The 57,671-nt window shown below is 34.6% G+C and carries 53 protein-coding genes (1 of these 53 cut by a window edge); 23 read left to right on the forward strand and 30 right to left on the reverse strand.

The annotated features are described in order from the left end of the window. On the forward strand, nucleotides 1–81 hold the end of the coding sequence (locus FLAK523_RS14045) for a YfbU family protein (protein ID WP_248904620.1). The gene continues 468 nt to the left of window position 1, outside the view; only the last 81 of its 549 coding nucleotides appear in the window; its start codon lies off the left edge, out of view; the stop codon is at nucleotides 79–81. A 197-nt stretch (nucleotides 82–278) separates the two neighbouring features. On the opposite strand, the gene FLAK523_RS14050 is transcribed toward FLAK523_RS14045, so the two are convergent. The 6 genes from FLAK523_RS14050 to FLAK523_RS14075 form a co-directional block, all read right to left on the reverse strand. Next, on the reverse strand, nucleotides 279–1,820 hold the full coding sequence (locus FLAK523_RS14050) for an acyl-CoA carboxylase subunit beta (RefSeq protein WP_248904622.1): 1,542 nt from the start codon (nucleotides 1,818–1,820) through the stop codon (nucleotides 279–281). A 111-nt stretch (nucleotides 1,821–1,931) separates the two neighbouring features. Then, nucleotides 1,932–3,371 carry an acetyl-CoA carboxylase biotin carboxylase subunit gene (accC, locus tag FLAK523_RS14055; RefSeq protein WP_248904624.1) on the reverse strand — a complete coding sequence of 480 codons (1,440 nt, stop codon included), beginning with the start codon at nucleotides 3,369–3,371 and terminating at the stop codon, nucleotides 1,932–1,934. A gap of 3 nt (nucleotides 3,372–3,374) precedes the next feature. Continuing rightward, nucleotides 3,375–3,860, reverse strand: a complete 486-nt coding sequence (locus tag FLAK523_RS14060; RefSeq protein WP_248904625.1) for an acetyl-CoA carboxylase biotin carboxyl carrier protein subunit — start codon at nucleotides 3,858–3,860, stop codon at nucleotides 3,375–3,377. Between the two features lie 103 nt (nucleotides 3,861–3,963). Continuing rightward, nucleotides 3,964–6,156 carry a radical SAM protein gene (locus FLAK523_RS14065; protein WP_248904628.1) on the reverse strand — a complete coding sequence of 731 codons (2,193 nt, stop codon included), beginning with the start codon at nucleotides 6,154–6,156 and terminating at the stop codon, nucleotides 3,964–3,966. A gap of 107 nt (nucleotides 6,157–6,263) precedes the next feature. Continuing rightward, on the reverse strand, nucleotides 6,264–7,541 hold the full coding sequence (locus FLAK523_RS14070; protein WP_248904629.1) for an MFS transporter: 1,278 nt from the start codon (nucleotides 7,539–7,541) through the stop codon (nucleotides 6,264–6,266). A 12-nt stretch (nucleotides 7,542–7,553) separates the two neighbouring features. Continuing rightward, complete coding sequence (locus tag FLAK523_RS14075; RefSeq protein ID WP_248904631.1) at nucleotides 7,554–8,813, reverse strand: DUF3887 domain-containing protein; 1,260 nt, start codon at nucleotides 8,811–8,813, stop codon at nucleotides 7,554–7,556. 125 nt (nucleotides 8,814–8,938) lie between these two features. Between FLAK523_RS14075 and bshC the strand changes: the two genes are divergently transcribed. After that, nucleotides 8,939–10,528 (forward strand): bacillithiol biosynthesis cysteine-adding enzyme BshC, encoded by a 1,590-nt coding sequence (gene bshC, locus FLAK523_RS14080; protein WP_248904634.1) that lies wholly within the window; start codon nucleotides 8,939–8,941, stop codon nucleotides 10,526–10,528. Nucleotides 10,529–10,604: 76 nt separating this feature from the next. Further along, nucleotides 10,605–11,024 (forward strand): nucleoside-diphosphate kinase, encoded by a 420-nt coding sequence (locus FLAK523_RS14085; RefSeq protein ID WP_248904636.1) that lies wholly within the window; start codon nucleotides 10,605–10,607, stop codon nucleotides 11,022–11,024. Nucleotides 11,025–11,217: 193 nt separating this feature from the next. Here the strand turns inward: FLAK523_RS14085 and FLAK523_RS14090 are convergent, their stop codons facing one another. Continuing rightward, on the reverse strand, nucleotides 11,218–11,514 hold the full coding sequence (locus FLAK523_RS14090; RefSeq protein WP_248904638.1) for a DUF721 domain-containing protein: 297 nt from the start codon (nucleotides 11,512–11,514) through the stop codon (nucleotides 11,218–11,220). Next, nucleotides 11,495–11,935 carry a lipocalin family protein gene (locus FLAK523_RS14095; RefSeq protein WP_248904640.1) on the reverse strand — a complete coding sequence of 147 codons (441 nt, stop codon included), beginning with the start codon at nucleotides 11,933–11,935 and terminating at the stop codon, nucleotides 11,495–11,497. Before FLAK523_RS14095 ends, FLAK523_RS14090 begins: the two co-directional genes overlap by 20 nt. A 249-nt stretch (nucleotides 11,936–12,184) precedes the next feature. Here FLAK523_RS14095 and FLAK523_RS14100 point away from each other — a divergent pair, with 249 nt between their 5' ends. After that, the gene (locus tag FLAK523_RS14100) at nucleotides 12,185–13,252 is read left to right on the forward strand and encodes a serine hydrolase (RefSeq protein ID WP_248904642.1); all 1,068 of its coding nucleotides are present in this window, start codon (nucleotides 12,185–12,187) and stop codon (nucleotides 13,250–13,252) included. A gap of 192 nt (nucleotides 13,253–13,444) precedes the next feature. Here the strand turns inward: FLAK523_RS14100 and ftsY are convergent, their stop codons facing one another. The 12 genes from ftsY to FLAK523_RS14160 form a co-directional block, all read right to left on the reverse strand. After that, nucleotides 13,445–14,398 (reverse strand): signal recognition particle-docking protein FtsY, encoded by a 954-nt coding sequence (gene ftsY, locus FLAK523_RS14105; RefSeq protein WP_248904650.1) that lies wholly within the window; start codon nucleotides 14,396–14,398, stop codon nucleotides 13,445–13,447. 131 nt (nucleotides 14,399–14,529) lie between these two features. After that, a complete protein-coding gene (locus FLAK523_RS14110; protein WP_248904651.1) occupies nucleotides 14,530–14,682 on the reverse strand; it encodes a DUF4295 domain-containing protein in 153 nt (50 codons plus the stop codon). Between the two features lie 75 nt (nucleotides 14,683–14,757). Beyond that, nucleotides 14,758–14,940: a 50S ribosomal protein L33 gene (gene rpmG, locus FLAK523_RS14115; RefSeq protein WP_007138097.1), complete on the reverse strand. Its 183-nt coding sequence runs from the start codon at nucleotides 14,938–14,940 to the stop codon at nucleotides 14,758–14,760. A gap of 29 nt (nucleotides 14,941–14,969) precedes the next feature. Continuing rightward, nucleotides 14,970–15,206, reverse strand: a complete 237-nt coding sequence (gene rpmB, locus FLAK523_RS14120) for a 50S ribosomal protein L28 (RefSeq protein WP_072941276.1) — start codon at nucleotides 15,204–15,206, stop codon at nucleotides 14,970–14,972. 72 nt (nucleotides 15,207–15,278) lie between these two features. After that, nucleotides 15,279–16,532 carry a CinA family nicotinamide mononucleotide deamidase-related protein gene (locus tag FLAK523_RS14125; RefSeq protein ID WP_248904653.1) on the reverse strand — a complete coding sequence of 418 codons (1,254 nt, stop codon included), beginning with the start codon at nucleotides 16,530–16,532 and terminating at the stop codon, nucleotides 15,279–15,281. Nucleotides 16,533–16,576: 44 nt separating this feature from the next. Next, nucleotides 16,577–17,275: a hypothetical protein gene (locus FLAK523_RS14130; protein WP_248904655.1), complete on the reverse strand. Its 699-nt coding sequence runs from the start codon at nucleotides 17,273–17,275 to the stop codon at nucleotides 16,577–16,579. A gap of 162 nt (nucleotides 17,276–17,437) precedes the next feature. Next, nucleotides 17,438–17,782, reverse strand: a complete 345-nt coding sequence (locus FLAK523_RS14135) for an Hpt domain-containing protein (protein WP_248904657.1) — start codon at nucleotides 17,780–17,782, stop codon at nucleotides 17,438–17,440. Further along, nucleotides 17,782–18,393 carry a fumarylacetoacetate hydrolase family protein gene (locus FLAK523_RS14140; protein WP_248904658.1) on the reverse strand — a complete coding sequence of 204 codons (612 nt, stop codon included), beginning with the start codon at nucleotides 18,391–18,393 and terminating at the stop codon, nucleotides 17,782–17,784. The genes FLAK523_RS14135 and FLAK523_RS14140 overlap by 1 nt, the downstream gene beginning before the upstream one ends. A gap of 71 nt (nucleotides 18,394–18,464) precedes the next feature. Continuing rightward, entirely contained in the window at nucleotides 18,465–19,235 is a 771-nt protein-coding gene (locus FLAK523_RS14145; protein ID WP_248904660.1) for a 3'-5' exonuclease, read from the reverse strand. Nucleotides 19,236–19,514: 279 nt separating this feature from the next. After that, nucleotides 19,515–19,970 carry a DoxX family protein gene (locus tag FLAK523_RS14150; protein ID WP_248904663.1) on the reverse strand — a complete coding sequence of 152 codons (456 nt, stop codon included), beginning with the start codon at nucleotides 19,968–19,970 and terminating at the stop codon, nucleotides 19,515–19,517. A gap of 309 nt (nucleotides 19,971–20,279) precedes the next feature. Next, the gene (locus FLAK523_RS14155) at nucleotides 20,280–21,590 is read right to left on the reverse strand and encodes a dihydrolipoamide acetyltransferase family protein (protein ID WP_248904665.1); all 1,311 of its coding nucleotides are present in this window, start codon (nucleotides 21,588–21,590) and stop codon (nucleotides 20,280–20,282) included. A gap of 84 nt (nucleotides 21,591–21,674) precedes the next feature. Next, nucleotides 21,675–22,838, reverse strand: a complete 1,164-nt coding sequence (locus FLAK523_RS14160) for a glycosyltransferase family 2 protein (RefSeq protein ID WP_248904666.1) — start codon at nucleotides 22,836–22,838, stop codon at nucleotides 21,675–21,677. A gap of 318 nt (nucleotides 22,839–23,156) precedes the next feature. On the opposite strand from FLAK523_RS14160, the gene FLAK523_RS14165 reads away from it, so the two are divergent. The 5 genes from FLAK523_RS14165 to FLAK523_RS14185 all read left to right on the forward strand — a co-directional run bounded on the left by FLAK523_RS14165 (nucleotide 23,157) and on the right by FLAK523_RS14185 (nucleotide 28,934). Beyond that, nucleotides 23,157–24,122: a T9SS C-terminal target domain-containing protein gene (locus FLAK523_RS14165; RefSeq protein WP_248904668.1), complete on the forward strand. Its 966-nt coding sequence runs from the start codon at nucleotides 23,157–23,159 to the stop codon at nucleotides 24,120–24,122. A gap of 81 nt (nucleotides 24,123–24,203) precedes the next feature. After that, nucleotides 24,204–26,066 carry an ABC-F family ATP-binding cassette domain-containing protein gene (locus tag FLAK523_RS14170; protein WP_248904670.1) on the forward strand — a complete coding sequence of 621 codons (1,863 nt, stop codon included), beginning with the start codon at nucleotides 24,204–24,206 and terminating at the stop codon, nucleotides 26,064–26,066. A gap of 333 nt (nucleotides 26,067–26,399) precedes the next feature. After that, complete coding sequence (locus FLAK523_RS14175) at nucleotides 26,400–27,596, forward strand: PAS domain-containing sensor histidine kinase (RefSeq protein ID WP_248904672.1); 1,197 nt, start codon at nucleotides 26,400–26,402, stop codon at nucleotides 27,594–27,596. Between the two features lie 124 nt (nucleotides 27,597–27,720). Further along, nucleotides 27,721–28,227, forward strand: coding sequence for a GNAT family N-acetyltransferase (locus tag FLAK523_RS14180; RefSeq protein WP_248904674.1), 507 nt, complete (start codon nucleotides 27,721–27,723; stop codon nucleotides 28,225–28,227). A 293-nt stretch (nucleotides 28,228–28,520) separates the two neighbouring features. Continuing rightward, nucleotides 28,521–28,934 (forward strand): hypothetical protein, encoded by a 414-nt coding sequence (locus tag FLAK523_RS14185; protein ID WP_248904676.1) that lies wholly within the window; start codon nucleotides 28,521–28,523, stop codon nucleotides 28,932–28,934. A gap of 150 nt (nucleotides 28,935–29,084) precedes the next feature. Here FLAK523_RS14185 and katG read toward each other — a convergent pair whose 3' ends face one another. Together katG and FLAK523_RS14195 are read right to left on the reverse strand one after the other, a co-directional pair. Continuing rightward, nucleotides 29,085–31,301, reverse strand: coding sequence for a catalase/peroxidase HPI (gene katG / locus FLAK523_RS14190; RefSeq protein WP_248904685.1), 2,217 nt, complete (start codon nucleotides 31,299–31,301; stop codon nucleotides 29,085–29,087). A 206-nt stretch (nucleotides 31,302–31,507) separates the two neighbouring features. Further along, complete coding sequence (locus FLAK523_RS14195; protein WP_248908097.1) at nucleotides 31,508–33,058, reverse strand: SDR family oxidoreductase; 1,551 nt, start codon at nucleotides 33,056–33,058, stop codon at nucleotides 31,508–31,510. A gap of 311 nt (nucleotides 33,059–33,369) precedes the next feature. On the opposite strand from FLAK523_RS14195, the gene FLAK523_RS14200 reads away from it, so the two are divergent. Further along, on the forward strand, nucleotides 33,370–33,750 hold the full coding sequence (locus FLAK523_RS14200) for a VOC family protein (protein WP_248904687.1): 381 nt from the start codon (nucleotides 33,370–33,372) through the stop codon (nucleotides 33,748–33,750). 285 nt (nucleotides 33,751–34,035) lie between these two features. Next, entirely contained in the window at nucleotides 34,036–34,848 is an 813-nt protein-coding gene (locus tag FLAK523_RS14205) for an O-methyltransferase (RefSeq protein WP_248904689.1), read from the forward strand. Nucleotides 34,849–34,906: 58 nt separating this feature from the next. Here FLAK523_RS14205 and FLAK523_RS14210 read toward each other — a convergent pair whose 3' ends face one another. After that, on the reverse strand, nucleotides 34,907–35,566 hold the full coding sequence (locus FLAK523_RS14210) for a DUF6565 domain-containing protein (protein WP_248904691.1): 660 nt from the start codon (nucleotides 35,564–35,566) through the stop codon (nucleotides 34,907–34,909). Between the two features lie 327 nt (nucleotides 35,567–35,893). Here FLAK523_RS14210 and FLAK523_RS14215 point away from each other — a divergent pair, with 327 nt between their 5' ends. The 9 genes from FLAK523_RS14215 (at nucleotide 35,894) to FLAK523_RS14255 (ending at nucleotide 45,980) form a co-directional block, all read left to right on the forward strand. Next, entirely contained in the window at nucleotides 35,894–36,610 is a 717-nt protein-coding gene (locus tag FLAK523_RS14215) for an ABC transporter ATP-binding protein (RefSeq protein WP_248904693.1), read from the forward strand. Between the two features lie 75 nt (nucleotides 36,611–36,685). After that, nucleotides 36,686–37,543: a RimK family alpha-L-glutamate ligase gene (locus tag FLAK523_RS14220; RefSeq protein ID WP_248904695.1), complete on the forward strand. Its 858-nt coding sequence runs from the start codon at nucleotides 36,686–36,688 to the stop codon at nucleotides 37,541–37,543. 54 nt (nucleotides 37,544–37,597) lie between these two features. Next, nucleotides 37,598–38,167 carry a cob(I)yrinic acid a,c-diamide adenosyltransferase gene (locus FLAK523_RS14225; RefSeq protein WP_248904703.1) on the forward strand — a complete coding sequence of 190 codons (570 nt, stop codon included), beginning with the start codon at nucleotides 37,598–37,600 and terminating at the stop codon, nucleotides 38,165–38,167. A 160-nt stretch (nucleotides 38,168–38,327) separates the two neighbouring features. Beyond that, nucleotides 38,328–38,549 (forward strand): DUF2795 domain-containing protein, encoded by a 222-nt coding sequence (locus FLAK523_RS14230; protein ID WP_007138072.1) that lies wholly within the window; start codon nucleotides 38,328–38,330, stop codon nucleotides 38,547–38,549. 86 nt (nucleotides 38,550–38,635) lie between these two features. Next, nucleotides 38,636–41,980: a preprotein translocase subunit SecA gene (gene secA, locus FLAK523_RS14235; RefSeq protein ID WP_248904705.1), complete on the forward strand. Its 3,345-nt coding sequence runs from the start codon at nucleotides 38,636–38,638 to the stop codon at nucleotides 41,978–41,980. 504 nt (nucleotides 41,981–42,484) lie between these two features. Next, nucleotides 42,485–43,276, forward strand: coding sequence for a DUF2971 domain-containing protein (locus FLAK523_RS14240; protein WP_248904707.1), 792 nt, complete (start codon nucleotides 42,485–42,487; stop codon nucleotides 43,274–43,276). Between the two features lie 298 nt (nucleotides 43,277–43,574). Continuing rightward, the gene (locus FLAK523_RS14245; RefSeq protein WP_248904709.1) at nucleotides 43,575–44,411 is read left to right on the forward strand and encodes a hypothetical protein; all 837 of its coding nucleotides are present in this window, start codon (nucleotides 43,575–43,577) and stop codon (nucleotides 44,409–44,411) included. Between the two features lie 361 nt (nucleotides 44,412–44,772). Then, nucleotides 44,773–45,282 carry a hypothetical protein gene (locus tag FLAK523_RS14250; protein ID WP_248904711.1) on the forward strand — a complete coding sequence of 170 codons (510 nt, stop codon included), beginning with the start codon at nucleotides 44,773–44,775 and terminating at the stop codon, nucleotides 45,280–45,282. A 332-nt stretch (nucleotides 45,283–45,614) separates the two neighbouring features. Next, nucleotides 45,615–45,980, forward strand: a complete 366-nt coding sequence (locus FLAK523_RS14255; RefSeq protein ID WP_248904713.1) for a DUF2200 domain-containing protein — start codon at nucleotides 45,615–45,617, stop codon at nucleotides 45,978–45,980. A gap of 119 nt (nucleotides 45,981–46,099) precedes the next feature. Here FLAK523_RS14255 and FLAK523_RS14260 read toward each other — a convergent pair whose 3' ends face one another. Then, on the reverse strand, nucleotides 46,100–46,768 hold the full coding sequence (locus FLAK523_RS14260) for an RNA methyltransferase (RefSeq protein WP_248904716.1): 669 nt from the start codon (nucleotides 46,766–46,768) through the stop codon (nucleotides 46,100–46,102). Nucleotides 46,769–46,809: 41 nt separating this feature from the next. Beyond that, a complete protein-coding gene (locus FLAK523_RS14265) occupies nucleotides 46,810–47,181 on the reverse strand; it encodes a hypothetical protein (RefSeq protein WP_248904718.1) in 372 nt (123 codons plus the stop codon). 84 nt (nucleotides 47,182–47,265) lie between these two features. Between FLAK523_RS14265 and FLAK523_RS14270 the strand changes: the two genes are divergently transcribed. From FLAK523_RS14270 to FLAK523_RS14280, 3 genes are all read left to right on the forward strand, one after another. Next, on the forward strand, nucleotides 47,266–47,961 hold the full coding sequence (locus FLAK523_RS14270) for an NAD-dependent deacylase (protein WP_248904720.1): 696 nt from the start codon (nucleotides 47,266–47,268) through the stop codon (nucleotides 47,959–47,961). 196 nt (nucleotides 47,962–48,157) lie between these two features. Further along, complete coding sequence (purB, locus tag FLAK523_RS14275) at nucleotides 48,158–49,504, forward strand: adenylosuccinate lyase (protein WP_248904722.1); 1,347 nt, start codon at nucleotides 48,158–48,160, stop codon at nucleotides 49,502–49,504. 159 nt (nucleotides 49,505–49,663) lie between these two features. Continuing rightward, entirely contained in the window at nucleotides 49,664–51,904 is a 2,241-nt protein-coding gene (locus FLAK523_RS14280) for a cation:proton antiporter (protein WP_248904723.1), read from the forward strand. Nucleotides 51,905–51,968: 64 nt separating this feature from the next. Here the strand turns inward: FLAK523_RS14280 and guaB are convergent, their stop codons facing one another. The 5 genes from guaB to FLAK523_RS14305 form a co-directional block, all read right to left on the reverse strand. Continuing rightward, nucleotides 51,969–53,441, reverse strand: a complete 1,473-nt coding sequence (gene guaB, locus FLAK523_RS14285) for an IMP dehydrogenase (protein WP_248904725.1) — start codon at nucleotides 53,439–53,441, stop codon at nucleotides 51,969–51,971. A gap of 182 nt (nucleotides 53,442–53,623) precedes the next feature. After that, a complete protein-coding gene (locus FLAK523_RS14290) occupies nucleotides 53,624–54,982 on the reverse strand; it encodes a DUF5723 family protein (protein WP_248904727.1) in 1,359 nt (452 codons plus the stop codon). 29 nt (nucleotides 54,983–55,011) lie between these two features. Then, nucleotides 55,012–55,554: a hypothetical protein gene (locus tag FLAK523_RS14295; RefSeq protein ID WP_248904729.1), complete on the reverse strand. Its 543-nt coding sequence runs from the start codon at nucleotides 55,552–55,554 to the stop codon at nucleotides 55,012–55,014. Between the two features lie 93 nt (nucleotides 55,555–55,647). Further along, nucleotides 55,648–56,511, reverse strand: coding sequence for a hydroxymethylglutaryl-CoA lyase (locus FLAK523_RS14300; RefSeq protein WP_248904730.1), 864 nt, complete (start codon nucleotides 56,509–56,511; stop codon nucleotides 55,648–55,650). Nucleotides 56,512–56,640: 129 nt separating this feature from the next. Further along, complete coding sequence (locus tag FLAK523_RS14305; RefSeq protein ID WP_248904732.1) at nucleotides 56,641–57,660, reverse strand: quinone-dependent dihydroorotate dehydrogenase; 1,020 nt, start codon at nucleotides 57,658–57,660, stop codon at nucleotides 56,641–56,643. Nucleotides 57,661–57,671: the final 11 nt, after the last annotated feature.

The raw sequence follows: 57,671 nt of genomic DNA on the forward strand, positions 1-57,671 counted from the left end.
AACTTAAGTAAATCAGATTTAGAACATATAAGTAACTTACTAATAAAGGAAGAAGTAAAGGAGAGTGCTCAACTAGTTTAATATCATTTTTGAATTTGAAATTATTAAACACTTTAAATACAATCTGAAAATTTCTTTTACAACGTGACAAAAAGGAACGTTATATATTAACTAAGCACTAAGAATATAGCTTATTAATGGTTTAACTTAAAAAAGAATAAAAAACAAAAAAAAACCATTCGCCGCGGCGAATGGTTTTCTGTTTTAATATTAAATATTTACAACGGTATATTCCCGTGTTTTCTGTTTGGTGTAACACTCACTTTATTTTCGAGCATACTAAACGCTTTTATTAGTTTTCGTCTTGTGTCTTGCGGTAGGATTACCTCATCCACAAAACCTCTTTGAGCTGCAGTGTAAGGATTAGCAAACAAGTTAGCGTATTCAGTTTCTTTTTCTAACAGTTTGGCTGCAGGATCAGCTGCTTCGCTAATTTCTTTTTTAAATATGATTTCAGAGGCTCCTTTTGCTCCCATTACTGCAATTTCAGCTGTTGGCCAAGCAAAATTCATATCGGCACCTATGTGTTTTGAATTCATCACATCATAAGCACCACCATAAGCTTTACGTGTAATAACGGTTACTCTAGGTACAGTTGCTTCACTCAATGCATATAGTAATTTAGCTCCGTGAATGATAATTCCATTCCATTCTTGATCCGTTCCCGGTAGGAACCCTGGCACATCAACTAATACTAATAAAGGAATATTAAATGCATCACAAAAACGAGTAAACCGAGCTGCTTTTATCGAACTGTTTACATCCAAAACTCCCGCTAAATATAGCGGTTGATTAGCAACAATTCCAATACTTCTGCCTCCTAATCGAGCAAAACCAACAAGGATATTTTCGGCAAAATTCTTGTGAATTTCATAGAATGAATCTTCATCAATAATTCCCCCAATTACCTCATGCATATCGTAAGGTTTGTTTGGGTTATCCGGAATAATGGTTGCTAGTTTATCACGTACCTCATCATTTAACTCATAAGGTAATTTCTTCGTAACTTCTTTATTGCTTTGCGGCAAATAACTCAACAAACGTTTCAAGTCTTCTAAACATTCTATATCATTACTAGAAGTGATATGTGCTACTCCTGATTTAGTTGAATGCGTACTCGCTCCTCCTAATTCCTCTGAAGTCACAGTTTCATTGGTTACCGTTTTAACTACACTTGGCCCAGTTACAAACATATAACTCGTATCTTCTACCATCATAGTAAAATCAGTCATAGCAGGAGAATAAACCGCTCCACCAGCACAGGGACCCATAATCGCTGAGATTTGTGGAATAACTCCTGAGGCTTGAACATTTCTAAAGAAAATATCAGCATAACCACCCAGAGAACGAACTCCTTCTTGAATACGTGCTCCTCCAGAATCATTTAACCCAATCATAGGCGCTCCCATTTTAACAGCCATATCCATAATTTTACAGATTTTCTCTGCATGTGTTTCAGACAAAGCACCACCAAAAACCGTGAAATCTTGTGCAAATACATACACTAATCTTCCGTTTACAGTTCCATAACCAGTAATAACACCGTCACCGTTATAGATTTCATTTTCCATACCAAAATCAGTAGTACGGTGGGTAACCAACATTCCAATTTCTTCAAAAGAACCTTCGTCCATTAAATAATTTACACGCTCTCTTGCTGTTAATTTTTTCTTTTCGTGTTGTTTTGCAATACGTTTTTTACCTCCACCTAAATGCGCTTCGGCTATTTTATCGTTTAATATTTTTATTTTGTCTTTCATACTGTTCTTTTTTACCGCTAATTCACAAATTTTATTTTTTAAACCCTTTATAAATTAAGTTTGATTTAGCATTGCTAATCTTAATTTCTAAATTCCTAAATGGTGAAAAAATTAATTAGGTAGTCTAACTATTTTTTGATCTTCAAAATATTGCTTCAAGGCGACAAGCGCAGCAATTTCTGCTTCTTTATTCATCTGGACTTTCATCACTTCAGCATCATAATACTTCTTTACAAAGTGCGTGTCAAAATTTCCAGAACGGAAAGCCTCATGTTCACAAACAAAAGTACCAAAAGGCAATGTTGTGCTTACTCCTTCAACATGATAATTTGCAATAGCTTTTATCATCAACTGAATGGCTTCTTCTCTGGTTTTACCATAGGTAATCAACTTAGCTAACATTGGATCATAATAAATAGGAATATCCATACCTTGCTCAAATCCATTATCCACACGTATCCCTTCACCAACCGGCAATTGGTAAACATCTAAACGACCTACACTTGGTAGAAAATCATTCATTGGGTCTTCAGCATAGACACGTAATTCTAGTGCATGGCCTTTTATTTCTAAGTCTTCTTGTTTTATTGTTAAAGCTTCTCCTCGAGCAACTTTTATTTGCATTTCAACTAAATCAGTTCCCGTAATCAATTCAGTTACCGGATGTTCTACTTGTAAACGCGTATTCATTTCAAGGAAGTAGAAATTATTGTTTTCATCCAATAAAAACTCAACTGTTCCTGCTCCTAAATAATCACAAGATTTGGCTACTAAAACGGCCGCTTCTCCCATTTGCTTACGCAATTCAGGAGTTAACACAGAAGAAGGTGCTTCTTCTACCACTTTTTGATGGCGTCGCTGAATACTACATTCCCTTTCGAATAAATATAAAATATTACCATGACTGTCAGCCATAACTTGGATTTCAATATGGCGAGGTGAGGCAACGTATTTTTCGATAAAAACGGAACCGTCACCAAAAGCATTTAGCGCTTCACTAATGGCTCTGTTCATTTGGGATTCAAATTCCTCCGCATTCTCAACAACTCGCATTCCTTTTCCACCACCTCCAGCGGCAGCTTTTATCAGAATAGGAAAACCTATTTTACTAGCAACTTCCTTGGCTTTTTCAATATCTGTAATTGCCTCGTCAAGACCAGGAACCATTGGAATATTGTAGACTTTCACAGCTTCTTTTGCGGCCAACTTATTACCCATTATATGAATGGCTTTCGATTTGGGTCCGATAAAAATAATATTGTTTTTTTCTGCTTTTTCAGCAAATTCAGCATTTTCACTCAAGAAACCATATCCTGGATGAATCGCATCCACTCCAAGTGACTTTGCAACTTCTATAATTTTATCGCCTAATAAATAAGACTGGTTTGAGGGAGATTCTCCAATCCAAACCGCTTCATCGGCAAATTTTACGTGAGGTGCGTTTCTATCTATTGTAGAATAAACAGCAACTGTTTTTATACCCATCTTTTGGGCAGTTTTCATTACTCTAATGGCAATTTCTCCTCTATTGGCTACTAATAATTTTTTCATGGTTTACTCAAATTCAATTAATAATTGCCCTTTATCAACGGCATCTCCTTTAGTTACAGAAATCGATTTTATAACTCCATCACGTGGTGAAAGGAAACTATTCTCCATTTTCATGGCTTCAAGTATCAATAAACTATCGTTCTCTTTCACTTCCTGACCTACGGTTACACTAATTTCAAGTATCAATCCCGGCATAGGTGCTTTAATGGCATTGACTTGTTTAGTAGCTCCAACTTCAAACCCCATTTTTTTAATGAGAACATCAAGATCGTCAGAAATAGCAACAGTATACCTATTGTTATTTACTAGGACAGTATAACTTTTTTGATTGAAATTGGCAGCTATAATCTCCGCCTTAAAAGGAGTGTTTTGGTGTAATATATGAAACTTGTTTGCTTCTATACTAACCGCATCGAGTTGTGAAACTTGTTCCTTATCAAAATCAAATTGAAAGGAGTCATTTACGTTTACTTTATAGGTATTACTCATTTGTCATTTTTTAATGGTCGTAAAAATAAGTAAAAGAAAACGTTTTCGTAATAGAAAAAGAAATGATTTATGCTAAAATACTATAGGTGATTAAAAAATGTGGCTACAACACTAACAACCCAAATTCCCTCAAGGTATTCACAGGTTTTGAATACCAAAACAATTCAAAATCTTCTAGATTCGTTTCGAAATCAGTTTTTATTTCCTGAAAAGTATGGATTTTAGAATTCGATACGGAAATTTTCTGGAGTATATCCACCAGCCACTCCCCTTCAGCAGCATTAGTTTGAATGGTAAAACTTTCTTTTTTATCGTGAAAAGTAAGACTCATCATTTCCCAAGAATTCCCTTTCTTAGATTTGGTAAACTTTTCTACAGATGCCTTCCCTCCTAACCAAACAATCTTGGCATTTGGTTTTATATTAAAGTCGGTTTCCTCCTGCAAAGCATTATAAATAAAATCTTCTTCAATTTTAGACTTTGGGATTTTGAAATCAAACCACTCTTGCAAGGTGTAATCAAAACAGATACCGTGCATGAAATTAAACAACGATTTCTTCAGTCCAAAACTGAACTTATCGTGATCAATTCCTGTAGCATCCGTATAATTAATATCGTTATTAGCAAAAGCTCCAATAGCTTCCGTTTCTTTTGTTACACCAAATTTCTCCGGATACATCCCCACAGGACTATGTGCAGTCATTGCAAACTGATGCCAAAATCCGGATTGCAAAACTCCAGCTTCAAACAATTGACGCACCATTTCGAGACTGTCCACCGTTTCCTGAATGGTTTGCGTAGGATAGCCGTACATTAAATAAGCGTGAACCATAATTCCTGCTTCGGTAAAATTTCGGGTAACTTTGGCCACTTGTTCCACTGTTACTCCTTTATCAATTAATTTTAATAATCGATCAGAAGCAACTTCCAGTCCGCCTGAAACGGCAATACAACCAGAAGCTTTGAGTAACAAACATAAATCACCTGAAAAGCTTTTTTCGAATCGAATGTTGGTCCACCAAGTAACCGACAACTTTCTTCTTAGAATTTCAAGAGCCAAAGCGCGCATTAAGGCAGGTGGCGCAGCTTCATCTACATAATGAAAACCATTTTGTCCTGTTTGCTCCATCATTTCCTCCATTCGATCACAGAGTAAACTGGCCGCTACGGGTTCGTAAACTTTGATGTAATCTAATGAAATATCACAAAAAGTACATTTTCCCCAATAGCACCCATGCGCCATAGTGAGTTTATTCCAGCGCCCATCAGACCACATACGGTGCATAGGATTTACAATTTCGATAACCGAAATATATTTATCCAATAATAAATCCGAGTAATCAGGCGTACCTACTTGGGATTGTTTGTAATCACTTTTGGCTGAATTATTTTTATAAACCACTTTCCTATCTTCAAGAAGGAAGGTTCTTTTATAAGAGTTGTAATCTGGGTTTTCAATGTTCGAAATTAATTCTTCAACAGGAACTTCGCCATCATCCAAAGTGATATAATCGAAAAACTCAAAAACGCGAGCATCCGATAGCGATCGTAATTCCGTATTTGGAAAACCGCCACCCATAGAAATCTTTATTTCGGGATGATGTTGTTTAACCCATTGTGCTGATCGAAAAGCACTATATAAATTCCCTGGGAAGGGAACAGAAATTAAAAACAAAGTAGGTTTTACTGTTTCAATTCTTTCTTTTAGAGTCGAAAGTAAAACGGTATCAATATATGTTGGTTCCTGCTGCAAAGCGGCATACAATTCATCAAAAGAATTCGCTGATCTTCCTAGGCGTTCCGCATAGCGGCTGAAGCCAAAGTTAGCATCCACACATTCCACAATAAAATCAGAGATATCTTCTAGGTATAAAGTCGCCAAATGTTTCGCCTTGTCCTGGGTTCCCATCGTTCCAAAAGCCCAATCCAGTTCTTCCAATTGTGCAAAGCGAGAAGCTTCCGGCAGATAATCTTCCTGGCATATTTGAAGCGCCAATGTTGGGTTTTTACCCTGAAGAAATGAAATTACGGCATCAATCGTTTTTATGTATTCCTCTTGAAGAGCAAAAATTCTTTGGGTGTTGGATGTTGGGTGTTGGGTATTGACTTTTGCAAAAGCGAACAATTGCTCTAATCCTTCTTTCGAAAACAATTTCAAAATCACTTCTATCCCTAAATCCGCCTGAACGGACTCGATGTTTTTAGTATTCAAGAACCCTTTGATATAAGCGGTTGCAGGATACGGCGTATTCAATTGGGTAAAAGGAGGCGTGATAAGGAATAATTTGGTTTTCAAAGGAAATAAGTTTTGTGCAAAAATAAGGGATAATTTTAGTAATCTCTACAAAACTTCAATTAGATATCAAAAACCATATTAGCAACATTTCTTCTTTAGAAAACAAATCAAAATTTATGTTCCTTTTTACTTATCATCAGCAACGAAAATAAAGAGATACAGGCTGCGCCGCTTAAATAGAAACCAACATAGGTCAAACTATAATGTGTTGCCAGCCAAATCGCAATCATAGGTGCAAAGGCGGCTCCGATAATTCCTGCCATATTAAATGCCAAGGAAGTACCTGTATAACGTACAGTCGTGGGAAACAATTCAGACAAGAAAGTTCCTAAAGGGCCGTAAGTAAATCCCATTAATGCCATTCCTACACATAGAAATAAAGTCACTAGGACAGGGCTCCCTGAATTTAAGAAAAAAGAAAATACAAAACCAAAAACAGCAATAGCTACAGTTGCATACATAAGAATTTTTCTACGTCCAATACGATCCGCCATTAGTGCCGATACGGGAACAAAAAGTGCAAAAAACAAAACCGAGAACAGCTGCATTAATAGAAAATCTCTTTTGGAGTAGCCTAAATCTGATGTAGCCCAGCTAAGCGTGAACACAGTCATAAGATAAAAAACCAAGAAAGTTGTAATAGAAGCAAATGTGCCAAAGATCAACTGATTTTTATAAAATTTTATTAAAGTAAAAAAAGGAACTTTCACTTCTTCTTCCTCTTTCTTAGAATTTTCGAAAGCGGGAGTTTCTGTAATTTTTAATCGGATATAAAAACCTACTACCACTAATAACGAACTCGCTATAAATGGAATTCTCCATCCATAATCCAGAAAAGCATCAGCAGTCATAGTATCCGTTAAAATCAAGAAAGTCCCTCCTGAAAGCAACAATCCTATTGGCGCTCCTAATTGCGGAAACATTCCGTACCAAGCACGTTTATTAGGCGGAGCATTTTCGATAGCCAATAATACGGCTCCACCCCATTCGCCACCTAAACCAACACCCTGACCAAAGCGACACAGCATTAATAATAAAGGAGCTGCAATTCCAATGCTGGCATAACTAGGTAAAAAACCTATACTCACCGTGGAAATACCCATTGTCAATAAAGCAACTACCAAAGTAGTCTTGCGACCAATCTTATCTCCATAATGACCAAAAACCGCCGAACCAAGAGGTCTGGAAAGAAAAGCTATTGAAAACGTAGCTAAAGACATTAAAACCGAATTAGTACTATCAGTAGAAGGAAAAAACAGTTGAGGAAAAACCAAAACCGCAGCATTGGCATAAATATAAAAATCAAAAAACTCAATTGTTGTCCCTATTAAACTGCCAAAAAGGACGTGTTTTAATGAATTATCTTTATTCGAATTATCTTTCATAGAGATATTTAATTATTTTAAAAAATTGATAATTGCATCAATAACTGTTGCGTCAACTTTTCCTTTTAACATATATTCTTTAGGTTCTGAAATGTTCTCTCCACTCATAAATAAATGATTCAGTTTTGGGTAACTTATAAGAGTCGCATTTTTATTGTTTTTCAAAGCTTTTTTCCATAATTCAAAATCTTTCATAGTGACCTGATAATCCCTTTCCCCTTGAAGAAGCAAAATTGGTATTTTTACTTTTCTGATTTCTTTTAAAGGATTGTAATCTAAAAGGGATTTCCAGTAGTAACCTGAAAGGTTAAAAGGGAGTTTGTCCTTAGACGTATTTACATTAAATTCTTTTGACTTAAGAACTGCAATTTGCTCTTTAACTTTTTTTAAAGCTTCCAGTAATTCTGGAGAGGGATCAATTTTATACAGATAATCGTATTGTTCTCCAACAAGTACTTCTAATGACCTGGCATTTCCTGCAAGAAGTATTATTTTAGAAATTTCATTGGATTGATTTGCAATTCTAGGCATCAAATGAGCCCCTAAACTATGACCCAATACAATAATTTCGTATTCTTTAAATTGGTCATTCTTTTTAAAATAATTTATAAGATTAAGTACATCAATAGTAACTTCATCATCAATAGTACTTTTGTCATTAAAGCTTTCCGGATTAGTAAGTGTTCTTTTGTCAAAACGATACGATGCTATTCCTTTTAGAAATAAACCCTCGGCAATATCTTTAAATGGTTTGTTTTCAAATGTAGTCTCATCCCTATCTTGTGGGCCCGAACCGTGTACAAAAAGCACTAGTTTTTTTAAATTATTATTTACGGGAATAAGAATAGTGCCTTTTAAATCTATCGATCCACTTTTTATATCAAGGTCCTTTCCTAATGAATTTTCCTTTTTAAACTCTTTATGGGGTGCAAAGAAAAAGCCTATTATTTTATTAGTGTCATTAAATGTAATTTTTACATCTAATTTCATTTTTTCAAAATCGGAATAATAATAAACTGTATTTTTCTCAATATTGACTTCTATAATACTTTTAAATTCCCCTAATTGATTTGCTAATTGTATTACAGTGTCTTCTAATAATTTTTCAGAAATTTTATCTTTTATTGATTCATCAAAGTAAGAATAGGCTTCTTGATAGTTCTTGTCTTGCAGCAATGATTTCATAAAGCCTTCACCCGTTATCTTATTATTATTTTGAGAAAAAGAAAGCGTAGAAAATATTAAAAATGCGAAACTTGCTATATACTTCATATATTATAAGTTATAAATAGTACTGATTACAATTGGTCAATTCAAAAGTAATTCAAATATCAAAGTATATAATGATACATCCAAAATTAAATTGAATTTATTACATTTACATAAAACACAATATTATGCCTACTGACTTTATCAGCTATCAAAACTCCGGATATTTCTCCCCATTGATGAATGATTATTTAGACGAAAAATCAAACTTACAATCCTTATATAATCGGTTTCCAAATCTTGAGAATTTTGAAGCCCAAATCCTTGAGAAACAAACTAATTTCAACAATACCAATAGAATTGCTTTAGTATCCGTTTTACAGCAACAATACGCTGCCGTTGAAACTTCTCATTTAACCAAGCAAAATATCGAAGCCTTGAAAGTGGCCAATACCTTTACCGTGACAACAGGACATCAGCTGAATTTATTCAGTGGTCCCTTGTATTTTTTGTATAAAATTATTTCGACCATAAATCTTACCAAGGAATTAAAAGCGAAGTATCCAGCCTATAATTTTGTTCCCATATATTGGATGGCAACAGAAGACCATGATTTTGAAGAAATCAACTATTTCAATTTCAAAGGAAAAAAAATCAGATGGAATAAAATAAGCTCAGGACCCGTGGGACGATTATCCACTGAAGGTTTAGTGGAATTATTTGAAATTTATTCCCAGGAATTAGGTTCCAGCACTAATGCAGAAACTTTGAAAAAGATGTTTCAGGAGGCTTATTTAGAACACGATAATTTAGCCCAAGCGACCCGCCATTTAGCCAATTCTCTTTTTGGTCAACAAGGATTAGTAATTATTGATGCTGACCACACAGATTTGAAACGCAATTTTATTCCGTATATCAAAGAAGAATTGGTGCACCAAACTTCTCATAAAGCGGTAATGGAAACCACTGAAAAATTAAAAGACTATAACATTCAAGTTAACCCAAGAGAAATTAACTTATTCTATATCGAAGATAATTTACGCGAACGCATCCTCTTCGAAAACGGAAAATACAAAGTAAACCATACCAAAAAAGAGTTTTCAGAAAGTGAAATTCTTGAATTACTAAACAACAATCCAGAAAAGTTTAGTCCAAACGTTATTATGCGTCCGTTGTATCAGGAAGTGATTTTACCTAATTTATGCTACATAGGCGGCGGTGGGGAAATCGCTTATTGGTTAGAATTAAAGTCGTTTTTCGACAATGTGAAAGTCACTTTCCCAATGTTGTTAGTCCGTAACTCCGTGCTTTTGGCAAGCGAAAAACAAGTAAAGAAAATAGATAAATTAGATATGACTTGGGCTGACTTATTTTCGAAACAAGCCAACTTGGTCAATAAAAAAACCAACGATTACTCTGAACTCCCAATAGATTTGAGCATACAAAAAGATTTTCTAAAAAACCAATTCCATTATTTATATTCTATTGCAAATAAAACGGATCAATCCTTTTCGGGTGCAGTAAAAGCGCAAGAAGCTAAACAAATTAAGGGACTCGAAAATTTAGAAAAACGTTTACTTAAAGCCCAAAAAAGAAAGTTTGCTGACCAATTAGAACGCATAACCGATTTACAAAATGAATTGTTCCCCAACAAAAGCTTACAAGAACGCCAAGTAAATTTTTCTGAATTTTATTTGGAAAACGGAGAAAATTTGATTGATGAAATAACAAAAAGGCTTCAGCCATTAGAACAAACATTTGAAGTCATCACATTATAATTTTATTCAATTTACAATAATGCAAAATAATTAAACAAAAAAGCCTATTTTTGCAAAAAATTTAAAAAAACACAAAATGGCTACTAATAGAACATTTACAATGATTAAGCCTGATGCAGTCGCTAACGGACACATCGGAAACATACTTGCAATGATTACTAATGCAGGTTTCAAAATCGTTTCTTTGAAATTAACTCAACTTACTGTTGCTGATGCACAAGCATTTTATGCTGTTCACGCTGCAAGACCTTTCTACGGAGAATTAGTTGAATTTATGTCAAGAGGACCAATCGTTGCTGCTATTTTAGAAAAAGATAACGCTGTTGAAGACTTTAGAACTCTTATTGGAGCTACTAACCCTGCTGATGCTGCTGAAGGAACTATCCGTAAAGCATACGCTACTTCAATTGGAGAAAATGCAGTTCACGGTTCTGACAGTGATGAAAACGCTGGAATCGAAGGTGCGTTCCATTTTGCAGGAAGAGAGCAGTTCTAGTAAGTGATCCGTTTTTAGTGTTCAGTTAAAAATTACACTTACAAACAGTTTACAACTTTATAAAAAAAATCCATTCGTCGCGGCGAATGGATTTTTTTTTATAGTAAAAAACTATAGATTATTTTAATATTATGTTTACTGAATACGATCACTGGCCACTGAATACTGAACACTGATTACTGACCACTAAAATCTATCTCAACACCACAGCAGTTACAACTTCTCTGCGCAATTCTTCGTTGATCATTTTTATTATTTTAGACTTTCCGTGACTTAACTCTTCTCTTAACACAGCTGACGTTAACTCAACATATAAAGTACTCCCTTTTAAGACTACATTTTGAGTATAACTATTCACCCCGTTCCCCATAAGGTTTTTCCAGGCGTCTTTTACATCAATCTGGTTCATTCCCGGCTCCAGTTTATTCACTTGGATAATTTGCTTTAAAACATCCCCTATTGTACTTTGATTATTCAGCCTTTTTGCCATTTGGTATCAGATTTATTGGTCCTGTTTTTTTATAATGATATTCCTTTTTTTGATCGTTTTTCAAGACCAATTCTTTATCGGTAATTGCAATCAATTCGTCACTCCATTTTGCATAAGCCGTTGCATAATCCAGAAATACTTTCTCGTTGCCAAATCGTATTGTCACGTCTTGATAAGTACTATCTACTATAAAAGTCCCGTCTAACTGTGGCATTACTTTTTTTCGAATACCCTTATTATTTGCAATTTTAAAATAATCAAAACTTTCATTCATACCAAACTCCTTATCGTCTCCTTCATCAAAAACCACTTTTTCAATTTCCCAATACCCATTGATTTTGGAGATATCTGAAGACTGGATTTTTTGCTGACAAGCAACAAACAAAAAAGAAAGCAATAGTATTCTAAATGCGTTTTTCATATAATTTATTATTATTTTTTATTTGTCATTGCGAAGATTGAAGCAATCTGGAGCTTTTTCCTGCTGTCCGCTTTATCCTCGCAAAAAAAACGAGGGATGCCGCTTCCATCAGGGCTAGGGATTTAGGAAATGAATTCAATTTTTCAGAAATACAAAGTTAACTTTAAATAATTCAAACCAAACAAAAAAAGTGAAACACATTAAACTATTTTATCTAATTTTAATCCAATGAAAACTAAACGACAAACGATGTCAAAATATATCTATAGTCTGCTAATTCTATTTTTATGTGCTAGTTGTAGCACTGAAAAAAATGAACCATCAACTACAACCACTGAAACAGTTTATTTCCCTCCAATTAGCGGAACAACTTGGGAAACAAAAACAATTGCCAGTTTAGGCTGGAAACAAGATGCTGTACAACCTCTTTTGGATTACTTAGCGCTCAAGAATTCCAAATCCTTTATTGTCCTTGTCAATGGACGAATTGTAATGGAAAACTATTTCAACGGTCATTCAGCTACAACTAATTGGTATTGGGCAAGTGCCGGAAAAACACTTACCGCGACACTCACAGGAATTGCAGAACAAGAAGGATATTTAAACACCAACAATAAGGTTTCTGATTACATTGGTGCTGGATGGACTAGTTTACCTTTAGCCAAAGAAAATTTAATAACAAATAAACATTTACTCGCTATGACTTCTGGGCTGGAAGACATAAACAACGGTGACGCAGTAGATCCAGCAAGTCTTACCTATAAAGCGGATGCTGGAACCCGATGGGCGTATCATAATGTTTACGTAAAATTACAAGATGTAGTTGCCAAAGCTACTAATCAAACTTGGAACACTTATTTCAACACTAAATTGAGAGATAAAATAGGAATGGACGGTACTTGGTTTCAATCTGGTAACAATTCTGTTTACGCGAGCACAACAAGAAGTATGGCACGTTTCGGACTGTTAATGTCTAATAAAGGAAAATGGAAAAACACCGTTGTTTTGAATGAAAACTATTCTAATGCTTCCGCAAATACATCACAAAACATCAATCTAGCATACGGTTATCTTTGGTGGTTGAATGGGAAAGCAAGTTACCATTTACCGCAATCACAGTTGCAGTTCTCCGGTAGCATAATCCCAACGGCTCCAAATGATATGTATATGGCTTTGGGAAAAAACGATCAAAAAATCTATATCGTACCGAGTAAGAAAATGGTAGTGATTAGAATGGGAGATGCCGCAGATAATGTCAATTTAGCCTTATCCGACTTTGACAATATTCTTTGGCAAAAAATCAATGCTTTGTATTAACAGTTGTTATTGCTTCTGTATTCTTTTGGTTAAACCAAATACAAAAAAACCTACGCCTAATACCATTAAAGCATAATAGAAAACTATCTCTTTGTCCTTGATTATGTTTGCCAAAACAAAGCAAACAACACTAATCATATAAAGATACATCGAACTTAAATTTTTTAAAGAAGAAAAATTCATTGTCGTATATTATTTAAAGAAAGAATCTACAAACTCGTATTTATTAAAAACCTGTAAATCTTCAATTCCTTCACCTACTCCAATGTATTTCACAGGAATTTTAAACTGATCTGAAATTCCAATTACAACACCACCTTTGGCAGTACCGTCTAATTTAGTCACAGCTAATGAAGTTACCTCTGTAGCTGCTGTAAACTGTTTTGCCTGTTCAAAAGCATTTTGACCAGTAGAACCATCAAGAACTAACAAAACGTCGTGTGGAGCATCTCCTACCACTTTTTGCATCACTCTTTTGACTTTGGTCAATTCATTCATTAAATTCACCTTGTTGTGTAAACGTCCTGCAGTGTCAATAATAACGATATCTGCATTTTGTGCAACTGCAGATTGCAAAGTATCAAAAGCCACAGAAGCAGGGTCACTTCCCATATTCTGTCTTACAATAGGAACACCTACTCGGTCAGCCCAGATTTGCAATTGATCAATTGCTGCTGCTCGAAACGTATCAGCAGCACCCAGTACAACATTATATCCTTGTTTTTTGAATTGATAAGCTAACTTACCTATGGTTGTTGTTTTCCCAACTCCGTTCACCCCTACAACCATTAAAACATAAGGTTTAGTTTGGGTAGGAATCACGAATTCAGTTGCTTCACCAGAATTGGTTTCAGACAACAAGGCTGCGATTTCTTCTCTTAGAATTTGATTCAATTCATCAATTCCAAGATATTTATCTTCCGCAACACGTTTTTCGATTCGGGTAATAACTTTAAGTGTTGTATCCACTCCTACATCTGAGGCAACAAGTATTTCCTCTAAATTATCTAAAACCTCATCGTCCACTTTAGACTTCCCCGCCACAGCTTTACTAAGCTTAGATAAGAAAGACGCTTTTGATTTTTCAAGACCTTTGTCTAATGTTTCTTTTTTCTCTGAAGAGAAAATTCTTTTAAAAAAACTCATTGTATAAACAGTGTTAGGAATGAAACATTAGATCCAGAGGACCAATGTGTTTTCTAATGGGTAAAGATAGAAAATAAAAAAGCTACTTCCGAATTGAAAGTAGCTATTCTATATATAATGCTTGTAATTAATTACTTCTTTTTCAAGAATTCTTCAACTGCCTCAGGAGTCATAATAGATTCTACGAATGTATATGCACCAGTTACCGGAGATTTCACCATTTTAATAGCTTTTGATAATCTCTTAGAAGCCGTTTGTAACGTTGCTACTGTTTTCTTTGCCATGATTCAAATGTTATTTAAATCTTAATAATATCTCCAAATGTGATCATTTGAGATTTTTATTAAAATCTCTAATTATTACTTAATTTCTTTATGAAGAGTTACACGCTTCAAGACTGGATTAAATTTCTTAATCTCTAATCTATCTGGAGTATTTTTTTTATTCTTCGTTGTAATGTATCTTGAAGTTCCTGCAACACCTGAAGTCTTGTGCTCAGTACATTCTAAAATTACCTGGATTCTATTACCTTTCTTTGCCATCTTGCTATTTGTTTATTTTGGAGATAGATTTATTTAATAAATCCTTGCGATTGTGCTTTTTTCAAAACAGCTGCAATTCCATTTTTGTTAATTGTTTTTATCGTAGATGCTGCTACTCTAAGAGTAATCCATCTATCTTCTTCTGGAAGATAAAAACGCTTTTTCACTAAGTTAACAGAAAATTTTCTCTTAGTTTTATTCATAGCGTGAGAAACGTTATTTCCTACCATCGCTCTTTTACCTGTAAGGTCACAAACTCTTGACATTATGCTTATCTTTTATCGTTATTCAAAATCAGGGTGCAAAGAAAAGAAAAATAAACCTATTAACCAACAAAATTAACGCACATTTTTCAAAATTTCTTTCTGCAACAGCTCTAAACTTTTATTTACAGCTCTATCTATCACTTTCTCACGTGGTTGCCAAAAATTAAATTCTTCGACAATAACTTCGTCGGGAGTGGCCAAAGCGATAAAAACTGTTCCAATTTCTGCTTTAGAGTCTCCTTTTGACGGTCCAGCGTTTCCAGTTGTCGCAATTCCGTAGTCCGTTTTCATAAGTCGTTTTATACTCAAAGCCATCTCTGAAACCACTTCCTTACTCACAACAGAATACTCGTTTATCATACTTTCTGAAAGTCCTAAAACCCCTACTTTAATTTCTGTAGCATAGGAAACGACACCGCCTTTAAAATAATTTGAAGCTCCCGGAACGGAGGTTAATAATGCTGCAATTCCACCTCCAGTACAACTTTCGGCTGTTGAAATAGTTTTATTCTGTTTTGTAAGCATTTTGCCAACCACAACTTCAAGGGTTTCTTCATCGTCAAAACCAACGATTATATCATGAATTATGAAGTCTAAAGAGACAACATATTTCTCTAATGCTAATTCTAACATTTCCTTGTCTGTACCACGTGCAGAGAGTCGCAAACGCACTCTTCCCGGGTTAGGCAAATAAGCTAATCTTATATAATCAGGCAAATTACTCTCCCATTCTTCTATACGTTCTGCCACTAAGCTTTCGCCTTGTCCATAAGTAAGAATCGTTTTATGAATTATATATGGCCGTTTATACTCCTTGACTACTTTTGGGATGATTTCATTTTCAACTAAATACTTCATTTCATATGGCACTCCTGGAAGCGAAACAAAAACAGTGTTTCCCTTTTTCATCCACATACCTGGTGCAGTACCTACTTGATTATGGAGCACAGTACACTTTGAAGGAACAAGCGCTTGGTCCTTGTTAATTTGCGTAATAGGACGCTTATAAAACCCTTCAATCAATTGAGTAACATGAGCCAAAACTTCTTGATTCACAACCAATTCATCTTCAAAATAATCACAAAATGTTTTTTTGGTAACATCGTCTTTTGTAGGTCCAAGTCCACCAGTAACGATTACTAAATCTACTTTATTTTGAAGCTCCCTAAAAGTATCGAGAATATGGTTTTTATCATCACTTATCGAAATTATCTCACTAATCTCAACACCAATTCTATCCAAAGACTTAGCAATGAAAGCCGAATTAGTATCTACAATTTGTCCTATTAAAATTTCATCACCTATAGTAACTATGGCTGCTTTCATTATCGATCTGAATTTAGGATTTATTATATAAATAAAATCAACAATTAATTCTTGCTGACTTTAGGATTTGTATAATCACATTCTGGCGGGACTATTATAAACTTATTAGTTTTCGCAAATTGCAATAACTTATAAATAGACTCATGTTCGTTTTTATCATAGCTCAACGAGTAAATCAATTTTGCAATCCCATTTGGAATATCCCTACTTGATACTCGATAATCATACACACTTGAAAACATCATTAAAGGCAAATGGAATTCTGAATTATTCTCTATAATATAATGTGAAATTCCATGATTATACTTTTTCGCTTTTCTATCATTATGAAACTTCATTTCATAATTTTTATAGTAAACATCACTAATTAGCGTATCCTTTTTATTTATAAAGTCAAACACCCCAGAATCATACTTATCAGTATTTTCCATTTGATAATGAACACTCTCGCAGGATAATGATATGGTTTCTGCTTTAAAAAACTCACTTTTATTAATTATAAAATTACTCCAAATACCTTTTTCATCTCTAAAACCCAAATCAAAGTTAACATCATCCTCAACACTAACCGCACACTCGTATGTATTGTCCTTAGAATTAGTTAATAAATATCGTAACTCAACTTTTGAAGTTTGATTTTTTTGAAATTTATAGGCAATTATATAGTCAAAGAAGTATTTTTTTTGAGAATAACCATTAAAAACTGATACTAAAAACAGCAGTAGTATTATTTTAAATTTCATATTTATTTTTTAAAATAAAAATAATCATTAGCCCTACTTTTATAAAAAAGCAAAACAAATTTACGGTTTGCGTGAGGGATAGAAGTGAAAATCCTCCCGTTTTTTTACGGGAGATTGCTACGGATAGCCCGACCCGATTTTTCAGCGGGTCACGCCATAATATTACAAATCAAAGTCTTTCTTAATCTCTTTGACTGCTTCATTTACCTGATTTTTTACACTTTTGAAAGTGTCTTTTATATCCTTTTTTTTACCTTCGGTTTTTGTCCACGCCTCTACCTGAAGAATTTCTTCAAAAGCCACGTTCAAACCTAGTAAATCAAGAGTAGGCTTTATTTTATGAGCATAAGCATAAGCATGTTTATGGTCTTTCTTTTTAATCCCTTCTTTGATTTGCAATAAATCCTCCGGAACTTCGGTTACGAACAAAGTTAGAATTTCATTTACGAATTCTGAATCGTTGTCTGAAAGTGCGTACACTTTTGATAGGTTGTAATGTAAAGCCATTATTTTACTTGTATTCTAAATAGTTTATGTCCTTCTAAAAACCCTTCTAAAACATCATCTGGTCTTACTACAGCCACCCCTTCCGGTGTACCAGTAAAAATTATATCTCCAATTTTTAATGTGAAATATTGAGAAACATATGAAATAAGTTCATCAATTTTCCATAACATAAAACTAGAATCCCCCATTTGAACGGTTTTATCATTGTTGGTCAATTCAAATGTAAGTTTTTCTAATGAACTAAATTGACTTTTAGGTAAAAATTCTCCAATAACAGCCGAACCATCAAATGCTTTTGCTTTTTCCCATGGCAATCCTTTTGCTTTTAGCTTTTCCTGCAAGTCACGAGCTGTAAAGTCAATACCCACACTAATTTCGTCATAATATTTATGAGCAAATTTAGGTTCGATATATTTTCCTACTTTGTTAATTTTAACTATAATTTCGATTTCGTGATGAATCTCATCCGAAAATTCCGGGATCACAAATGGATGTTGTTTCAACAAAATAGCCGAGTCCGGTTTTATAAAAACAACAGGTTCCGTAGGACGCTCATTTTTAAGCTCTTCTATATGATTGGTGTAATTTCTACCGATGCAAATTATCTTCATAAATTTAGTGGTCGTAGTCAGTAGACAGTGGTCAGTCGCATATTGCAAACTGAACACTGAATACCGCCAACTTATTTAGTGTTTAATTTTCTAAGTTTAATAGCAGTCAAAACTTTCTTAGTATACAAAGGAAAATCAGCGTTTTGAATCCAACTGAAATACCCAGGCTCTTTTTCTAAAACGGTATCAACCAAAACTCCTTTGTGTTTTCCAAAAGCAAAAATCTCATTATCCTCTTTATCAAAAGCAATCATTCCAGCAAAATCGGCTATTTTTTTTCTTGTCGAAAATTCAGATAACGATTTCATATCATTTTCTAAATCAGGATAGCGATCCAGTTGCGCCATTAATATTTCGTAAGTAGCCATAGTGTCCGCTTCTGCAGAATGCGCGTTTTCCAGACTCTTATCACAATAAAATCGTAGCGCCGCAGATAAAGTGCGCTCTTCTTTTTTATGAAATATAGTCTGAACATCAACTGAAACTCGGTTTTTCATATCAAAATCCACACCTGCACGAAGCAATTCTTCCGCTAACAATGGAATGTCAAATCGATCTGAATTAAATCCAGCTAAATCACTGTCTTTAATCATATTATAAACCGCAGAAGCCAACTCGTTAAACGTTGGTTCATTCGCTACTTTTTCGTCTGTAATTCCGTGAACAGCTGTAGTTTGAGGCGGAATAGGAATCGTAGGATTCACTAACCAAGTCTTACTTTCTTTATTTCCGTTTGGAAAAACTTTGAATATTGATATTTCTACAATTCGGTCTTTTCCTATATCAATCCCTGTAGTTTCAAGATCGAAAAAGCAAATTGGTTTACTGAGTTTAAGTTCCATTTTTTATTTTTGAATAGGTACAAATATAAAGCTTAGCCTTCAATTTTACTAATTTTTATTTTTGATACAAAGATCGATAAACACCCAATGTTTGAGCTTAGATCCAGTTGCAGTGGGAATCATTTTTAAGAGTTTTTCTTTAAAAAAATTGAAAAGAAAGACGGGAAACCCTATTTTAAAAACAGACTTATGATTGTCTATAAAAAAATCCAACGAAATTAATAATCATTGGATTTTATATGATTGAAGCTTACTGTTTCATTAGATTGAATCAATAAATTAAGCTTCTTTATTTGCCATTTTATTATTTATCAGATGATCCAAACTATATTTCCCCGGACCGTAAATAAACAATGTAAAAAGCATCAAGAAGTAGTACAATGGAATTTCAAAACCGTGGTCGCCAGCATAAAAACCATGCTCTAAATGCACCGTTTTGATTGCAACAACCATCACTATCATTAATGGAACCGAAATTATTCGCGTGGCAAAACCCAATGCCAGAAAGATGAATCCAAAAAACTCCGTAAAAGTTGCCAAATAGGCATTCAGTAACGGCATAGGCATCCCCAAACTTTCAAACCAAGTTGCTATACTGTTAATATCTTTGATTTTCGTTAAGGCAGGACCCGAAAAACCAAACGATAAAATAAGTCGTAAAAAAAGCAATGGAACATCTTTAAGCTTACTTAATTTGGCTCCAAAATTCTGATTGAATTGCACTAATTTCTTCATAATACTATAGTTTAAGTTATTCCTCCTAGATAAAGCAGCAGACATATAAAACATAAAAACCTGGCAAAAAATCACTATCCAATCTACTAATATTTCTGTCTTTCTTATCTATTGAAAGAAATAGATTGATGAACTCGTTTTGAAGAAGCCCTTTTATAGTTTTTTTTTTAAAAGATAACATAAAGATATTCATTTTTTTAACTACCTTCAATTCAAGTGAATACATTTTGTTTGCAATCCTGTTTAGACACAAAAAAACCCTTTCAAAGTTTAAACTCTGAAAGGGTTAGTATATACATTTAATATAATTTAAAAATCTCTATTCACATCAAATGCTTCTAGGTATTCCGCTACGCGTTTCACGAAACTTCCTCCTAATGCACCATCTACAACACGGTGGTCGTAACTGTGAGATAAGAACATTTTTTGACGGATACCTATGAAATCTCCTTCTGGAGTTTCAATAACTGCTGGCATTTTTCTAATGGCCCCAAGAGCTAAAATACCTACTTGTGGTTGGTTCAAAATTGGTGTTCCAAAAACACTTCCAAAAGTACCTACATTAGTTACTGTATAAGTTCCTCCTTGAGTATCGTCTGGTTTTAGTTTACCTGCTTTAGCACGGCCTCCTAAATCATTTACCGCTTTTGCCATACCTACCAAGTTCAATTGATCAGCATTTTTAATTACAGGAACAATTAAGTTACCATTTGGTAATGACGCAGCCATTCCTAAATTAATATTTTTCTTTTTGATGATATAATCTCCATCAACAGAAATATTCATTCCTGGATAATCTTTCAAAGCTTTTGCAACCGCTTCCATAAAAATTGGAGTATAAGTCAACTTCTCTCCTTCTCTCTTTTCGAAAGCATTTTTATTTTTCTCTCTCCATTTTACAATATTCGTCACATCTACTTCGATGAACGATTGTACGTGAGCTGAAGTTTGTACTGAAGCGACCATATAACCCGCAATCAACTTACGCATTCTGTCCATTTCTACAATTTCATCACCACCACTTACAGAAACCGGAGCCGCTTTTTGAGCAACTGGAGCCGAAGCCTGTACAGCTTTTGGAGCTTCAACCGTTTTTACCGGAGCAGCAACTGGTTGATTCCCTCTATTTTTAACGTATTCTAATATGTCGTTTTTAGTAATTCTTTCGTCTTTTCCTGTACCAACAATCAATTCTAATTCAGATATAGAAACACCTTCCTCTTTAGCGATGTTTTTCACTAATGGAGAAAAGAACTTATCTGAGTTTGAAAAGTCTGCAGGAGTTGCTACGCTGTCTTTGGCAGCATCAACAGTCTTTGCAACTTCAGCAACTGCTGTTGGAGCAACATCTTGTTTTACAACTTCGACTAAATCTCCTCCTTCAGTTTCAATAATGGCGATAGTTTGACCTACTTGAACTAAATCATCTTTACCAAACAATTGCTCTATCAATATCCCTGAAACTTCACTAGGCACTTCACTGTCAACTTTGTCAGTTGCAATTTCAAGTACAGCCTCATCAGCTTCAATTTTGTCTCCAACTTCTTTTAACCAATTTGTAATGGTTGCTTCTGCGACGCTTTCTCCCATTTTTGGAAGTTTTAATTCAAATCTTGCCATATTGTTAACCTAAAAGGTGATTTTTGTTTTCAGTTTGCGAAATTACTAAATATTTTGAATATAAATTACAGTTAATGTAATTTATCACTCTATTTTTATCAACTCGCCTCTTTCGTTAGAATTGTCACTTCCTATTAAAAAACAAGCGTTTTTTGGTACAATCTTATAAGTAAATCCCCTATTCTTTAACAATTCTATAATATCGATACTTTCTTTGAATGATAAAAAGTTATTGTCTAGAATAATTTCGGTTCCTTTCTTACTCGATTGCAAGGACGAATTTACCATTTTTTCTTTTTTTAAATCGGAAATCACAATTTTATTTTGCAAAATCAAGCTCAACTTTTTCTCTAAATCAACTGAATTAGAAAGAAGCAAGTATGAATTTGGAGTTTTTTTTATTTTCTGTCGGCCTTGAAACATTTTGACAAAAGAAAAAAACAGAATTCCAATTTTCATAAAAACAGAAAAGAATACAGACACTTTAAAATGTTTCCTGTAAAAGAAATTCATGGCATCCTGAAAACGCCTCATATAAGTTCCGTCTTTTATTGTGCTTTCCCCTTTATAATGGATAACGGTAGTTTCGTGAAAATAATAGTTGGCCTTTTCTTTTTGCAACACTCTATAAGATAAATCAATATCATCCGAATACATAAAGCAGTTTTCGTCAAAACCCCCTATTTCAAGGTAAAGCTCCCGTTTCATAAACATAAAAGCACCAACGAGAATATCCACTTTTCCGGTTTGGTTTTCGGATAAGTGCTGGGCGTAATACTTGTTAAACCATTCCGATTTCGGGAATACTTTATACAAACTCATAACTTTGGTAAAAGCTACCCAAGGTGTTGGTACTCCGCGCTTGCTCTCAGGCAGAAAATTACCGGCACCATCAATAAGTTTACAACCTACAATTCCTAAATCTTGTTTGGTTTTGGCGAAAGCCAATAATTTCTCGAATGTATCTTCGGCAACGACGGTATCTGGATTTAGAATACATATGTAATCACCTGTAGCTTGGTCTACACCAATATTATTCCCTTTTGGAAAACCTAAATTGGCTGCATTCTCAATAAGCTTGACATTAGGGAAACGGATTTTCATCATTTCGCCGCTGTCATCACTAGAGTTATTATCAACAACAATAATTTCTCCTTCAATAGTTGAAAGAGCGTTTTGCACACTTAAAACACAGAGCTCTAAAAAATAGCGGACGTTATAGTTGAGAATGATGACGGAGAGTTGCATTGAGCAAACTTAATTAGAAAATTTTAAATTCTAACAAACAGTTTCTTTACTTATTAAGTGGGATGTAATTTAATTGGTGTTATTTATGAAAACCATTGAAGCATCATTTTCATTATCCCTCTTTGACAACTCAATATTTACGTCAATATATTGAAAATCAAAAAAAATCTTTATCCCTTAGCCCTGATGGAGCCGATATCCTTTGAGAGGAACGAACAAAGATAAAGGCGAGAGCAGGAACTATGCCAGCAAATAAAGCCAAATCATTCGCTCCAAATTTTTGAAATAATCATTTGGAAACCATTACTTTTGAATATTATGAAAATACTGTCTTTTCTTATATTACTTCTTGCAACCTCAACTTACGCCCAAATTGCAGGTTGTACTGATCCGCTTTCTAAAAACTATAATGCTAGAGCAACTGTAAATGATGGGAGTTGCGAGTATAATTTAACCCGAGTAAAACCTACTTCGTCCACACAACTAAATGATGAGCTGAATGAAACCTCAGGGTTAGTGAATTATGATTCGCTATTATGGACCATAAATGATGACAAGAACACTACTCTTTATGGAATTGACAAAGCGGGTGGAATTCAAAAAGAAATAAAATTGCATTCGGTAATTAACTCCGACTGGGAAGAGATTTCACAAGACAGCAGTTATATCTACATAGGTGATTTTGGTAATAATTATTACGGAAACAGGGAGAATCTTCACATTTTAAGGGTCGAAAAAGAATCATTATACCTTGATATTCCTAAAATTGATACCATTTCATTTTCATATTCAAATCAGTTGGATTACATCAAAGCGCAACCCAACACCACTAATTTTGACTGCGAGGCATTTATAGTTAGCCGAGACAGCATTTACTTGTTCACTAAACAGTGGGAGAAAGAGGAGACATCGGTTTATGTATTACCTAAAACTCCCGGAAATTATGTCGCTGAGCTTAAAACGGCATACAATATTAACGGACTTATTACTGGAGCGACCTATCTTGAATACAAAAAATTAATCGTGCTTTCTGGTTATAGCCATCATTTATCGCCGTTTCTTTACTTGTTGTACGATTATAAGAGTAATGATTTTTTCTCGGGCAACAAACGAAAAATAAAACTCCGCCTTGCTTTTCACCAAATTGAAGGCATTACTACCCAGGACGGTCTTCATTATCTACTAACAAATGAACAATTTGTAAAAAAACCCTTTTTAAATATCCCGCAGAAGCTGCATGAAATAGATCTTAGCTTGTTTCTAAAATCTTATATTAACCAATAAATACTTCCTTTCAAGAGAGATTCAAACAAACTATTCGCAAATAGGGATTTAAAAGTTTACTTTTGCAAAAAAATTAGTATTGTGAATTACCTTTCAGTAGAGAATATATCGAAATCATTTGGAGAGCGTACCCTTTTTAAAGACATTTCTTTCGGAATAAATAAAGACCAAAAAATTGCTTTTATTGCCAAAAACGGCTCTGGAAAAACGACTATAATGAGCATCATTAACGGCTTAGAAGAGTCGGATACGGGTCAAGTTGTGCTAAGAAAAGGCATCAAAATGGCTTTCTTATCTCAAAGCAACAATTTGCAGGAGGAGTTGACGATTGAGGAAAGTATTTTCGCATCGGACAACGAGACTTTGAAAGTAATTGAAGCGTATGAAAAAGCACTAGAAAATCCTGAAGACGAAGAGGCCTACCAAAAAGCTTTTGACGGAATGGATCAGCACAATGCTTGGGATTTTGAAACACAATACAAGCAAATCTTGTTCAAACTGAAGTTGGAAGACTTCAAACTGAAAGTAAAAAACCTATCGGGTGGACAGAAAAAACGTTTGTCACTTGCCATTATTCTAATCAATCGTCCTGATTTATTGATCTTGGATGAACCTACGAATCACTTGGATTTAGAGATGATCGAATGGTTGGAGACTTATTTTGCCAAAGAAAACATTACGTTGTTTATGGTAACACACGACCGTTTCTTCCTGGAACGTGTTTGTAACGAAATCATCGAACTGGACAACGGAAAATTATACCAATACAAAGGAAACTATTCGTACTATTTAGAGAAAAAAGAAGAGCGCATTGCCTCAGAAAACTCTAGTGTCGATAAAGCGCAAAACCTTTTTGTTAAAGAACTGGAATGGATGCGTCGTCAGCCAAAAGCGAGAACGACTAAGTCTAAATCGCGTCAGGATGATTTCTATGACATCAAGGAAAAAGCACAAAGTCGCCGTCGTGAAAACACGGTAGAACTGGAAATAAATATGGAACGTATGGGAAGCAAGATTATCGAGCTTCACAAAATTTCCAAAAAATTCAAGGACCATGTCATCATGGACAATTTTAGTTTTGACTTTCAACGTGGAGAACGTATTGGGATCATTGGTAAAAACGGAACTGGAAAATCGACTTTCTTGAATTTATTGACCGGAACTTTACCGCTTGACAGCGGAAAAGTAGTTGTGGGTGAAACCATAAAAGTGGGTTACTATACACAAAGCGGAATCAACCCAAAACCGGGACAACGTGTTATAGATGTCATTAAAGAATACGGAGAATTTATTCCGTTGATGAAAGGGAAATTGATATCGGCTTCTCAATTGTTAGAACGTTTCTTATTTGATTCTAAAAAACAATATGATTTTGTTGACCGTTTGAGCGGTGGTGAATTGAAACGTTTGTACTTGTGTACGGTTTTGATTCAGAATCCTAACTTCTTGATTCTGGATGAGCCAACGAATGATTTAGATATCGTAACCTTAAACGTTCTTGAAAGCTTTCTTCTAGACTATCCTGGTTGTTTATTAGTGGTTTCTCACGATAGGTATTTTATGGATAAAATTGTAGATCACTTGTTCATCTTTAGAGGAGATGGTGTGGTGGAGAATTTCCCTGGAAACTATTCTGACTTTAGAGCCTATGAAGACAGTACTGATGTAGCCCAAAAAGAAGAAAACAAGGCAGAAAAGAAAGACTGGAAACAAAACAACCCAACAGGGAACTTGACTTTCAACGAGCAAAAAGAATATCAAAAAATCGAAAGAGAAATCAAGGATTTAGAAAGTCAAAAAGTAGGTATCGAACAACTGTTTACGGACGGTAAAGTAGAAGAAACCCACGTTTTGACAAAAGCAAAAGAACTGGAAAACATTATTTCTAAAATGGAGGAGAAAGAAGAAAGATGGTTTGAGCTTAGTGCGAAGATAGAAGGATAGCCCCCTAAACCCGCCTCGGTGGGGAAATAGAAGTACATACTTCATATATTTTACAACCCCAACAGGTTTAGCAGAAACGCTGAAAATGTTGGGGTTTGTTTTTTTTTATTTTTTAAAAGAAAACGCAGTAAAATATCATTTGACCATTTAATTTTTTTTATTTATTTTTGACAACTGTATAGCCTGACGTTTGTCAGACCTTTAAACAATAAATTAGCAACGGCGGCACCAAAATCTCCGAAATAATCTTTTCAGAGTAATAAAGTCTTCACGTAATACACAAAAGTATCGCCAACCATTAGTTCCTAAAAACCGCTTCAGACTAACAATTCTATGGATATCAAACAAGACAATTCTAAAATTCCAAACAGTAAATATATACCAACAGCTAGATTTTACAGCCAAATAATTGACAGCTTACAAGATTATTCAATTTTTACTTTAGATAAAGAATTCATCATAAATAGTTGGAGTTCTGGATCAACAAAAATATTTGGTTATGAAACTGATGAAGTTCTTGGACAACATTTCGATTTAATATTTACAGAAGAAGATCTAAAAAACGGCATTCCGAAAAGGGAAATCGAGACGGCCTTAAAAGAAGGTAGAGCAACCGATAACAGGTGGCACGTTGCTAAAGACAAAAGCGTATTTTATGCTTATGGTTTGGTTTTTCCTCTAATCAGTTTAGATGGAGAAATGCTGGGTTATGTTAAAATATTGAGGAATTTAACGGAAAGGAAAAAATCTGAGGATACTATAAAAAAACATATCAAAGATTTAGAAGAGCTAAATGCTCATAAGGAAAGTGTTCTAGCAATACTATCACACGATTTAAGAAGTCCTCTTGCTTCCATTATAGGAACGGCAAAATATTTAAAAAACAATTTCCATAGAATGAAACCCGAGAATGTTCAGGAAATGCTCGACTTGCTTTATAAATCATCAATAGATGAATTAGAGATGTTAGATTATTTAGTTGAATGGGCAAGGATTAAATATGCGTCGGATGTATTTTCTCCCATTAAAACCCAACTAATCCCGTACATCGATAAAGTTTTTGACACTTTAAATGAAACGGCCTTATTAAAAACAATAAATCTTCATCACGAAATTGAAGAGAATGTGTCCGTTTTTGCAGATGGTAAAATGCTAATTTCCATCATTCAAAATATCGTCTCTAATGCAATAAAACATACCGAAAAGGGAGGAACAATTACAGTTTCAGCAAAAAGAAAAGAGGACAAAATCATTATTCGGGTTAAGGATACTGGAAGTGGAATGTCCAAAGAAATAATGGAAAAACTTTTCACTCCACAAATGAAAACCCTTACAGAAACAAGAAAAAAGAATAAAGGAGCTGGAATTGGATTATTACTTGTGAAAGGATTTTTGGAGAAAAATGGTGGCGAAATATGGGTGGAAAGTGTTGAAGGTATAGGATCTTCTTTTTATTTTACATTACTCATTGAAAAACCATTAATTATAGCAGGGAGTTCAGACGAAATTATGTTTGACGAAAGCGAATAACCTATAAAATCATAAAAATATCCTTTTATAGGTAGAGTAGCCAGCTTATAAAGCCGATTGCTCGGATTTATCAACAGAACGCTAGCGTAGAAATTTTTAAAATACACATAAAAACAATTCCTTAATGATAGAAACGGAACGACTTAATTTAAAGCCACTGACATACGAACAATTAGTAAAATATATAAAGTGCGACAACTCTTTAGAAGCTGAATTAAATTTGAATGCAACTTCAAGAACAATTTCAGCTGAACTAAAAGAAGCATTTGAACAAACCATTTTACCAAACGTAGCAGACAAAACTAAAAACTATTTGTATTCTACACTTTGGACGGCTATTTCAAAAAAGGAAAACAAAATGATAGGCGACTTATGTATCGTAGGAGAGCCAAACACAGAAGGAGAAATAGAAATTGGTTATGGAATTTATGATGAATTTCAGGACAAAGGATTTATGACCGAAATTGTAGGAGGAATGATTCGATGGGCAAAAACGCAGCCACAAGTAAAGTCCGTAATTGCTTCGACAGAAAAAACAAACATCGCTTCCTTTAAGGTTCTTGAAAAAAACAGTTTCCTTAAAATCGGGGAAACGGATACGTTATTCAATTGGAGTCTAAAATTAGAATAGTCCAACAAATTGGATAAGTAAACGTTACGATAGCTCGGAAATCTTTCCGTGCCCACAAAGCAAAACAAAAAAACCACAACGAAACTAATTCTGTTGTGTTTTTTTGTTTTATTAACCCAAAGTTTTACATGTCTTAATGTAACTACAAAATATTAATAACCCTACTAAAAACAAATACAAAGCCCAAGCAATCAAGTTATTACGGATATTTATTTAAAAAAAACGCACTCTATAAAGACCGGTTTTAAACATTAAATCACTAAATTTAATGTTCATTAAAATCAAAATAAGTTATGAAAACGACACAACAAGTTTTGGATCATCATTTGCAGGCATTAGGAGAAGGTCTTGAATCAATCCTTAGTGATTACGAAGACATATCGTGTGTAATCAGTCAGCAAGGAACTTATCATGGAATGGGTGAAATCAAAGATTTCTTCACGGCTTTTGTGGGTGGTTTACCCGATGGTTTTATAGACGCCTTTAAAGTAACTAAAAAAGAAGTAGACGGAGAGGTGGCTTATATAACTTGGGAAGCAAAACCATGGTTTCCGCTTGGCACCGATACTTTTATAATCAAAAATGGTAAAATTAATTACCAAACCTTAGCTGCCTATACCCAATTAAGTGACCCCGCAACAGAGCTTTCCAACAAACAAAACCATACCCAATCACTGGATTACACTCAAGCGAAGCGACCTGATTAAGCAGTCCGATAGCGAGGATAGAACAACACAAATATATCTCGGAACTCTTTCACGTTCTTACAAAACAAAAAACCACAACGAAACTAATTTCAGTTGTGGTTTTTTTATGAACTATAAGTTACCCTTTATGGATTGTCAAACAGCATAAAATTAGGCTAGATCGAAACGATCCAAATTCATTACCTTGTTCCAAGCTGCCGCAAAATCGTGCACGAACTTCTCTTTAGAATCTTCACATCCATAAACCTCAGCGATTGCACGAAGCTCAGAATTCGAACCAAAAATAAGATCAACACGTGTTCCTGTCCATTTCAATTCGGATGTCTTGCGGTCACGACCTTCAAAAACGTCTTGCGATGACGAAGCTGCTTTCCAGGTTGTGTCTAAATCCAATAAATTTAAAAAGAAGTCATTCGTAAGCGCTTCAGGACGGTTTGTGAATACGCCAAGTTTAGATTGATCAAAGTTGCCATTAAGAACACGCAATCCTCCTACCAGAGCAGTCATCTCAGGTGCCGTAAGCGTTAACAGCTGCGCTTTGTCTATTAGCATTTCTTCTGCTGAAACTGTGTATTGAGTCTTCATATAATTACGGAAACCATCTGCTTCAGGCTCAAGAACTGCAAATGATTCAATATCTGTTTGCTCTTGCAAAGCATCCGCTCTTCCAGGAGTAAAAGGGACTGTTATAGTATGACCAGCAGTTACAGCCGCTTTTTCAATAGCTGCGCAACCACCTAGAACAATTAAGTCTGCCAGTGAAACTTGCTTTCCACCAGTAGCTGCACTATTAAATACTGACTGTATTCCTTCTAAGGTATTTAGCACTTTCGCAAGTTGAGCTGGGTTGTTTACTTCCCAATCTTTTTGTGGTGCCAGTCGAATGCGAGAACCGTTTGCACCACCTCTTTTATCAGAACCACGGAAAGTAGATGTAGAAGCCCAGGCAGTAGCTACCAATTGTGACACAGAAAGCCCTGAATCCAATATTTTACTTTTTAGAGCTGCTATGTCAGTAGTATCAATTAATTTGTGTGTAACGACAGGAATTGGATCTTGCCAGATTAACTCTTCTTTAGGCACTTCTGGACCAAGGTAACGAGCTATTGGTCCCATATCGCGATGCGTCAGTTTGTACCACGCACGAGCGAATGCATCTGCAAACACCTCTGGGTTCTCATAGAAACGTCTTGATACTTTCTCGTATATAGGATCCATTCTCATCGAAAGGTCAGTAGTAAGCATAAAGGGTGCGTGACTCTTTGACGGATTGTGCGCATCAGGCACTGTTCCTGCTCCTGCCCCATTCTTTGGTTGCCATTGATGAGCACCTGCCGGACTTTTTGTTAGCTCCCATTCGAACCCGAAAAGGTTTTCGAAATAGTTGTTGCTCCATTTCGTTGGTGTAGTGGTCCAAGCTCCTTCAAGACCACTGGAAATGGTGTTTTCTCCATTACCGCTTCCCAATGAATTTTTCCAGCCGAGACTTTGATCTTCAATTGGTGCAGCTGCGGGTTCTGGACCAACGTATTTATTTGGATCAGCGGCACCGTGCGTTTTACCAAAGGTATGTCCTCCGGCAATAAGTGCAACCGTTTCTTCATCATTCATAGCCATACGCGCAAAAGTCTCTCGAATGTCAATTGCGGCCTTTAATGGATCAGGGTTTCCGTTAGGCCCTTCTGGATTCACGTAAATAAGCCCCATTTGAACAGCAGCTAGTGGGTTTTCCAGTTCGCGGTCACCGGTATAACGCTTGTCGTCTAGCCACTTCCCTTCTGATCCCCAATAAATATCCTCCGCAGGTTCCCATACATCAGCACGTCCTCCGGCAAAACCAAAAGTCTTGAAACCCATAGATTCTAGCGCACAGTTACCTGTAAGTATCATTAAATCAGCCCAAGAAATTTTCTTACCGTATTTTTTTTTGATTGGCCATAGTAATAAACGTGCCTTGTCTAGATTCACGTTGTCAGGCCAACTATTTAATGGAGCAAAACGTTGCGTACCAAAACCTCCTCCACCGCGACCGTCAGCTACACGATACGTACCGGCGCTATGCCAAGCCATTCGTATAAAAAACGGGCCATAGTGACCGTAGTCGGCTGGCCACCATTCCTGAGAATTTGTCATTATTTCGAAAATATCTTTCTTTAAAGCAACCAAATCGAGGCTTTTAAACTCCTCAGCATAATTGAACTCCTCACCCATTGGATTGGAGAGTGCAGAATGTTGACGTAGAATGTTCAATTTTAACTGATTTGGCCACCAGTCATTATTTCTTGTACCAGCACCGGCGCTTTGCTTAGCAGCGCCTCCTGAAAATGGGCATTTGCCTTCCCCATTTTGATTATTGTTGTTTTCCATAATGCGTTTAAATTTAATAGATTAACTTTCTATGCTAATTTACACATTATTTTTTATCGAAAATATTATTTCAATAGATAAAAACTATAAAAGCATCCTGTTCCTTTAATTAACAGCAACAAAAAACCACAACAGAATATAATTCTGTTGTGGTTTTATTTTATAACTTGTTTTTATTCCCCCGCCGAGGCGGGGTTAGGAGGCTATTACCAAGGAATCGGGTTGTAATCTTTCAAGAACTTCCCACACCAATGCTTTCCAGTATTGATACCGTCAAACAACGGATCCATAACTCGTGCAGCTCCATCAACAATATCCAGTGGTGGCTGAAAATCTTCCAGTTCTTGTTTCTTTTTGGCCAGTTCCGCTGGATCTTCGTCTGTTACCCAACCTGTATCTACCGCATTCATAAAAATTCCGGCTTTCGCCAATTCTCCTGCGGCAGTATGTGTAAGCATATTCAGGGCTGCTTTGGCCATATTAGTATGCGGATGACGCGATTCTTTAAAAAAGCGGTGAAACTTCCCTTCCATTGCTGAAACGTTAATGATGTGTTTTTGTCCCGTGTTGTCTTTCTTCATCACTTCCGAAAGTCTATTACACAATACAAATGGTGCTACTGAATTCACGAGTTGTACTTCAATCATTTCAGTAGTTTCTATCTGACCTAATTTTAAACGCCAGCTGTTGGTTTTTCGTAAATCGACTTGCTGCAAGTCGGCATCGAGTTCTCCTTCCGGAAAAACTTCATTGGCGACAAGCGCATTATCAAATGAATACGGAATCTGTGATAATTTGGCGGAAGCCCTTAAACCAATACCAGGTTCGGGTCCGTGCCAAGTTACCGGCATATTTTGATTAGAAGAAATTCCAGAAGTCAATACTTTTAATTCATCCAAACAATTAGTGTGATCTAATAATAATTCCTGGGCTTGTTTAGGTAAAGAAGAAATAGGACTCTCTTCTTTTTCCATCATATGCGTGTAAAATCCAGCAGGACGTCTTACCGTTTGCGCTGCATTATTTATAAGAATATCTAATCGTTCGTATTTCTGCTCTATGAAATTACAGAAAATCTCCACGCTAGGAATATGTCGTAAATCCAAACCGTGAATTTTCAGGCGATGTCCCCAATCCATAAAATCAGGCTCTTGACCAAAACGCAAGGCCGAATCTACTGGAAAACGAGTTGTAGCAATAACTGTAGCTCCACCACGCAACAACATCAAGGTGATATGATAACCTATTTTTAAACGAGATCCTGTAATCACTGCCACTTGTCCTTTTACATCTGCGGTTTGAAAACGTTTGGCGTAATTAAAATCACCACAATCCGTACACATAGTGTCGTAAAAGTGATGCATTTTAGTAAACGGTGTTTTACACACGTAGCAATTTCTAGGTGTTTCTAATTCTAACTGCTCTTTACTTTCTAAGTCATTAATTGCCAATAATTTTGGAGCCACAAAAACACTTGCTTCACGTGCATAACGAATTCCGGTTTCTTTACGAGCCGTTCTATCTTGCTTTTCTTTTTTACGTTTTGCAACTGCTTTTCCGTCTTTCTTTCTACGAGAAAGTTCATCACGGTCGGGTCTTGAAAATTGACCAGCCGCTTTGATCAAAGCCGTTCTTTGGTCAGTAGGAATATCAAAAATCTGGTCAGTATCCGTATTTAATTGTGCCAAAATAGCGATACATCGGTCAATTTCTTCCGGGCTTATGGCATTCATTTGTTCTATTTCTTCCTTCATCATCATAAAAAAAAAGTGTTACTCTTAATGCAACTAACACGGGCGCAAAGATAGTTTTAAAATAGGTGCTGTGATTTCTTTTTTTTTAGGAGAGAAACTTTGGAATTACGACTCCTTTTTTGTTCTAAAAAGAAGTTTTATTTAAAAATTAAAATGATTCGAAGTTGATTCAAATTCGAAAATAAACCGAATTTTGAAAAAATCATTTTATTGATTACCAATTTATTAACACTATTAAAAAGTTATTTTAGTAATTTTATAAAGATAAAACAGATTCAAAATAAATAATTTACAACTCTTAAATACAAGATAAAATGGACAAATCATCAAATTCCTTAAACTGGTTCGAAATACCAACAACCGACATATCAAGAGCCACAGATTTTTATCAGACTATATTTGACATAACCTTGGAAGAGAACAATATGGAAGACGCTAAAATGGCCTTTTTCCCTTCGGAAATGGGTTCCGGAAAAGCTACAGGTTCATTAGTACAAAGTCCGAATCATACCCCTTCTATGGAGGGTTCAATAGTTTATTTGAACGCCAATCCTTCAATGGATAAAATATTAAATAAAGTAGAAGCTGCAGGTGGTAAAATAGTAGTTCCAAAAACAAGTATTGGAGAACACGGATATATAGCTTTTATGAAGGATACAGAAGGCAATAAAGTGGGTATTCATTCTATGAATTAATTAAAAATATCTAATAGAAAATTCTGTAACAAAAACAAAATCTGTTATTAATTTATACAAACAAGAACCTGGCAGAAGTAAAAAGTCTGTTCAGGAGTTTGCATTTATATTAAATTACAACATTTACAATTTAGATTTACAGAACTCGTTTTCTGCCTGAAAACGTTTGTATAAACAAAAACACCTAAAATATTTATTTTTTTTTAGCTATCGAATAAGTCTATATTTACACCCAAATAACACCGCTTTTAAAATTACTTTTTTAGACAAACTGAGACTCAACGCATGCTATTCCAAATAAAATCCTATTTAAAATTCCTTTGGCATTCCAAAAATGAACACGCGGTGCATTCCCCATTCGTTTTTACTTTGATTACTAAATGTTTTTATGACAAGAAACCGAAGCCGGAATATTCCGTTTTACAAGAGTATAGAAATTCTCTTTTAGCAAATACGGACACTATTGAGGTAACTGATTTTGGTGCTGGTTCGAAAGTATTTAAATCCAATACAAGAGAAATAACCAAGATTGCTAAAACTGCGGGAATTTCTCCTAAAAGGGCTGAGATATTATTTAGAATAACAAATTATTTTCAGCCGGAAACAACATTAGAGATTGGAACTTCGTTAGGCTTGGCAACTTCCGCCTTGGCTGTGGGAAATCCTAAAGCTAAAATTACCACATTAGAAGGATGTCCTAATACAATGGCAATTGCTCAAAATCAATTTCAAAAATTTGGGTTAACCAATGTAAATTCTGTTGTAACGGAGTTTAATTCTTATTTAGATAAAAATAATTCATCACTGAATACTGCCACTGCAAACTGCAAACTGAACACTGATTCCTTTTCCTTAATCTACTTCGACGGTAATCATTCGAAAAAAGCAACTTTAGACTATTTTGAATTTTTACTACCAACTATTACTAATGAGACCGTTTGGATATTCGATGATATTCATTGGTCCGCTGAAATGGAAGAAGCTTGGGAAATTATAAAAAAGCACCCAAAAATTACCGTAACAATCGATACCTTTCAATGGGGAATCGTGTTTTTTAGATATGAACAGCCCAAAGAACATTTTGTAATTCGGGTTTAACCCAAAAAATAATGACAGCCATTACTGACTGTCATTACTAATTCAAACTATTTTAATCTTATTTTTTAGCTTCTTTCATTTCAGCTGTTTTTGCTCCCATTCTATTTAAAGTATACATAGGTGCAAATTTCAATTTCAATCCAGCAATTTTTCTATTATCTGAAGAAGAAAGTCCTTCTTTTTCAACTGTATTTTTTCTACTGTCTAATGCTTCATACATCAATTTGATTTCGTCCCAATCTTCACGAGAATAACCATCTTTATTCGTCTTAACTGTAGAAACAAATTGATCATAAACACTAAGGATATTATTCTTGTTTACCCAATCAAAATTCATATCATCCCCAATTTTTCCTTCACCAAAAAGCGCATTACGCATTTGTTGTTTAGAATTTGGTTTTGAAGCTTCCATTTCAGCCATCGTTTTTTCTTTGAATGCTTCATATTTAGCTTTACTCGCTTCCACTCTTTCTGTAGCTTTTACTTCATTATTAAGATCTGATAATGCTGTATCTGCTTTACTACTTCTCAATTCATAAGTTGCCTCAATTGATGTCCAGTTAGCCGAAGCGTCTCCAACATCAACATTGCTTAAAGAGTCCACATAAACAACGTATGTATCAATTGTCTTTTCGGCCTCTTTTTGTTGTTCATCCTTACAAGATGTAAACCCTAGTGCTAAAACCGCTATTCCTAATACTAAATTTCTACTTTTCATAATTTCTGATGTTTAATTTCAAAACAAATGTAACTCCCTTTGTATCAGACTCAATAAAAATATGTGAATGTTGAAACTAATTAATATAATTGTGATAGTTTCAAATACTGATACATACAAAAGACCAGTAAACATAATAACGCAACACTATTTGGGCTGTTTTATATTAGGTGTTTTATTCTTCTAAAAAACGAAACCGTTTATAGACTCCACATCTTTATGTAAACATTTTGTAACAAAAATGTATTTTAGACAACTTATCTTTAATTCAAAAGTCTTTTATACTTTTATAAACTAGAAACCATAATCAATCAATTGTATCTAAAAATGGCAAATCCATTAATTAAAATAACGAATATCAAAAGAGATTTTGTTCTCGGAAACGAAATTGTTTATGTCTTAAAAGGAATCGATTTAGAAATAAACAAAGGGGAATATGTAGCTTTAATGGGACCATCAGGTTCTGGTAAATCAACTTTAATGAACCTTTTAGGCTGTTTAGACACTCCTACATCCGGTAGCTATATTCTTAATAGCAAAGATGTGAGTAAGATGAAAGATGACGAACTTGCCGAAATACGTAATAAAGAAATAGGTTTTGTATTCCAGACTTTCAACCTTTTACCAAGAACAACTGCACTTGATAACGTAGCTTTACCAATGATATATGCAGGTTATTCAAAATCTGAAAGAAAAGCCAGAGCAGAAGAAGTGTTAACTCAAGTAGGACTTTCGGACCGTATGGACCACCAGCCCAACCAACTTTCAGGAGGACAAAGACAACGTGTTGCTGTTGCCAGAGCAATAGTAAACACACCTTCTATCATTCTTGCCGATGAACCTACAGGAAACTTGGACAGTAAGACTTCAACGGAAATCATGCACTTATTTGATGAAATTCACAGTAAAGGAAATACTGTAATATTAGTTACTCACGAGGAAGATATTGCTAAACACGCACATAGAATTATTCGTTTACGTGATGGAGTAATTGAGAGTGATACCGTAAATAAACAGGAAAAGAAAAGCCCGAGTCAAGTTTAGGAAATAACTGTTTAATCATAGTTAGACAACATCCTTTTTCAAACAAATAATTACGAACGCAGCAATTACAAATAAATGAAAATAGGCATACTCACCTGTGATAAACTTCCTGAATTACTAGCATCAGAACAAGTTTTAATTCCTGCTTTATCAAAACATAATATTGATGCAAAACCAGTCATTTGGAATGATCCAAATATTGACTGGAGTGCTTTTGACTATTTGATTTTTCGCAATACCTGGGACTATTTCGAGAAAGAAACCGAATTCAACCTTTGGCTTGACCACATAGAAAAATTAGGGATCAAAACCCTAAATCCTATTGCAATCATCAGGCAAAACAAACATAAATTCTATTTGCGTGAAATGGAAAAGCAGGGAGTTCTAATTCTCCCTACTGTTTTTATAGATAAAACAAACGCACTGAATTTAAAAGAATTAATTCCTCCCCATTGGAAAAAAGCGGTAATAAAACCAGCGTTTTCGGCAGGCTCCTATCTTACTGAGGTGTTTGACATAGATGCAATTGATCAAATCAATACCCAATACCTAAATATAGCTCAGAAAAAAGAACTGCTGCTGCAAGAATTTATGCCTGAAATTCAAACATTAGGCGAAACCTCATTTATCTTTTTCAACAAAAAATTCTCGCATGCGGTAAATAAAAAACCCGCTGATGGCGATTTTAGAATTCAATCCCAATTTGGAGGTCAATATGCACTCATAGAACCAAGTCTTGAATTAATTGAAAAAGCCCAAAACATTGTCAATACTTTTCAAGGAGATTTATTATATGCCAGAGTGGATGGTATTGTTATAGAAAACGAATTGCATCTTATGGAAGTGGAATGCATCGAACCTGATTTGTATTTCGAATTATCTGAAGGTGCTATTGAACGTTTTGTTAACACAATAGTCGAGTTAATAGCGTAAATTTGTTCTTTGAGATACTCCAATGAATTTCTCATTCAAAAAACACAACTTATAATGAAAGTATATACTAAAACCGGAGATAAAGGGACAACTGCCCTTTTTGGAGGAACCCGTGTTCCTAAAGATCACATTCGAATTGAAAGTTACGGAACGGTAGACGAATTGAATTCGCATATAGGATTGATTAGAGACCAAGAAATGAATTCCCATTATAAAGAGATATTAATCGAAATTCAAGATCGCTTGTTTACTGTTGGTGCTATTCTAGCCACACCACCGGAAAAAGAAGTAATGAAAAACGGTGAACTACGATTGCAAAAACTTGGAATTATAGAAAGCGATATCGAATTATTAGAAAACGAAATTGACGCTATGGAGAATGAGTTGCCACAAATGACTCATTTTGTATTACCAGGTGGCCATACTACTGTGTCATATTGTCATATAGCCCGTTGTGTTTGCCGCCGCGCAGAACGTCTGGCTGTGCATTTAAGCCACAATGAACCTGTTGCCGAAATAGCAATCAAATACCTGAACCGACTTTCTGACTACCTTTTTGTATTGGCACGGAAGTTGTCTCATGATTTGAACGCTGAGGAAGTCCAATGGATACCCCGAAAGTGATCAGTTGACAGTAATAAGTTGACAGTGAAAAACTGAATATTAATAGCTGAATACTGAACACTAAAAAAACACGTTCTTAACTTTTTTATAAAATAAATGATTTTTTACTTGTCTTTTTCAGTAAAAAATTTATTTTTGCACAAAACTAAATCGACAAAAGATGTATTGGACATTAGAATTAGCATCCTATTTAAGTGATGCACCATGGCCTGCTAACAAAGACGAACTTATTGACTACGCTATACGTGCTGGTGCTCCATTAGAAGTAGTAGAAAATCTACAATCTATTGAAGACGAAGGCGAGATATACGAATCAATGGAAGAAATCTGGCCAGATTATCCTACAGACGAAGATTATCTTTGGAATGAGGATGAATATTAAAAAATTACCCCAAGAAAAAGTCTCAGAAGAGGCTTTTTTTTTGGTTAAATTTACAAGTATCAAATAAATAGAAATACAAATATATTATGAGTTTCATAAATAGCATTATTAAAGCCTTTGTTGGGGATAAGTCCCAGAAGGATGTTAAGGCTTTGCAGCCTTACTTAAATAAAATCAAAACATTTGAAAGCGGACTTATATCGTTATCTCATGACGAACTTAGAGGCCGTACATTTTATTTTAAGGATCAAATAAAGCAAGCCAGAGCTGCTGTCGATGCTAAAATAGTTGCCCTTCAACTAGAAGTGGAAGCAATACAAGATATAGACCAAAGAGAAGATATCTACAACACCATTGATGCTTTAGAAAAAGAAGCATACGACATCTCTGAGAAAACGTTACTTGAAATTCTTCCTGAAGCTTTTGCAGTAGTAAAAGAAACAGCAAGACGTTTTAAAGACAACTCAGAAATTATTGTAACTGCATCAGCAAAAGACAGAGAATTCTCTGGAGCTAAACCTTATGTTTCTCTTGATGGCGATAAAGCTATCTGGTTAAACAAATGGAATGCTGCAGGAAAAGAAATCACTTGGGACATGATACATTATGATGTTCAGTTGATAGGTGGAATGGTGCTTCACGAAGGAAAAGTTGCAGAGATGCAAACAGGGGAAGGAAAAACATTAGTAGCTACTTTACCTATTTATTTGAATGCTTTAACTGGGAACGGTGTGCATTTAGTAACTGTGAATGACTATTTAGCTAAACGTGATAGTACATGGAAAGCCCCTTTATTTGAATTTCACGGTTTGACTGTTGATTGTATTGACAACCACCAACCAAGTTCTGAAGGAAGAAAAGCGGCTTATAACGCAGATATCACTTACGGAACAAATAACGAATTTGGTTTTGATTATTTAAGAGATAACATGACCCATTCGCCTGATGATTTAGTGCAAAGAAAACACAACTATGCCATTGTCGATGAGGTCGATTCGGTATTAATTGATGACGCTAGAACGCCATTGATTATTTCTGGTCCAGTACCACAAGGAGATCGCCACGAGTTTAATGAACTGAAACCAAAAATCGAAAACCTAGTGGCGTTACAACGTCAACTGGCAAACGGATTTTTATCTGAAGCTAAAAAATTAATAAAAGAAGGAAACACTAAAGAAGGTGGTTTCTTATTGTTAAGAGCTTACAGAAGTTTACCTAAAAACAAAGCTTTAATTAAGTTTTTAAGTGAAGAAGGAATCAAACAATTACTTCAAAAAACGGAAAATCAATACATGACGGACAACAATCGCGAAATGCATAAGATTGATGAAGCCTTGTATTTTGTAATTGAAGAAAAAAACAATCAGGTAGAACTGACTGATAACGGAATTAAATTCCTTTCAGGAGATACTGATTCAGACTTTTTCGTGCTTCCAGATATTGGAACTGAAATTGCAGCTATCGAAAAGAAAAAATTAGACAAAGACGCTGAAGCGGAAGAAAAGGAAAAATTATTCCAAGATTTCGGAGTGAAAAGCGAACGTATTCATACACTAACACAACTTTTGAAAGCGTATAGCCTTTTCGAAAAAGATGTAGAGTATGTAATCATGGACAACAAAATTATGATTGTCGATGAGCAAACAGGTCGTATTATGGATGGTCGTCGTTATTCTGACGGATTACACCAAGCGATTGAAGCTAAAGAAAATGTAAAAATAGAGGCTGCAACTCAAACATTTGCTACTGTAACTTTACAGAATTACTTTAGAATGTATAACAAACTGGGTGGTATGACTGGAACAGCAGTTACTGAAGCTGGTGAGTTATGGCAAATATACAAATTGGACGTAGTGGAAATTCCTACTAACAGACCAATGGCTAGACTTGACAAAGAGGATTATATCTATAAAACGACTCGTGAAAAATTCAATGCAGTAATCGAAGATGTAACTGAATTATCAAAAGCAGGAAGACCAGTTCTTATTGGTACTACTTCGGTTGAAATCTCAGAATTATTAAGCCGAATGCTGAAAATGAGAGGTGTTGCGCACAATGTATTGAATGCAAAAATGCACAAACAAGAAGCTCAAATTGTTGAAGAAGCAGGAAAAGCTGGTGTTGTTACAATTGCAACAAATATGGCTGGACGTGGAACGGATATTAAATTATCTGCCGAAGTAAAAGCTGCAGGTGGTCTTGCCATTATAGGTACTGAACGTCATGACTCTCGTCGTGTTGACCGTCAGTTAAGAGGTCGTGCCGGTCGTCAAGGAGATCCAGGAAGTTCTCAATTTTATGTTTCGCTTGAAGATAACCTAATGCGTTTATTTGGTTCTGAAAGAGTGGCTAAGGTGATGGATAGAATGGGACTTGAAGAAGGTGAAGTAATCCAGCATTCGATGATGACAAAATCGATCGAACGTGCACAGAAAAAAGTGGAAGAAAACAACTTTGGTGTTCGTAAGCGTTTGTTAGAATATGATGATGTTATGAATGCACAACGTGAAGTAGTTTACAAACGTCGTCGTCATGCATTGTTTGGAGAACGTTTAAAACTGGATATTGCTAACATGTTGTATGATACTTGTGAGCTTATTGTTCAGGATACTAAAGGAACAAATGATTTCAAGAACTTCGAGTTTGATTTAATTCGTTATTTCTCTATCACTTCTCCAGTAAGCGAGAGTGATTTCGTTAAATCAACGGAGATTGAATTGACTGGAAAAATATACAAAGAAGCTTTAAAATATTACACGGAGAAAACAGAACGTAGTGCTAGAGAAGCCTTCCCTATTATCCAAAATGTTTACGAAGATAAAAACAACCATTTCGAACGTATAGTAGTTCCTTTCACTGATGGAGCAAAATCATTAAACGTAGTAACTGATTTAAAACGTGCTTACGATACCCAAGGAAAACAATTAGTTGCTGATTTTGAGAAAAACATCACTCTAGCGATTGTTGACGAAGCTTGGAAAAAACACTTACGTAAAATGGACGAATTGAAACAATCAGTTCAATTAGCCGTTCACGAACAAAAAGACCCATTGCTTATCTATAAATTTGAAGCTTTCAATTTATTCAACAGTATGTTGAATGGAGTGAACAAAGAAGTGATTTCATTCTTGTTTAAAGGTGATTTACCACAACAAAGTGCACCAGAAATTCAAGAAGCAAAAGAAGTGCGTAAAAAAGAAAACTACAAAACTTCTAAAGACGAAATTACAAGTAGTGAATCAGCTAATCGTGAAGCGGGAGAAACGCAACAACGACAAGTAACAGAAACTATCGTAAGAGATATGCCTAAGATTAACCGTAATGACAATGTTACTTTAAAACAAGTAGCTACAGGAAAAACGGAAACGATGAAATTTAAAAAAGCCGAAAGTCTATTGTCTTCAGGAGAATGGGTTATCGTAAATGAATAATATTTCAGAAACTAGATTCTATATTAAATTCCCCAATTGCGAAAGTAGTTGGGGAATTTTTTTTATCCTGAATTTATTTCAGGATCTAATGTAGAAGTTTGGCAGTAGTTGTTTCTCGAGCAATTCCCGCCATTCGCTACAAGCTATTTGGTTTCAAACCCTTTTTCTATCCGCTGGCAGGAGCTTCCTACGGTCGCTCTGCCACCACCAGAAAAAAGTGGTTCTCCACCTGCATAGGCTTTTCACTGCTGTCGGGGCTAGGGATTTAATCATATTATGTGCGTTGTTGTAGTTCCCCGAAAGGATAGAAATCCATCTTTGTGGGATAGTAAATTTCCGAAAACTATTTATAAGTATTTTCGGATATTAAGTTATATATTTGAAATTAATAAAGTCTGACGTTTATCAGACATAGCTACCCAATTTAGGGGTGATAAGTTTTATAACGTCAATAGTATATACTAGTTAGCAGTCAGTCAAAACCAAAACTCTATAGAATCATTCATGGAAGAGAAAAAAATAACTGTAAATCATGGAGTTTTAGATGACATAGAATTACCTCCAATTGTTTATAAGTACAGAAATTGGTCAGATGATTATCATAAAAGATTTATAACTGAAAGAGAAGTTTTTATGGCTTCTGCTCGTTCATTTGAAGATCAATTAGATTGTAGAAATCCAACAAGATTTGATTTATTAAGTAACCAACAGATTTATGATTATTACTTCTGGTCTTCACAAAGAGAAAATGCTAATTTCTCACGTCAACAACATCGAAAATTCGCAAGATATTGGGCTAAACATTCCGCTGTAAAAGATCAAAAAGCACAACAAAAATGGATGGATAATTCAATAGAAGAATATTATGACCATGATGGAATATTAAGTCTAACAGAAAATTGTAGCAATGATGCAATGTGGGAGAAATATGCCGATAATGGAAAAGGATTTTGTATTGGTTATAATAGTCGTGAAATGTTTAGACACATTGGTGGTGGTGGAAAAGTCGATTATGTCGATGCTCTACCTATTATATTACCTGAACCGTTTATGCATTTTGCTGAATCATTAAAAAATAGGGTTTATAGTAAAACTACTTATTGGAGTTTTGAAGAAGAATATAGGACTAAAAAATTCTGGCAAAACCCTGCAACAATAAAAGATAGACAAATACAATTACCTAAAGAAGCTTTCAATAAAATTATTTTAGGAAACAACATTAGTGAAAAAGACAAAAAAGAGATTATAGAAAACACTAAAAATTATATTGGTAATATTGAAATTGTTCAAAGATAATGACCGAACTGCTAATCGAGTAGACGGCTCACCCCTTCCGCAAAGTGTAGCTGCTGCGCAAATGTCTCTGACTTTGCGAAATTTTAATACTTTATTGTAAAAGAAAACATCCTAAAAGTCTCCTGACTTTTACAAAAAACGTTCTTATTAAAAGTCAAGACAACCGCTCCGCATTCTATGATAAAAAACTCAAGACAAGATAAAACCTCGTTAAGTGTTTAAATATATAGAAAAATTAACCTTTCGATATTTTTTATCGGACAACACTGAATTGTATTTTAAAAAAAAACATAAAATTATGAGATCATTTCTTTTTACTGCTGTTTTCCTTGCGTTAGTGAGTTTTCTTGCCTCATCCTGTAATGGCTACATTACATATTACAATAAAGCAAACACCATTGATAGAAAATTTAAGGCTAATCATGATACCGTTGCTTTTATAAAACGATACAATAAACTATTTAAAAAATACAATCCGCCCAAGAGCAATTTTGCCTTCAGCAAGTATGAAACCTACATTGTTTATGCTGACAAGTACAGCAAAAACTTTGGAGAAAAGAAAAGCTTGTATAAACTACTTGATTTAGTGGCTCCTTATAACGAACATTACAAGACATTGTTTCCTATTTGCGCAAAATACGGAATAGACAGCTTAAGTGTTGAGCAAAAAATAGAGAGTAGTAAAAACACTATGAATAAACAACTCATCGATACTTTTTCTGTTGCTTTTGTACGTGATCAAAAACAAGGACGTAAAGATTCTTTGACTACCGTGACAAATGATAGAATAAATGCCAAACTTCTTAAGTGGACGATAGAGAATTATGGTTTTCCGTCACCACAAAAAATAGGCCTGACAGGAAATGATGGTGTGTTTATGCCGATGCTGACATTTTTGAGTCACATTGGGGGAAATGTGCCAGAATATTATCCCTATTTTAAAAAAGCTTTATTGAAGTATGTAAAATCTGGAGAATGTTCTCCAAATGAATATGGAACAATGATAGATCGACATGAATATGTAAATAAACGGGAAATCATCTACGGTGAATACTTGTTTAATTTTTCAGATCTTAAAAAAGTAAACCGTAAAAGGAGAAGTATTGGTTTGAAAAGGACGCGCAATGCAATGTGATGAAAGAAGATAAATAATTAAGATTTTAAAAAATGATATTAATTTTTTCAATGAACCGATGGCGGATTTGTTATCCGTGCACGCAAAGAATATCGAACATGAAAATTTAAAACCCTACTAACTCTCGTTTACCCTCATTTTCTGGCGATTGTTTTCAACGAGTACCTATTTAAATTAGAAAACAAATAGTAGCGTTAGTAACGCGGTTTCCAGAACTAAAAACTACATGATATTTATATCAGTTGTATAAATTTGAAATCCATTATTTATCTTGACCAAAACATTTTATTTCGTATTTTCGTTTAAACGAAAATAATTGTTTTCAAAACTTGCAAAATGTTCTCGAAACTTATTAAACATCATGGAAAAATATTTGCGCCAATTAATTTCAATCGTATTTGAAGATAAAAAAGAAGTCTTTACTGGTTTTCTAATTGACTGGACCGAAGACTGGATATTGATAAAAAATAATCCATTTGATTTTATAATTGATGGTTACACCATTTTGAAAAATAAAAATGTGAAGTCAATTATTCAAGATGAAGATTATGAATTCACAGAAAGAGTAATTAAGCTTAAAGGATTAAAAACAAGTGCTGAAGAAATAATCCCACTTAAAGATTTACCCTCAATTATAAACTTTCTAGCAACTAAACATGAGATCTTCCAAATTGCAAAAAAATCTGATAAAGCAGTTTATCTTGGTAAACTTATTGAACTAAGTGAAGAAGAATTGATAATCGATTTTTTGGGAACAGAAGGTAAATTTGACGGTGAAATGAGTTTTAAACTAAACAAAATAAGAGTTATAGAATTTGACACTGATTACATTAACTCTTTAAAATTAGTTATACATGAAGAAAATAAGTAGCTGATAATATCACTCAATTGGTACTCGTCTGCCCAAGTTCTCTGGTGCTCGTTTGCGACAAATAACTACTTAAATTAGAAACCAAATCATAGCGTTTGTCACGCGGTTAATTAAACTAAAGATTTCCTATTTCCCCTAAACTTGTAATCTTCATTGTCGAAATACTGGATGAGATTGCTTCGTTCCTCGCAATGACTTAGACAACGAAAAAAAAGGGATGTAACCTATACATTGTCAAAACACATATTAGGATTCCAACTGAGAACTAAAGGCAAAATAATGAAAATAGCTATGTCTATTTTTTTGTAAATTTGTTTTAAGAAATTTATGCTATGAACAACACAGCCCATCACGACGAGCGCATTGCAAAAATGTCATTCGCCTCAGTATATCCTCATTATATCACAAAAGTGGAGAAGAAAGGTAGAACAATAGAAGAATTGCATCAAGTAATAACTTGGCTAACGGGTTATGATGAAAAGAAGCTACAAGAAATCATAGATAAAAAAGTAACTTTTGAGGAATTCTTTCAAAATGCCACATTAAATCCTAATGCTCACCTTATCACTGGAGTAATCTGTGGTTACAGGATTGAAGAAATCGAAAATCAGTTAACACAACAGGTACGGTTTTTAGATAAATTAGTGGATGAATTGGCCAAAGGACGTAAGATGGAAAAGATTTTGCGAGTTGGATAGAGTGTTTTGTTGAACGAATATAAAACTATTCAAATAAGCCACATAAATTGAAACACTGAATGTGATTGCTTCGTTCCTCGCAATGACTCCGTTTATATAAAAAATAAACAAATCAGTGGTTACACTGTTTTTGGGTTATCCTCAAAATAACGTGCTTCGATTCGTTTGATGTCTTTTATTGAATTTTTGGCCCAAGCCAAACGTTTCTCCAAAATTTCTTCTTCAGATAAATGCCAGTCAATATCCGTTTTTCTTAATCGATTAGTCAAATTTTGAATAATAATAGCCGCCGAAACGGAGATGTTCAAACTCTCGGTAAAACCTACCATTGGAATTTTAAGAAATCCATCTGCACGTTCCAATATCTCTTCTGACAGTCCGTCTCTTTCAGTTCCGAAAAACAGGGCACTCGGTTTAGAAATATCAAAATCTTCCAGTAAGCAATCATTATCGTGAGGTGTGGTAGCAATGATTTGGTATCCTTTATTTTTTAAAGTATCCACGCAATTTGTAATACTGTCAAACGTATTGATATCAACCCATTTCTGGGCTCCCATTGCGATTTCCTTATCGATACTTTTACCGTAGCGTTGTTCTATGACATTCAATTCTTGGATTCCAAAAACCTCACAACTGCGCATCACCGCACTAGTGTTATGCATTTGAAAGATATCTTCAACGGCAATGGTGAAATGATTGGTTCTGTTTTCCAATACTTTTAGGAATTTTTCTTTGCGGTTGTCCGTTAGGATATTTTCAAGAAAATTAAGGTAATCGATATCAATCATTGTGAACTTTTTTTTGGCAAAAATACTAAAAAGAAGATGTACTACCGGTCAAAAAGTGAATCAATAATCCCTGAAAAAATAGCTTCTCCTAAAGTAACTTTTTTGACTTCTGGATAAATTGGTTCTTTTTCCAGATTCTTCATTTCGTTACCTAATAAACGATTTGTATTTTCCATAGAATAGTAATTCCGAGAAACGATATTGAAAGTGTTCAATCCTGGCTTTGGATTATAAATAGAAAAGGTTTTCTCTTGCTTATTAAAAGCAAATGAAAAAGTTTTGTTTTCGAAATAACTTGCGCTTAATTTCAAAGAATCATCTTCAAATTTCACCTTATTTAAGGAAGAATTAGTGTTTTGGGAATATAAAATAGAAGAACCCAGAAATATAAAAAGGAGAAATACTTTATTCATTAGGCTCTATTGAATTTTAATCCAAATTTAAAAAAATACTTCCTAATAAAATTATAAATTCGTAAAATAAGAAGATAACATCATATGAAAAAACGTTTAGTGGTTTTGACAGGAGCAGGAATCAGTGCGGAAAGTGGCATCAAAACTTTTCGGGACAGTGATGGACTATGGGAAGGACACAATGTAATGGACGTAGCTACTCCGGAAGGCTGGAATAAAAATCCCGAATTGGTTCTTGACTTTTACAATCAAAGACGAAAACAACTCAAAGAAGTACATCCCAATTTAGGGCATCAAATCCTGGCTGAACTGGAATCTCATTTCGATGTTCAAATTATCACTCAAAATGTAGATGATTTACACGAACGAGCGGGAAGCAAAAACGTATTGCATTTACACGGGGAATTATTGAAAGTACGAAGTGTAGCAAACCCAAATTACATTCTGGATTGGCAAGAGGATTTGAATTTAGGCGATTTTGACTCTAATAAAAACCAATTGCGTCCACATATCGTTTGGTTTGGAGAAGAAGTCCCAGCGCTTGAAGAGGCAATTGTCCTAACGGAAACTGCTGATTATTTTGCAGTTATTGGCACTTCATTACAAGTTTATCCGGCGGCGGGATTGATTGATTTCACCAATGCTGAAACACCTCTTTTTTACATTGATCCAAAACCGATTAAAATTCATAATCTGAGGAACCCATTGGAAACAATTCCTATGTGCGCCACTGACGGGATGGTTTTTTTGAAAAACAGGTTATTAAAAGAATTGACTTAACTGAAAAACAATGACAATGGCAATATTTAATTTCAATAAAGAATTCCCACAAAAATAATGGCAATGGCAATAGCAAAAATCAAAGGCAATGGAAAAGTTTAATTTCAATAAAGAATTCACGTAAAAAATCTAAACTTATAACCCATAACTTATAACTTATAACTATTTTTGTGCCTTTCCAATAAATAACACAACAATGACTACTTTAAACGAATTGAATGCTATTTCTCCAATTGATGGAAGATATAGAAGTAAAACCCTTTCTTTAGCTCCATTTTTCTCGGAAGAAGCTTTAATCAAATACCGCGTATTAGTTGAAATTGAATATTTCATTGCTTTGTGCGAGGTTCCTTTGCCACAACTTAAAGGAGTAAACTCCGATTTATTTGAAAGTTTACGTAACATCTATAAAAATTTCTCTACTGAAGATGCACTTTGGATTAAAGAAACGGAGAAAGTAACGAACCACGATGTAAAAGCGGTAGAGTACTTTATTAAAGATGCTTTTGAAAAATTAGGATTGTCACAATACAAAGAGTTTATCCATTTTGGGTTGACTTCTCAAGATATTAATAATACAGCGATTCCGCTTTCTACAAAAGAGGCTTTCGAAAAAGTATATATGCCGTCATTGATTACTTTGACGTCTAAACTGAAAGACTTAAGCGTGGAATGGAAGGATATTCCAATGCTGGCACGTACACACGGACAACCGGCTTCCCCTACTCGTTTAGGTAAAGAAATTGGTGTCTTCGTAGAACGTCTTGAAGAGCAAATGCGATTGTTGTTCAACATCCCTTTTGCAGCTAAATTTGGTGGAGCAACGGGAAATTACAATGCACATCACGTGGCTTATCCACAAATCGACTGGAGAAAATTTGGTGGTAAATTCGTGGAAGAAAACCTTGGTTTACACCACTCTTTTCCAACAACTCAAATTGAACACTACGATCATTTTGCAGCCTTTTTTGATGCTTTAAAAAGAATCAACACAATTATAATTGATTTAGACAGAGACATTTGGACGTATGTTTCCATGGAATATTTCAAACAAAAAATTAAAGCAGGAGAAATAGGATCATCGGCTATGCCACACAAGGTAAACCCGATTGATTTTGAAAACTCTGAAGGAAATTTAGGAATAGCAAATGCTATTTTCGAACACCTTTCGGCTAAATTACCTTTATCAAGATTGCAACGTGACTTGACAGACAGTACAGTTCTAAGAAATGTAGGCGTACCTATTGGGCACACTATCATTGCTTTTGAAGCTACTTTGAAAGGTTTGAACAAATTGTTATTAAACGAACCAAAATTCCACGAAGATCTAGAGAAAAACTGGGCAGTAGTTGCTGAGGCTATTCAAACGATTTTACGTCGCGAAGCATACCCAAATCCTTATGAAGCATTGAAAGGATTAACAAGAACAAATGAGGCGATTGATAAAAAAGCAATTCATGGATTCATAGCTACGCTAGATGTTTCAGAAGAAATAAAAGCGGAACTAATGCAAATCACTCCAAGTAATTTTGTGGGGATCTAATTAAAATTTAAAATAATTTTAAAAAAAAGCTATCTTTATCGATAGCTTTTTTTGTGAGCAAGTATTCCTATTGAAATGTCAACAAATAAATAACATTTTAATAATGAATAATACAGAATCATTAATAAACAAAGGATTAGATCCTAAAACTAAATAAATATGAGTGCCGCAGCAAAAATAGCCGCTACTACCCTTCATTTAGAACCCTTAATAAGCGACTTAGGACTAATCCTAATGACTGCCGGTATTGCCGTGTTAATCTTTAAAAAATTAAGACAGCCTCTTGTATTAGGTTATTTGATTGCAGGGTTTTTAGCAGGGAATCACTTTGATTTTTTTCCCTCAGTAAAAGATATTAAGAGTGTAGAAGTCTGGGCAGAAATTGGAGTTATTTTTCTATTATTCAGCCTTGGGCTTGAATTCAGTTTCAAGAAATTGATGAAAGTGGGCGGAACAGCCTCCATCAATGCTATAACCCAAATCATTACGATGGTGATTGTGGGTTATCTGGTAGGTCAGTGGATGGGCTGGAAACAGATGGATTGCATATTTTTAGGTGTCATCCTCTCCATTTCATCAACAACCATCATTCTTAAAACCTTTGAGGAGTTAGGGGTCAAATCCCAAAAGTTCGCTGGAATAGTAATTGGCTCCCTTATTGTGCAGGATATTGTGGCCATTTTAATGATGGTTTTACTTTCTACAGTAGCTGCCAGTCAGAATTTCTCAGGGGGAGAGTTATTTCAATCGGTATTGAAATTAGCCTTTTTTCTCACTGCTTGGTTTGTGGGAGGAATTTTCTTTATACCCACATTATTAAAACAAACAAAAAACTTATTAAACGACGAGATGATGCTAATCATCTCACTTGCCTTGTGTTTGATGATGGTTATACTAGCCGCAAATGTTGGTTTTTCACCAGCTTTAGGCGCATTTATTATGGGGTCAATTATCGCTGAAACAACCCAAGCAGAGCATATAGAGCATCTGGTTAATCCGGTAAAAGATTTGTTTGGAGCTATCTTTTTCGTTTCGGTGGGAATGTTAATCAATCCTGACACTTTATACGAATATGCTTTACCGGTAATGATTTTAACTTTTGTCACTATTCTTGGACAGTCAATCAGCTCTATTATCGGTGCCTTAATATCAGGTCAACCCTTAAAGCAATCGATTCAAATAGGAATGAGTTTGTCACAAATTGGGGAGTTTTCTTTTATTATGGCGACTTTAGGTATTTCCTTAAATGTAACGAGTGATTTCTTATATCCAATAGTCGTTGCTGTTGCTGCAGTTACTACTTTCACCACACCTTTTATGATTAAAATGGCTGTTCCATTTTCTGAATATTTAGAACGAAAACTACCTCGAAAATGGTTAAAAAGAATATCCAGATATTCCACTAATGCACAAGCAATTCGATCCGTAAGTATTTGGCAAGTGGTATTAAGAGCTTATATGATTCAGATAATTATACATACCATAATTATTACTGCAATCATTCTGCTATCCTCAAAATTTGTATTGCCTTTGGTCGAAAATTCTAAATTTGGAAATGCCATAGCAGCCTTGATTACAATCGTAATTCTTTCTCCTTTTTTATGGGCATTATCTTTACGAAGGGTTGCGGTAAAAGAAGTTGAAATTTTATTTAAAGAACGTAAATATAGAGGGCCTATTTTGATGATGATCTTTTTTAGAATGGGTCTTGCCATTTTCTATATCGGTTTTTTACTTAACATCTTTTTCTCTCCTGTTATTGCTTTTTTCGCATTAGTATCTGCAATAATTCTTTATTTCTTTTTTCCGAAACAATTACACAATCAATACCATAAAATAGAAAATCATTTTCTAAAAAACCTTAATGATAGAGAAGTTGGAAAAATAAACAGACGATACGCCAGTTTAACTCCTTGGGATGGACATATGACCACTTTTGAAATTGCAAAAGAATCAAATATTGCGGGGAAAACATTGGAAGAATTGCGCATTCGAGAGCAAATGGGAATTAATATCGCTTTTATAAAAAGGGGAGATATTATGGTGAAAATCCCAGCAAAAACAGAGCGTCTTTTCCCTGGTGATGAAATTTGTGTAATTGGTTCAGATGCACAGGTAGATGAGTTCAAAAACTATTTACACCAGCATGAAGTTGAAATTCCTGATACGGTTAAAGAAACTGAAATCATATTACAACAACTGGAATTAAACAATGAGGATTTCATTGGAAAAAGTATAAGCCAATCCCAAATAAGAGAAAAATCTAACGGTATGGTTGTGGGAATTGAAAGAAACGGAAAGCGTTTACTAAATCCTGAATCGAATTTAATCTTAGAGAAAAACGATATATTGTGGGTAGTAGGCGACAAGAAAAGAATGAGTCACCTATTCAAAAATTAAGTTTACTAAAAAAGGGCATAAGTTTAAAACTTATGCCCTTTTTAACTTATATATAATCCTTAAATTATCTAGAATAATTAGGAGATTCTTTAGTAATTGTAACGTTATGAGGATGACTTTCATTGATACCGCTTGCAGTAATACGAACAAAACGTCCCGTTTCCTGTAAAGTTGGAATATCTTTTGAACCACAGTATCCCATACCAGCACGAAGTCCTCCAATGAATTGCAACATACTTTCGTTTAATTCTCCTTTGTAAGGCACACGACCTACAATTCCTTCTGGAACTAGTTTCTTAACATCATCTTCAACATCTTGGAAATAACGGTCTTTAGAACCACCTTGCATAGCTTCAACAGAACCCATTCCTCTGTATGATTTGAATTTTCTTCCTTCGAAAATAATAGTCTCTCCTGGAGATTCTTTTGTACCTGCAAGAAGAGATCCTAACATCACACAATCAGCACCTGCAGCAATTGCTTTAGGAATATCTCCTGTGTAACGTATTCCTCCATCAGCGATTACTGGAACTCCGGTCCCTTTTAAGGCTGCAGCAACTTCTAAAACTGCAGAAAACTGAGGGAAACCAACACCAGCTACAATTCGAGTTGTACAAATTGAACCAGGTCCAATTCCTACTTTTACTCCATCAGCACCATTTTCAACTAAAAATTTAGCCGCTTCAGGTGTAGCAATATTTCCAACGATAACATCTATTTGAGGGAATTTAGCTTTTACTTCTTTCAATGTGTTTACAACACCTTGTGTATGTCCGTGAGCTGTATCAATAATGATTGCATCTACTCCAGCGTTAACTAAAGCTTCTGCTCTTTGTACTGCATCACCAGTAACTCCAATAGCTGCTGCTACACGCAAACGTCCGTAAACATCTTTATTGGCAATAGGTTTTTGAGTTAATTTAGTAATATCTCTAAAAGTGATTAAACCAACTAATTTGTAGTCTTTGTTTACCACTGGAAGTTTTTCAATTTTATGTCCTTGTAAAACCACTTCTGCTTGTTCCAAAGAAGTTCCTTCGGCAACAGTAACAAGGTTTTCTGTAGTCATTACTTCAACAATAGGTCTTGCGTTGTTTTTTTCAAAACGCAAGTCACGATTAGTAACGATTCCTTTTAACTTTTGGTTTTCGTCAACAATTGGAATACCACCAATTCCGTATTCTTTCATTGCGTTTTTTGCATCTGCAACTGTAGAAGTAAGCGGTAAAGTAACTGGATCGATAATCATCCCTGACTCGGCACGTTTCACTTTACGTACTTTAGCAGCTTGTTGTTCGATAGTCATATTTTTATGTAAAACACCTATTCCTCCTTCTTGAGCCATAGCAATAGCCATAGCACTTTCTGTAACCGTATCCATAGCTGCGGATACAATAGGAACGTTAAGCGTAATATTTCTTGAGAATTTTGATTGAATGCTCACTTCTCGAGGAAGTACATTGGAGTAGTTAGGAACTAATAAAACATCATCGTAAGTTAAACCTTCGCCGATAATCTTGGAGTTGTGTGCTATCATGTTGCAATTTCTAGTTGAATTGCGTGCAAATATAGCAAATTATTTTGATTTTAAATTACTTATTAGATGATTTGTAAAACGGAAGTACAGAATAGTTTAAATTTAGGAGTAAAAACTTATCTTAATTCTTAAAATTAAAGTCAAATTAGATAAAACAATATGAAAATCATAAAAGGGAAAACTTAATTATCGTCCTCTCTATCTTTTAGGACTATATTAAAACCAAATTGAAAAGAAAGACTATTTGCTTTTGACAAATCTTTATATTCTAATAAATTATCAGCAAGCATATAAAAATTCAACTTCCCTAAGTTAGTCGATAATCCAAGTCCAATATTTTTATACGAATAAGAGTCAGCAGTATAAGTTGCTTTTATTTGTAAGTTCTCAAAAACATTTCTTTTATAATAAGCTGTCATAGCGACCAAAGGCGTTCTCGGTGTTGACATAACAAACAATTGCGCCCCAACAGAGTTTCTATAATCGGTGTCTGTTCCATCACAATTACAGTCGGCATTATCAGCATCATCAAATGAGTACTGAATCGAGGAATTAAATTTCGTTGGTCTCCAGGTAGTATATTTAGTATGGATTGTTTCTGATGGAATAGCGTTCTTAAAATCATTTATCGCGTCAGAAGTAGTGGTTCCCGAATTAAAATTAGGGTTAATTCCCTCATAATTATATGTCCCTATAAAAGTATAATTCGCTACTTCTTTAGAATGTCTTACAAATCCTAAATCAATGAGACTTGCAGTAAACTGAATGTTTTTTTGTGGGTAATAAGTCAATCCAGCATCAATTCCAAGTCCCAAATTTCCACCAAAAAATGTTTTACCTAAAAGATTATCATCAGCGGCATCAGAATTATCATCTGTGTAATTAGTTAAACCAGAAGTATTTAGTTGAATATTCGAATAAATCTTTTGCTCATAGAAAGTATTAGTTGAAGGAACGGTATAAATATATCCAGAATTTCGGGTTGAACTGGCATTAAAAATGCTGGAATATATTTTCCCTCTTATGCCTAAAATCAGTTTCTCATTTACTTTCTTATTAAATCCGAGATGAAAAACAGAAAGCATTTCGGCCTTAGCGCTTAAATCCGACAAATCAAAAACCTTCCCAAGATAATCTCTATTTCCGTCAAGAGCTAAACGAATTAATTCACTAGGAGTATAAGCCAAGAAATCAAATTCCTGGTACATCCCGAAAGAAACATAAGAACTGTTTTCCCATCCTTTAATTTTGAATCCAGCATTAAATATTTCAATTTGTTCGTTAATTGCTAGCCTGTCTTTGCGAGTTGTAGAAAGAACAACATCTCTTAATTTAATATTTATATCAACACCGTTATCCGCAAATAAATCATAAGCCGAAAAACCACTCGAGCCTACATTTGCCGAAATACCGGAAAGTAAAGGAATTCCAAAATACCATTTATAATTAACATCGGCAGCTGGATTAGTCAACAATGATTGTGGTACTGAGGTGAAGTTGTATAAAATTTGTTTGTTTTGAGACGTTGCACTTATTGACATAAACACAATGAAAAATAAAAATAATTTCCTCATTCTAATTCCAAATAAATAGTTGCACCTGAACGCAATTTTAAACTTCCTCCATTTATAGCTGGGCCAGGTCCCATTCGAATTGAAAAAATGATTTTAACCGTAGATTTGAACACATCTAATTTAGCATTTTCAAAAACATCAATTTTAATTACTTTATTATCAACACCTGTATAAGCAGGAACATTAAAAGGGATGGAATAAACTGGCACATCATTTTGAGTTAGCATAATTAACTCAATAGTAAACGCTCTATTAATCGTGTTCGTATATTCAAAATTTAATTCCGCTTTTTTTAAGCTATCGCGAAAATAAGAATCCCGAAATGCATCAAATTCAGAAAATGCTACAATTAAATTTTGTTCCCTTCCGTTTGTAATAAATTGACTTGATTTAACATCAAAATATGCCAAATTAGTAACAATTACAGGCTTTAGCTTTACATCATTTATTTGATCAAAATCTAGATTACTAGAACAAGAAGAAAGTACTAACAACAAAATTAGTGTTCCGAAAATTCGATATAATGAATGTGATTTCATTTTAAACAATTAAATATTAATTTATTGATCATTATAAGTTGCATAAAACGGTTTCCTAAATACTATATTGTTTTCTATACTCTAAATTATTTATTAATGAAACTCTCCAAACAATTTAGAAGCTTCGTTATATGCGCTTTCAAAACTTAGTGGATTTAAGTTTGTTTTTACTTTATTGGCCGTAAAATACGACAATAGCTTTTCAGTGGGCATATTTCCAGTCAAATCATCTGTAGCCATAGGACAGCCACCAAATCCCTGTATTGCACCATCATATCGACGACATCCTGCTTTATAAGCTGCATCAATTTTTTCAAACCATTTATCAGGAGTAGTATGCAAATGAGCGCCAAATTCTATTGCTGGATATTTTGGAATTAAATTTGAAAATAAATAACTTATCACATCTGGAGTTGAATTACCTACCGTGTCAGACAGCGACAGAATTTTAACCCCCATATTAGATAATTTTTCAGTCCAGTCACCTACTATCTCAACATCCCAAGGATCTCCATAGGGATTTCCAAAACCCATAGACAAGTAAGCCACAACTTCTTTATTCGTTTTATCAGCAATTTCAAGAATTTCCTCTAAAGTAATTAAGGATTCCGCTATCGTTTTATGAGTATTTCGCATTTGGAAATTCTCTGAAATAGAGAATGGAAATCCTAAGTATTGAATTTCCTTGTGTTGAGAAGCTATTTCAGCTCCTCTAGTATTGGCAATAATAGCTAATAATTTACTGGTAGTTTGTGATAGGTCTAATTGGGCTAACACCTCTGCAGTATCCTGCATTTGAGGAATTGCTTTTGGAGAAACAAAACTCCCAAAATCAATAGAATCAAACCCTACCCTCAATAATGATTGAATATAAGCCACTTTCCTTTCAGTAGGTATAAAAGGCTTTATACCTTGCATGGCATCGCGCGGACATTCTATAATTTTTATTGGTTCCATAGATTTTCAAAGATAAGAAAACTTGCATATTGGCAAAGTATCTGACTTATTAAATTTAAACAAAATAAAAATGCGTAATTCCAAAAAGAGTATTACGCATTTTTTAATATAAATTTAGATTAAGCCATTCTATAAACGGTCTGCTATTTTTTTGTTAATTGCTTTCACCAAGGCTGGACCCTCATAGATAAAACCGGTATACAACTGAACCAGACTAGCTCCAGCATCTAATTTCTCAATGGCATCATCAGCAGAATGAATACCTCCCACTCCAATGATTGGGAAAGCTTTATTACTTTTTTGAGATAAAAAACGGATGACTTCAGTAGAACGTTTCGTTAATGGCTTTCCTGACAAACCACCCATTTCGTTTTTATTATCGGATTGTAACCCTTCTCTAGATATGGTTGTGTTTGTGGCAATCACACCCGCAATTTTGGTTTCTTTAATGATATCAATAATATCCAACAATTGTTCGTCAGTTAAATCAGGAGCAATTTTTAGCAGAATTGGCTTTTGTTTTGGCTTAGCCAAATTCTTGTTTTGCAATGTTTGCAACAATTGCGTCAAAGGCTCTTTGTCTTGTAATGCACGTAGATTTGGTGTGTTTGGAGAACTCACATTCACCACAAAATAATCCACATAATCATACAAAGCGTCAAAACATATTTCGTAATCTGAAGTCGCCTCTTCATTTGGAGTTAATTTGTTTTTACCGATATTCCCTCCTATTAAAACTCCTTTATTAGATTTAAGTCTTTCTACCGCTTCCTGAACTCCCCCGTTATTGAACCCCATTCTATTAATAATAGCCGAATCTTCTTTAAGGCGAAATAATCGTTTCTTAGGATTTCCTTCCTGTCCCTTAGGAGTCAAAGTTCCTATTTCAATAAAACCAAATCCAAAGTTAGACAACTCATTATACAACTTGGCGTCTTTATCAAAACCAGCGGCTAGGCCAACAGGGTTTTTAAATTTCAATCCAAAGACTTCTGTTTCCAATCTTTTGTCATCTACTAAATATAATGAACGATAAATAGCCGAAAAACCAGGTATTTTAGAAGTTAAACGAACTAAAGAAAAGGTGAAATAATGTATTTTTTCTGGGTCGAATAGAAAAAAAAGCGGACGTATTAGTAGTTTGTACATAGTGTTTTGTT

It is taken from the genome of Flavobacterium sp. K5-23 (assembly GCF_023278045.1).
In the GTDB taxonomy this organism is placed as follows: Bacteria; Bacteroidota; Bacteroidia; order Flavobacteriales; family Flavobacteriaceae; genus Flavobacterium.

What these genes read in the sequence shown, in the direction of transcription:
- FLAK523_RS14050 (WP_248904622.1), bottom strand. Translation starts at nt 1,820, where the DNA reads ATGAAAGACAAAATAAAAATATTAAACGATAAAATAGCCGAAGCGCAT.
- accC (WP_248904624.1), bottom strand. Translation starts at nt 3,371, where the DNA reads ATGAAAAAATTATTAGTAGCCAATAGAGGAGAAATTGCCATTAGAGTA.
- FLAK523_RS14060 (WP_248904625.1), bottom strand. Translation starts at nt 3,860, where the DNA reads ATGAGTAATACCTATAAAGTAAACGTAAATGACTCCTTTCAATTTGAT.
- FLAK523_RS14070 (WP_248904629.1), bottom strand. Translation starts at nt 7,541, where the DNA reads ATGAAAGATAATTCGAATAAAGATAATTCATTAAAACACGTCCTTTTT.
- FLAK523_RS14075 (WP_248904631.1), bottom strand. Translation starts at nt 8,813, where the DNA reads ATGAAGTATATAGCAAGTTTCGCATTTTTAATATTTTCTACGCTTTCT.
- bshC (WP_248904634.1), top strand. Translation starts at nt 8,939, where the DNA reads ATGCCTACTGACTTTATCAGCTATCAAAACTCCGGATATTTCTCCCCA.
- FLAK523_RS14085 (WP_248904636.1), top strand. Translation starts at nt 10,605, where the DNA reads ATGGCTACTAATAGAACATTTACAATGATTAAGCCTGATGCAGTCGCT.
- FLAK523_RS14090 (WP_248904638.1), bottom strand. Translation starts at nt 11,514, where the DNA reads ATGGCAAAAAGGCTGAATAATCAAAGTACAATAGGGGATGTTTTAAAG.
- FLAK523_RS14095 (WP_248904640.1), bottom strand. Translation starts at nt 11,935, where the DNA reads ATGAAAAACGCATTTAGAATACTATTGCTTTCTTTTTTGTTTGTTGCT.
- FLAK523_RS14100 (WP_248904642.1), top strand. Translation starts at nt 12,185, where the DNA reads ATGTCAAAATATATCTATAGTCTGCTAATTCTATTTTTATGTGCTAGT.
- ftsY (WP_248904650.1), bottom strand. Translation starts at nt 14,398, where the DNA reads ATGAGTTTTTTTAAAAGAATTTTCTCTTCAGAGAAAAAAGAAACATTA.
- FLAK523_RS14110 (WP_248904651.1), bottom strand. Translation starts at nt 14,682, where the DNA reads ATGGCAAAGAAAACAGTAGCAACGTTACAAACGGCTTCTAAGAGATTA.
- rpmG (WP_007138097.1), bottom strand. Translation starts at nt 14,940, where the DNA reads ATGGCAAAGAAAGGTAATAGAATCCAGGTAATTTTAGAATGTACTGAG.
- rpmB (WP_072941276.1), bottom strand. Translation starts at nt 15,206, where the DNA reads ATGTCAAGAGTTTGTGACCTTACAGGTAAAAGAGCGATGGTAGGAAAT.
- FLAK523_RS14125 (WP_248904653.1), bottom strand. Translation starts at nt 16,532, where the DNA reads ATGAAAGCAGCCATAGTTACTATAGGTGATGAAATTTTAATAGGACAA.
- FLAK523_RS14130 (WP_248904655.1), bottom strand. Translation starts at nt 17,275, where the DNA reads ATGAAATTTAAAATAATACTACTGCTGTTTTTAGTATCAGTTTTTAAT.
- FLAK523_RS14135 (WP_248904657.1), bottom strand. Translation starts at nt 17,782, where the DNA reads ATGGCTTTACATTACAACCTATCAAAAGTGTACGCACTTTCAGACAAC.
- FLAK523_RS14140 (WP_248904658.1), bottom strand. Translation starts at nt 18,393, where the DNA reads ATGAAGATAATTTGCATCGGTAGAAATTACACCAATCATATAGAAGAG.
- FLAK523_RS14145 (WP_248904660.1), bottom strand. Translation starts at nt 19,235, where the DNA reads ATGGAACTTAAACTCAGTAAACCAATTTGCTTTTTCGATCTTGAAACT.
- FLAK523_RS14150 (WP_248904663.1), bottom strand. Translation starts at nt 19,970, where the DNA reads ATGAAGAAATTAGTGCAATTCAATCAGAATTTTGGAGCCAAATTAAGT.
- FLAK523_RS14155 (WP_248904665.1), bottom strand. Translation starts at nt 21,590, where the DNA reads ATGGCAAGATTTGAATTAAAACTTCCAAAAATGGGAGAAAGCGTCGCA.
- FLAK523_RS14160 (WP_248904666.1), bottom strand. Translation starts at nt 22,838, where the DNA reads ATGCAACTCTCCGTCATCATTCTCAACTATAACGTCCGCTATTTTTTA.
- FLAK523_RS14165 (WP_248904668.1), top strand. Translation starts at nt 23,157, where the DNA reads ATGAAAATACTGTCTTTTCTTATATTACTTCTTGCAACCTCAACTTAC.
- FLAK523_RS14175 (WP_248904672.1), top strand. Translation starts at nt 26,400, where the DNA reads ATGGATATCAAACAAGACAATTCTAAAATTCCAAACAGTAAATATATA.
- FLAK523_RS14180 (WP_248904674.1), top strand. Translation starts at nt 27,721, where the DNA reads ATGATAGAAACGGAACGACTTAATTTAAAGCCACTGACATACGAACAA.
- FLAK523_RS14185 (WP_248904676.1), top strand. Translation starts at nt 28,521, where the DNA reads ATGAAAACGACACAACAAGTTTTGGATCATCATTTGCAGGCATTAGGA.
- katG (WP_248904685.1), bottom strand. Translation starts at nt 31,301, where the DNA reads ATGGAAAACAACAATAATCAAAATGGGGAAGGCAAATGCCCATTTTCA.
- FLAK523_RS14195 (WP_248908097.1), bottom strand. Translation starts at nt 33,058, where the DNA reads ATGATGAAGGAAGAAATAGAACAAATGAATGCCATAAGCCCGGAAGAA.
- FLAK523_RS14200 (WP_248904687.1), top strand. Translation starts at nt 33,370, where the DNA reads ATGGACAAATCATCAAATTCCTTAAACTGGTTCGAAATACCAACAACC.
- FLAK523_RS14205 (WP_248904689.1), top strand. Translation starts at nt 34,036, where the DNA reads ATGCTATTCCAAATAAAATCCTATTTAAAATTCCTTTGGCATTCCAAA.
- FLAK523_RS14210 (WP_248904691.1), bottom strand. Translation starts at nt 35,566, where the DNA reads ATGAAAAGTAGAAATTTAGTATTAGGAATAGCGGTTTTAGCACTAGGG.
- FLAK523_RS14215 (WP_248904693.1), top strand. Translation starts at nt 35,894, where the DNA reads ATGGCAAATCCATTAATTAAAATAACGAATATCAAAAGAGATTTTGTT.
- FLAK523_RS14220 (WP_248904695.1), top strand. Translation starts at nt 36,686, where the DNA reads ATGAAAATAGGCATACTCACCTGTGATAAACTTCCTGAATTACTAGCA.
- FLAK523_RS14225 (WP_248904703.1), top strand. Translation starts at nt 37,598, where the DNA reads ATGAAAGTATATACTAAAACCGGAGATAAAGGGACAACTGCCCTTTTT.
- FLAK523_RS14230 (WP_007138072.1), top strand. Translation starts at nt 38,328, where the DNA reads ATGTATTGGACATTAGAATTAGCATCCTATTTAAGTGATGCACCATGG.
- secA (WP_248904705.1), top strand. Translation starts at nt 38,636, where the DNA reads ATGAGTTTCATAAATAGCATTATTAAAGCCTTTGTTGGGGATAAGTCC.
- FLAK523_RS14240 (WP_248904707.1), top strand. Translation starts at nt 42,485, where the DNA reads ATGGAAGAGAAAAAAATAACTGTAAATCATGGAGTTTTAGATGACATA.
- FLAK523_RS14245 (WP_248904709.1), top strand. Translation starts at nt 43,575, where the DNA reads ATGAGATCATTTCTTTTTACTGCTGTTTTCCTTGCGTTAGTGAGTTTT.
- FLAK523_RS14250 (WP_248904711.1), top strand. Translation starts at nt 44,773, where the DNA reads ATGGAAAAATATTTGCGCCAATTAATTTCAATCGTATTTGAAGATAAA.
- FLAK523_RS14255 (WP_248904713.1), top strand. Translation starts at nt 45,615, where the DNA reads ATGAACAACACAGCCCATCACGACGAGCGCATTGCAAAAATGTCATTC.
- FLAK523_RS14260 (WP_248904716.1), bottom strand. Translation starts at nt 46,768, where the DNA reads ATGATTGATATCGATTACCTTAATTTTCTTGAAAATATCCTAACGGAC.
- FLAK523_RS14265 (WP_248904718.1), bottom strand. Translation starts at nt 47,181, where the DNA reads ATGAATAAAGTATTTCTCCTTTTTATATTTCTGGGTTCTTCTATTTTA.
- FLAK523_RS14270 (WP_248904720.1), top strand. Translation starts at nt 47,266, where the DNA reads ATGAAAAAACGTTTAGTGGTTTTGACAGGAGCAGGAATCAGTGCGGAA.
- purB (WP_248904722.1), top strand. Translation starts at nt 48,158, where the DNA reads ATGACTACTTTAAACGAATTGAATGCTATTTCTCCAATTGATGGAAGA.
- FLAK523_RS14280 (WP_248904723.1), top strand. Translation starts at nt 49,664, where the DNA reads ATGAGTGCCGCAGCAAAAATAGCCGCTACTACCCTTCATTTAGAACCC.
- guaB (WP_248904725.1), bottom strand. Translation starts at nt 53,441, where the DNA reads ATGATAGCACACAACTCCAAGATTATCGGCGAAGGTTTAACTTACGAT.
- FLAK523_RS14290 (WP_248904727.1), bottom strand. Translation starts at nt 54,982, where the DNA reads ATGTCAATAAGTGCAACGTCTCAAAACAAACAAATTTTATACAACTTC.
- FLAK523_RS14295 (WP_248904729.1), bottom strand. Translation starts at nt 55,554, where the DNA reads ATGAAATCACATTCATTATATCGAATTTTCGGAACACTAATTTTGTTG.
- FLAK523_RS14300 (WP_248904730.1), bottom strand. Translation starts at nt 56,511, where the DNA reads ATGGAACCAATAAAAATTATAGAATGTCCGCGCGATGCCATGCAAGGT.
- FLAK523_RS14305 (WP_248904732.1), bottom strand. Translation starts at nt 57,660, where the DNA reads ATGTACAAACTACTAATACGTCCGCTTTTTTTTCTATTCGACCCAGAA.